Raw genomic sequence first — 57,671 nt, 5'->3', positions numbered from 1 at the left:
GAAAATAAAAGTCCCACAATTTCTTCGGAAATATTTGCTACAAAAGCGCGTAGAGTCGAGCGATGCTGATGTAATCGTCGTCTGGGATTTGATTCCGGGATTAAGCGCAAAACCTGAGCGGGCAAGTCTGGTTTATTACGATCATGGCTGCTCATGGCGATATCCTAAAAATAAAAAAACGCTGGGCTTTATGGCCATGCTGGATGGTGTCATTTCTGCTTCTTATGCCTCTAATCGCGTGATGCAGCTTCGTTTTAATCTGCCCTGTCCCCATCACGTAGTGATTAACCGCATCATGGTGCCTCAGGGAATCCATTCTGGCATCCGGACGCTAAATAACCCGATCCGTCTCGGCACTGCTGCTCGTCAGGTTAGCCTGAAGGGTATTAGCATCGCGCTGTTAGCTTTAAAGGAATTACGCCAGCGCGGCCGGAATGTCGTACTGGAAATTGCGGGAAAAGGGCCCGATCATGATGCTTTTGTTGCACTCGCTAAACGTTTAGATATCAGCGAATTCGTTACTTTCAGCGGTTTTCAGCATGACATTGGTGCATTTTTCAATCGTATTGATATTTATCTCAGCACACCTGTCACTGAACCCTTTGGTCTTTCCTGTATGGAAGCACTCTATTTCGGCGTCCCCGTGATATTCCCGATGATCGATGGACAGCCTGAAGTGGTCAGGCATCAACAATGTGGCCTGGGGTTGATTCCTTCAGTAACGATTGATGAACATGAAAAATTAACAGGAATTCATGTGGATTTCCCTTATAAGATTTACGATCCTGTGCGGGATGTAATGCAAGACGCCAAACTGGTTTCTCATATTGATTGCGCCGATGCCGTTGACGTTTTATCTCAGCATGAAACCTATCAGCAATACAGTGACACAGCAAAAAACTGGACAGCAGAACATTTTGATTATGCGCTGTTTAAGACAGAATTTAACGATGCTTTAATGGACGTTATAAGAAAAAAATGAAAACTGACCATTTAATTATTAAAAAAGAGGCCTTATCTCGCACTATAAAAATACTTATTTTTATAGGATGCATCTTTTCCTTTATTACTTCGCCGTTCGGTGGTTCTCTTGGCAGAAATGCGTTTTATCTGACGAGTTATCTCTCTTTTTTAGTGGTCGTTTTCAATCTAAAAACTTATCTCGTTAACAAACGTAACCTAATATTACCTGGGGCATTTTTTGCTGTTGGGATTATCAGCATAATCTGGACAGTAATGTATAAACAGCCCGGTGATTTTATTAGTCTTTATAGACAGTACCAGTCGACAGGGCGACTACAGATTGCTGCCGCATTTATTTTACTTGTGACGCTCAATGAAAAAGCAGCCCTGCAAAAAAATACAATCATTGCTGCCATTCTTTGTGGGCTGGTTGTGAACGGCTATGCGATTTACCAGGGCATTGACATGCATATCCATCGTGTAGAGCTGAATTTCGACAGGGCGACGGTTGCCGCCTATATTATTACGGCGGTTAACCTGGTTTTCATTAAAGCGGTCTTACTCTTAAAATCAAGACACAGAGTCCTGCTTTTCCTTGCTGCCTTTACCTTTAGCTATGCTTCGATCGTGCTGACCGGAACGCGGGCCGCGATGCTTGCTTATCCAGTCCTGACCTTGATCATTGTGCTGATGAGTACTCACATCATCAGCCGCCGACATAAAATCATTCTGTTCACGCTGGTCCCTGTGATGATTGCGCTAAGTGCAGCCATCTTCCATAACGTTATTGCTTTGCGCATTCAACAATTTAATGAAGATATTGCGCATAAGCATGAGCAAAAAGGTGAAAACTCGATTATTTCGCGCTTAAGTATGCAAACTGTGGCATTTCGGACAGGCTCAGAAGCCATTTGGGGAGAGTCCGCTGAGCAAAGAGCGGAGGAAGCAAAAGCCATTGTGGCAAAAGAACCCGCACTTTATGGCGCGCTTACTTATCTCACGGTTCACATGCATAACGAAGTAATGGAAACCTTTTCGATTAAAGGCATTCTGGGCGTGCTGGCGCTGATTGGCCTGTATTTCTGTTTATTATATAATGCTCTGCTGCCTTATCGTAATCCAGCGTTGTTGGCCGTGACCATTTCGCTCATAACCTATGGTCTGAGCGACGTCATCTTTTTCAGTACTGAAGGCACATTGATCTATTGCCTGGCTGTCATCATGAGTATCTTACTCATAAAAACATCCGATGGATTACAGGAAACGGAATGAGTCAACACCGGGACTGGCTATTAAGCATCATCATCCCTCTATATAATAGTCAACAATATATTCATTCTTGCCTGGCGTCGCTGTTCATTCAGGCAGGTGAGGATATCCAGGTCATCATTATCGATGATGGTTCGACAGATGACTCTGCGCTGCGTGTTAAAGAATTGCTGAGCACAAATCCACCCTGTTCAGTTGAATTTATCCAGCAAACTAATCAGGGCGTTTCTGCGGCCCGCAATGCAGGCCTTCAGGAAGCCAAAGGAAAATTCATTACCTTTCTGGATGCTGATGATTTGCTCAGCAGGAACTATCTCTCAATTATCCGGCCGCTATTGTTAGCCGATGTGGATGACCTGATTGATTTTAATTATGCCCGATTTGAGCACAGTATTCCGGAAGCCACAGATGACGAACTGCCCCAACGCATCGCGTACGATTTTTCAGGTCAGGGGTTGAATTGCCTGAATTCACTCTTTACCCGATCCATGTGGCACCTGTGGAATCGCATTTACAGACGCACTTTGCTGGAAGGTGAGCGCTTTGAAGTAGGGAGACGTTACGAGGACGTGATGTTCACTCCCTTTCAATACCTGAAAACACAAAAAATCGCTCATCTTGAGAACACTCTCTATTACTACCGTGATAACAACCACAGTATTACGCGGAATGTACGCAAGAGTGATATTCAGGATATGCTGTTCGCGATGAACAAAATGTGCACGATGGCGCAGTCAAATAATGAACTGCGCGATCTTGCGGCGGGCATGATTGTTAATTGCTTTAATGAAGTCAAAAGCATGTCGAAAAAAGTTTATGGCTTTTATCATTATGACAATCAGACTAAACACGCAATCAAGTCTGCGGCACGTATTTGCAAGGGCAGTTGCAAAACAAAAAAATACATGCAAATGCGCTACCCGGAAGTCGACACGTTTTTTTCATGGCTTCGCTACAAAAGCCAATAGCGGGCCTTTAACGTTCCCCCGGTCATGACACCGGGGAATGTTTTTTCTTTAGGGCGTATTCAGTCAGCGTCATGCCCTGAGTGCGTACCTGAAGCCAGCTAAACAGCTGTTCCAAATCATCATACAGACGGTCTATATCAGCGTGGTTTTTGAAGGTCGGGCTCCCGTCTGGCATAAATTCAGACGAATGCAGCATGAACTCAACATAATCATTGCCCTGCGCCAGGGTTTGTTCAACCACCTGTTTCATTTGTGCCAGATTTCCACCCACGGGCCTCAACCAGTTTACCCTTGCTCCTCTTGATTTACCCCGAACATTATCCCAGGCTTTTTTTAGCGTATTTTTCAATGCGCCATGCCGGTACTGAATGCTCATCGGTAATTCTAATAAGGTCGAGTCGCCAGGTTTCGAAATGTCGTTGATATCGACATAATAAGCCTGGTCAGGGAAACCACTGTAATCGGTACCGCCCGTTCCCTGAGGTGCCCCCAACGAATTGCGCCAGTCAACACGTGGTGTGACGGAGCAGTCCACCAGATAACCATGCTCAATTAGTGCGCGTGCGTATATTTCATTAAAGGCCCAGCGACCGGCCCGATGACTGCGCATTTTTGTCTCAAAAGCGGTCTCAAGCAAATCCGTCATACGGGCGACTTTATCCCGCAGGATGTTTTCAGGATATTCAATCAGGTAAGGTTTATAACGCCAGTCATCTTCAGTCAGCGCATAATCAGGAGGGCTATACCAGGCGTGCAGATGCATACCGATTTCACCCTGCCCCCGTGAAAGAAGGTCACGCCCGAATTCAACATAAGCCGGATCGCTAACCATTTCATAGTTGGTAAGCCAGGTAGGTTTGAACGCGTATTTTTCGCACAGAGACTGAAAACGTGGCAAAAACCGAACATTGTGCGTAGTGACATTGCCACTGCGATTGCGCCAGATATTATCGCCTTCAGTATCCAGGGTGATTAAAAACGCGGGTTTGTCCATAACTTATCCAACAAGCGGTAGAGATCATCCTGCTATGTTACGCAGGGCAACCGACGCAAGCAAAACTATAATTGTCCACAGCGCGATCTTTATCCGTGGTCATCCGCTAAGTGATATCCTAGAATAATGCGTTTAATCAGGATGTCTTCATCGTAAAAATACGGTAGAAGTATGGCGATGTTTTCTTGATATTCAGTGAGATACCTCAGAACAGTCCGGTCCGTTTTTTGGTATCCCTTTTATGACGGGAAATGTCAGCGTTGAGATCATGCATAAATTGTCGGCGTTGATGAGGTGGTAAGTTGTCCAAGCGTATTTTGATGATAATTGATGGGTTACCCGGCGGCGGCGCTGAAAAAGTGGTGCTGACGCTGGCTCAGGGTATGATCAATGAAGGACATCGCGTATCGCTTTTTTCACTGCGGGACGTTTGCGATTATGCCCTTCCGGCAGGGCTTGATTATCAGGTTATTCGCGACACATGTCGTCGCCCCTGGCGGAAGCTCACAGAAACAGCTCGCCGTGCCACTCTGCTGGGCAATGCCGTCCGACTCAGCGAGGCCCGGGAGGGCAAATTTGATTTAGTGCTCTCACATCTTCATAAAACTGACCGCATTGTAAGCGCTTCGCGTGCACTTAACGCCCTTAAGACCTGGTACTGCATCCACGGCGTCTTTTCAGCCTCTTATCTGGCGCGCAAATCCGGCTTTTCGTTGTGGCTTAAACGTCAGAAAATCCGTCACGTCTATCGTAATCGCCAGGTGATAGCCGTTTCTCAGTATGCGCTTGATGATCTAATTACACGCGTTGGCGTGAAACCTTCCCGGACCGGTGTGATTTTCAATCCTTTTGATTTTGATGAAATCAGACAACGCGCATCAGAACCGTGCCCACTTGCAGGCACTGAATTTCTTCTACATATCGGGCGCTTTCATGAAACTAAACGCCACGACCGTTTGCTGGATGCTTATGCGCAAAGTGGGATTCACGCACCTTTAGTTCTACTGGGTCAAGGCAACGAAGGGGCAAAAGAAAAGTTATATCGTCTGGCTCAACAATTGAGTATTTCAGACCGCGTACAATTTGCAGGCTTTCAGTCGAATCCTTATCCCTGGCTACGGCATGCGCGAATGCTGATTTTGAGTTCGGACAGTGAAGGATTTGGCAATGTGCTGATTGAAGCCATGAGCTGTGGAACGCCGGTGGTCAGCACGCGATGCCCCGGTGGACCTGCAAGTATTTTAACCGGCGATTTAGCACGCGGTCTTTCTGAAATGAATGCCGCCTCGCTGGCTGAAAAAATGCGTGACATCTACGCTAATCCGCCCGATTTGAACCAGGTGGACTTAAGCATCTATAGTCTTTCCACGATTTGTCACCAATATCTGCAGTTAGCGGAGACCTGAACCCTCGCGCTCGCCGTTACTTAATTTTTTTGCTCGTTAGCCGTTCTGTCATCGCCTTAACAGATGACAGGAACGGCATGTTCGAGAGGGGCTATGTCTTATTCAGGACGTCTGAAAAAAAACAGGCGACTCACAGAAGGTTGACTGCCTGTATTCTCCTTTTTGCGAGATCCCCTCGAGTTCTCGCCAGGCGTGGATAACGTATTCCGGGGTGAAATCATTGCTTTCACCAGAAGGTGACTGCAAAATTTTGTATTCACCTGACCACGGATGCCAGCCAAGGGCATCCGTATCACCAAAAAACACGACCTGTTTTTTGTGCAAACCCGCTGCGATATGCATTTGACCGCCGTCACTACACAAAATCTGATCACAGCAATGAAAACCCGCCATCAGATCACGCACTGACCCTGTAGGATAGGCTGCTATTCGTGAAGAATTAACTAACTGTAGGAGCTTTTCAGCACGCGCGTTATCTCCCATATCCTCAGGCCCCAGCGCACCCTGAGGTGACCAAAACAGTAATACGCGAGCCTTTTCATCCTTTAAGAGGTGATGGATAAACGCAGCATAATTATCTATTGCCCAGCGGCGCTTTGCACAGCGACTGCTGATATGCACGCCATAAGTCTGGCCCTCAACGGGAAACAACGCATGTACACGCGATTCTGCCTCCTCCCGCTCTGACTTTGTCAGATAAACTCTTACGGGGGGAACGTCGGGTAAATGAGCGGTTAACGATGAGAGGTAAGAGTAGGTGTGTTCAACCTGATGATTTCCAGAAAAATCTGCGCTACTGAAACTTCGGGTAAACCCTTGATTAGGCTGGCCCGCGCCAATGATATTTGTTGCTCCCGCTAAACGTGCGAGACGCAGGCTGTACCTGCAGGGCACCGGATTGGCCAGCACTACCGCATCAAAACGAGTCTGACGCAACATCCAGAAAATTTTCAAACGATGCCAGTAGACACCCATTGCGCTCTCGTTTTTACTACGGTGTTTGGCTTTTTTATAGACATGTAGCGAATCAATGTGGGGATTATTCAGCACCACATCCTGCGCGACTTTGTTAACCAATAATGTCAGTTTTGCCTCGGGAAAAACCTTTTTAATACCTTCCAGCAGCGGGGTGGTACACACCATATCCCCGATGTTATCGCGCCTGATGACGAGAATATTTTTCATACTGTGCCCAGGTTAAAACAGTCATAGCCGGGCTTTTGATCACCCGCACGCAAAAGTTGCATAAAAAATAATTTCTGCTACTCGTTTATTTGACCCTAAATGCACAAAAAGTTCTGAATGCTTTCGTAATAATGCGGGCAAAGTTCCGCCTAGATTTCACTAAAATGCATAATGCCGTGATACAGAATTCGCCTTTATTGTCCATTATCACGCCGATGTTTAATGCTGGTGCCGGTTTTGAAAGCTTTATCCAGTCTTTACTGGCGCAAACGCTCACATCACTTGAAATCATCATCGTTGATGATGGTTCCACCGATGACTCCGGTAAACAGGCTGACAACTACGCGCAACGCTATCCTCACATTCGGGTCATTCACCAACCAAACGGTGGCGTATCCCGTGCGCGCAATGCTGGCCTGGCAGTGGCTAGCGGCAAGTACGTGACCTTTCCTGATGCTGATGACACCATGAAGCCCGACATGTACCAGACGCTGACAGATATGGCAGAAGCGGATAATCTGGATGTAGCGCAATGTAACGCTGAATGGTTTTTTCCGGCCGACAATGCGATTCAACCGCTAATACCGCTGGAGCGCCTTTCTGGCACGACAGTTCTCAGCGGCCCAGAGTGGCTTAACAAGGCGCTGAAAACACATCGCTATAAGCATGTTGTCTGGCTGGGCATTTATCGCCGTGAACTGATTGAAAAAACAAAACTGGCGTTCGAACCCGGACTACACCATCAGGACATTCCGTGGACGACAGAACTTATGCTCAATGTGCAGCGCGTGCGCTACACCGACAGACAACTGTACCGTTATCATACGCATGACGCTTCAATCAGTAACCGCAAGCGCACCGGACAGGCCAATGTCGAATATCAGCGCCATTACCTGAAAATTGCCAGAATGCTGGAAGAGATTAATGCGCGCTACCGCGATAAAGTTAAAATATACCCGACGTTCCATTATCAGGTAACGCACGAAGCCCTGAGCGTTTGTCACAGTATTCGACGTGAGCCCGATGAGGCTGCGCGTCAGGCGATGATTGCAGATGTGTTCGCGACCGGGACGCACAAACGTATGTTGCGCAATGCACGTGGTATTAAGCAGTGGTATCACCTGCTGCTGTGGCTGGGACGGATTTATTACTGGCGCAGGAAATAAGCGCCGTCACTTGCTTTAACCCCTAAAGGGTTTGCCCTACAATCAGCTCACTGAATTTTGAGAGCATTTGAGTATGACAAGCCCGATTCCAGTCCAGTTTGCACCGAAAAAAATACTGATAATCAAACTGCGTCATCATGGCGACATGCTGCTGACCACGCCTGTCATCAATGCTTTGCATCGGCATTACCCACAGGCCGTGATTGATGTTCTGCTCTATAAAGAAACCCGTCCTATGCTGGAAGCACATCCTGCCATCCGCCATCTGCATGTCATTGACCGCGGCTGGAAAAAGGAAGGTGGCTGGCAAAAATTCCGCCATGAAATGGCGCTGGTCGCTGCCGTCCGCAACTGTCAGTATGACCTGGTCATTAACCTTGCCGATCAGTGGCGCAGCGCCATTATCACCGGTTTATCTGGTGCACCAGTACGTATTGGCTTTGCCTTCACAAAACGTGACAAGGCCATCTGGCGCTGGTGCCACACGCATTTGGTTACCACTGAAAATCATGAGCAATTACACACAGTGGAACAAAATCTGTCCGCACTTTCTCCATTGACTATTCCAGCGGAAGGCATCGGTGCCTCAATGCATTTCAGCCCCGACGATGCGCAAAAAGTGCAGGACAAGCTCCGTCAGCAGCAGGTTGCCGGGGGCTATATTGTTTTACAGCCCACTTCACGCTGGCAGTTTAAATGTTGGGAAGAGGACAAGGTCGCGGCCACCATCGATCAGTTAGCCCAAGCCGATCGCAAAGTGATACTGACGGCAGGCCCCGATGCAAATGAACGGGAGATGGTCGAACGTATTCTGGCACAATGCCATTCCCCTCACGTTATCTCGTTTGCGGGTCAACTCTCTTTACCTCAGTTGGCGGCGCTTATCGCGGGCGCGCAACTCTTTATCGGTGTCGACTCCGCGCCCATGCATATGGCGGCGGCGCTGGATACACCCTGCATCGCCCTTTTCGGACCGACCAAGCTGCAGCACTGGCGTCCGTGGGGAGATAACAATCGGGTGATCTGGGCGGGCGACTATGGATCTCTGCCCCATCCGGATTCTATTGATACCCGGACCGATCAGCGTTATTTATCGGCCATCCCGGTTGAGGATGTCGTGAATGCCGCAAGGAGCTATCTGAATGCGTAAGTTACGTCTGGCCATTGTCCGGCAAAAATATCGTCCTGATGGCGGCGCAGAACGGTTTATCTCACGCGCGCTGGAAGCGCTGGGAAGTGAGCAACTGGATCTCAATATCATTACCCGCAGCTGGCAGGGCAAACCCAACCCAGACTGGCATCTGCACATCTGTAATCCAGGCAAACTGGGGCGGGTTTCACGCGAGCGAGGATTTGCACAGGCTGCGCGGGCCTGCTGGGAGCGGGAGAAGTTTGATATCGTACAAAGCCATGAGCGCATCGCAGGCTGTGATATTTTTCGGGCCGGCGATGGCGTTCACCGTGTCTGGCTTGAGCAACGTGCCCGCATTGTATCACCACTACAGCGCCTGAGTGCCAGCCTGAGTCCTTACCATCGTTACGTTTTGCGGGCGGAAGCGGACATGTTCCAGTCTCCCTCACTGAAAGCGGTGATCTGCAATTCTGAGATGGTAAAACAAGACATTTTGCGCTGTTTTACGCTGCAGGCAGACAAAATACACGTTATCTACAATGCGATTGATGCCACGCGCTTTCAGCCTGCGACCGAGGCCACGCGCCATGCCATGCGGACCCAACTGAATCTGCCCACCAACGCGACAGTGCTGATTTACGTGGGATCGGGTTTTGAACGCAAAGGCCTGAAAGCGGCCATTGAAGCGCTGGCCAACAGTCATCGTTATCTGATTGTGGTAGGCCAGGACAAACAGGTAAAACGTTATCAGCAGTTGGCTAATCAACTGAACTGCCTTGACCGCTTGCGTTTTGTCGGCGTGCAGCAGGACGTACAGCCTTTCTATCATGCTGCCGATGGTTTGCTGCTGCCGACCTTATATGATCCCTTCCCCAACGTCGTACTGGAGGCGATGGCCTGTGGTTTACCGGTCATTACCAGCACCGGCTGTGGCGGCGCTGAGTTTATTCGCGAAGGCCAGGAAGGATTTGTTCGCGATGCGCTGGATATTAAAGGCCTGAACCAGGCGATAAACGCCCTGTCGAGTCTGACCGTCGACGCGCGAATGGGAGAAGCGGCGCGGCGCAGGGTTGAGCCATACAGCCCACAGCACCTGGCGCATTCCCTTACCTCACTCTATGAGCAGGTGCTGCGTACCCAATCATGATGTGAGATGAGTGATCATGCTGTTTCTGATAATATGCAGTAATCTGACTTTAAACTGCTTTTTTGACGCCAACGTGTCATAACGGTAACTATGACGACCATTTACACCGCATTGCTCTATTTCATTCAGCCACTCATCTGGCTGCGCCTGTGGCTGCGCGGTCGTAAAGCCCCGGCCTATCGCAAACGCTGGGCAGAGCGTTATGGCTACTGCGCCGGAAAAGTGAAGCCGGACGGCATTGTCCTGCATTCGGTTTCTGTGGGGGAAACGCTGGCGGCGGTGCCGTTGGTACGCGCGCTGCGTCATCGCTATCCTACCCTGCCCATTACCGTGACCACCATGACGCCAACCGGTTCGGAGCGCGCGCAGTCCGCTTTTGGCAAAGATGTACACCATGTCTATTTGCCTTACGACTTACCCGGCGCCATTAATCGTTTTCTTGATACGGTGAATCCACGTTTGGTCATCATTATGGAAACGGAGCTGTGGCCTAATATCATCCGTATTCTGCATCAGCGCCATATTCCGCTGGTGATCGCCAATGCTCGCCTGTCAGAACGCTCAGCCAAAGGCTATCGCAAGCTGGGCAAGTTTATGCGCAATCTCCTGCAGAGCATCACGCTGATCGCTGCGCAAAATGCCGAGGATGGTGAGCGTTTTATCCAGCTTGGGCTGAAACGCTCTCACCTGTCGATCACCGGCAGCCTGAAATTCGATATTTCAGTTACTCCCGAGCTGGCGGCACGCGCCGTCACGCTGCGTCGCCAATGGGCTCCGCGCCGTCCGGTCTGGATCGCGACCAGTACACATGAAGGTGAAGAAGCGATTCTGTTGGATACGCATCGCCGTTTACTGGAGACCTTTCCCGATCTGCTTCTGATTTTGGTACCACGCCATCCTGAGCGCTTCAACGATGCGCGCGAACTTACTCAAAAACGTCACTTCAGCTTTACCTTACGCAGTAGCGGAGAGATCCCCTCCAGTTCAACACAGGTTGTCATTGGTGACTCAATGGGCGAACTGATGCTGCTCTACGGTATAGCCGACCTGGCTTTCGTAGGAGGCAGCCTGGTTGAGCGTGGCGGTCATAATCCGCTGGAACCGGCAGCCCATGCTATCCCGGTACTGATGGGCCCGCATACCTGGAACTTCAAAGATATTTGCAGCAAACTGCAGGAGGCACAGGGATTGATCACTGTGACTGACGCGGCGTCGCTGGAAAAAGAAGTGACGAATTTGCTACAGGATGACGACTATCGTCGTTATTACGGTCGCCACGCCGTCGAGGTGCTGCACCAAAATCAGGGTGCGCTGCAGCGCCTGCTACAGTTACTTGAACCTCATTTACCGCCACGGGCTCATTGATGACCGCTACGCGCCAACGCCTTTCAGTGGTGATGATTGCCAAAAATGAAGCCGCCTTGCTGCCTGACTGTCTTGCGTCAGTCAGCTGGGCCGATGAAATTATCGTGCTGGATTCCGGAAGTACCGATGACACCTTCTCGCTGGCTCAACAGGCCGGCGCACAGGTTTTTCAGGCAACGGAATGGCAGGGTTATGGAAAACAACGCCAGAGGGCGCAAAGTTTTGCCAGTGGCGATATGATTTTGATGATCGATGCCGACGAGCGCGTGACGCCAGAATTGCGTCAGGCGATTGAACAGGTTCTGGAAGCGCCGCCGGGGCCAACCGTTTACAGCCTCAGTCGTAGCAACCTGTTCCTGGGCCGTTTTATGCGTCACAGCGGCTGGTATCCTGACAGAGTGATGCGTCTGTATCCGCGTACACTGGGTTATAACGATAATCAGGTCCATGAGTCACTCAAAACCGAAGGTGCGCCCGTTAAGGTACTGAAAGGGGATTTACAGCATCTGACCTGCCGTGACCTGATGGTTTTCCAGCGAAAACAACTGGCTTATGCTGAAGCCTGGGCGCAGGAAAGATTCCAGCGTGGAAAAACGTGCAGCCTGTTTTCTGTCTTCAGTCATACAGCGGGTGCCTTTGTAAAAACGCTGCTGCTGCGTGCCGGATTCCTTGATGGCAAACAGGGCTGGCTACTGGCAGTCGTTAATGCCCAGTACACATTCAATAAATATGCAGCGCTTTGGGCGCTAAATAAGACTTCGGCGGAAGGGCGCACATGACGACAAAAGCGATTTATCCTGGCACCTTCGATCCCATTACCCTGGGCCATATTGATATCGTCACTCGTGCAGCACAGATGTTTGATCGGCTTGTTGTGGCGATTGCCGCCAGCCCGAGTAAAAAACCGCTGTTTACGCTGGACGAAAGAGTGGTGCTGGCGCAACAGGCCACTGCACATCTGCCCAATGTCGACGTGGTCGGTTTTAGCGATCTGATGGCAAACTTCGCCCGGGCGCAGCAGGCAAATGTGCTGGTTCGTGGATTACGTGCCGTGTCCGATTTTGAATATGAAATGCAGCTCGCGCGTATGAACCGACACCTGTTGCCAACGCTGGAAAGCGTATTTTTAATGCCTTCAGAAGGCTTTTCTTTTATCTCATCGTCACTGGTCAAAGAAGTGGCGCGGCATGGTGGCGATGTCTCTGCCTTCCTGTCCGCACCTGTCCATCAGGCCTTACTCGCAAAGCTGCCTTAATGCTGGCAGTTGGGGCACCAGTAGGTGCTGCGCTGCCCGTGCTTCCCACTTACAATCGGCGTGCCGCACGCCCTGCAGGGTTCGCCAGCCCGGCCGTAAACCTGCAACTCCTGAGCAAAATAGCCTGGCTTGCCATCGCTTTGTAAAAAGTCACGCAATGTCGTTCCACCCTGCTCGATAGAGCGGAGCAGTACCGCTTTAATAGTGTTAGCCAAAAACGCCGCTTCATCGTGAGACAGGCTCATCGCTGCTCGATCAGGCAGGATCCCTGCCGTAAACAGTGACTCGCTCGCATAGATATTGCCCACGCCCACCACGACTTTATTGTCCATCAACCACTGCTTGATCACCGTTCGCTTACCGCGGGATTTTTCAAACAAATAGTCGCCACTGAACATTTCACTCAGTGGTTCTGGACCTAAATGGGCCAGCACGCTGCTTCCGTCCAGATCGCTGCTCCACAACCAGGCACCAAAACGTCGGGGATCGGTGTAGCGCAGGACCTTCCCGTTGCTCATCACCAGGTCAACATGATCGTGTTTGGCGGCAGGCAATTCTTCGGGCAGAACGCGCAGACTGCCAGACATACCAAGATGGATAATGATCCAGCCGTGTGGCAGCTCAAGCAAAAGGTATTTAGCGCGCCGCTGAACACTCAGTACTGGCTGATCGCTTAATGCGAGGATTTCATTGGATACCGGCCAACGCAAGCGTGCGTTGCGAACGACGGCGTGAAGAATTGTTTGACCAACCAGATGTGGCTCAATGCCGCGTCGGCTGGTTTCTACCTCTGGCAACTCTGGCATAACCTCTCCCCTGCGCATTACACAAACAAAAAACCCGGCCGGAGCCGGGTTTTTAGCAGAACACCAAAATTATTTAATTTTGGCTTCTTTGTAGATCACATGCTGACGTACAACCGGATCGAACTTTTTCAGTTCAAGTTTTTCTGGTTTAGTACGTTTGTTCTTCGTGGTGGTATAGAAGTGACCTGTACCAGCAGAGGAAACCAGCTTGATCTTCTCACGAATACCTTTAGCCATGATTCAGTTCCTTAGTACTCTTAGTACTTCTCACCACGGGCACGCATGTCGGCTAACACCGTATCAATGCCCTTTTTATCAATAATACGCATACCTTTTACAGATACACGCAGAGTAACGAAGCGCTTCTCGCTCTCAACCCAAAAACGGTGTGAGTGCAGGTTCGGAAGGAAACGGCGTTTCGTCGCGTTCATTGCGTGGGAACGGTTGTTACCGGTCACCGGACGCTTTCCAGTTACCTGGCAGACTCGTGACATGTCTATTCTCCAAAAATCAAATCAGCTCGAGCTTTAAAAATTAGGTTTTGGCCGCCTCGTCAGGCTTGCAGCCCGCCAGGCGAGTTCCATGGAACCCGCTAAGCTGGCCTAACCGCCAAACCCGAGATTCTCAAAGGTGGCGTAGTATACGCCGCTCGGCCCAAGTGCTCAAGTCCCGAACAGATAAAGATCCCGAATGATCGTGTAAAAAGCCGCCACCTGGACCAGATTTTCAGGCTCAGAGCCATCCGCGTTCGACAAATGAGACAGATTGACCGTGTCCAATCACCAGATGATCAAGCAACCGGATATTCAATAAGCGACAAGCTTCGCAGATTTTTAGTGTAATGTCGCGGTCAGCCTGGCTGGGTTCAGCAATTCCTGACGGATGGTTATGCGCCACGATGAGCGCAGCCGCGTTGATTTTCAGGGCTTCACGCACAATTTCACGAGGATGGACTTCGACGCTGTTGATGGATCCGGAAAACATTTCTCTGGCCATTAATACCCGATGTTGATTATCCAAAAACAGCACGACAAACACCTCACGCTCCTGCCTGGCCAATAATGTCTGCAGGTACTGACGCGTCGCTGCGGGACTGTCAATTGTGCTCTCACGCGCCAGCTGGCTGGCGAAAAACCGTTTGGCCAGTTCTGCCACTGCGCGCATCTGAATCAACTTGATTTCGCCAGCGCCTTTAATGCCCTTAAAGTCTGCAGCCGTCGCATTAACGATATTATAAAGCGACCCCAGCTCCTGCAGCATCTGCTGCGCCAGCATCATGACAGGAACGCCTTTTGAACCTGTTCGTAAGAAAATCGCTAACAGCTCTACGTCACTTAACGCATCCGCACCCCATTGCTGAAGTTTTTCTCGTGGTGGCAAATTTTTCATTGCTGCTCTCCCTGTCGCCCCCTGTATCATCGCGTGCGAACCTATCCGCCACCAGCGCGTGATTGTGATTCTCCGGCATGTCTCGCAAACGCAGCCATTGAAAAGGTGCATGCCACGTTTTGTGATAAAATTCGGCCATTACACCGTCCCTGCGACGGCAATCGAAAATGAGGTCAACAGCATGATGGGATTAGCCGGTAAAAAAGTTCTTCTGGGCGTCAGTGGTGGAATTGCTGCCTATAAAACCCCCGAGCTGGTCCGTCGTCTGCGCGATCGCGGTGCCGATGTCCGCGTGATGATGACTGAGGGCGCAAAGGCTTTTATCACACCACTCAGCCTGCAGGCCGTCTCCGGTTATCCTGTTTTTGATGATCTGCTTGACCCGGCAGCCGAGGCCGCAATGGGACACATTGAGCTGGCCAAATGGGCTGACCTGATCGTGCTGGCCCCGGCCACGGCCGACCTGATTGCGCGCATTACGGCAGGGATGGCCAATGATTTAGTCACCACTGCCGTGCTGGCAACAGCAGCGCCTGTCGCGATTGTGCCGGCGATGAATCAGCAGATGTATCGCGCTGCCGTAACGCAGGAAAACCTGGTCAGGCTTCAGGCGCGCGGCCTGTTAATTTGGGGGCCAGACAGCGGCAGCCAGGCCTGCGGGGATATTGGCCCCGGTCGCATGCTTGACCCTTTAGCTATCGTTGACCACGCCGTACAGTGGGCCGCGCCCGTCAACGACCTGCAACATCTCAATATTATGATTACCGCGGGTCCCACCCGGGAAGCGATCGACCCCGTGCGTTATATCAGCAACCACAGTTCGGGAAAAATGGGGTTTGCGATTGCGGCGGCGGCGGCAAAGCGCGGCGCCCGCGTTACGCTGGTAAGCGGTCCGGTTGCCCTGCCAACGCCCGCCGGCGTTAAACGAGTGGATGTGACCTCGGCCCTGGAAATGCAGGCGGCGGTAATGGGGGAGATAAACGCACAACATATTTTCATTGCAAGCGCAGCCGTGGCAGACTACCAGGCAATTGAGATCGCGGATGAAAAAATAAAGAAACAGGATGACGATGAGAAAGTCAGCCTGCAGCTCATTAAAAATCCCGATATTGTCGCGGGGGTGGCGGCCTTAACGCAGAGCCGGCCATTTGTGGTTGGATTTGCGGCTGAAACCCAGAATGTGGAAGAATACGCCCGAAAAAAACGCGCGCGTAAAAACCTGGACCTGATTTGTGCTAACGATGTGTCAAAAGCAGGCCACGGGTTCAATAGCGACACCAATGCTCTTCACCTTTTTTGGCAGGAAGGAGAAAAAACCTTACCGCTCAGCGATAAGTCACTCCTTGGTCAACTTTTAATAGACGAGATTGTCAGCCGTTATGATGAAAAAAATAGACGTTAAAATTCTTGATGCGCGCGTCGGCAAAGCGTTTCCCTTGCCGACCTATGCGACACCGGGTTCCGCTGGGTTAGACCTTCGTGCCTGTATTGATGATGTGATGGAAATCGCACCAGGCACAACCACATTAATTCCTACCGGTCTGGCTATTCACATCGCCGATCCGAACCTTGCCGCCGTGATTCTCCCGCGCTCTGGCCTGGGCCACAAACATGGTATTGTCCTGGGCAATCTGGTTGGTCTGATTGATGCCGACTATCAGGGACAACTTATGGTATCGGTATGGAATCGCGGGCAGGAAAGCTTTACGCTTCAGCCGGGCGACCGCATGGCCCAGCTGGTTTTTGTCCCTGTCGTCCAGGCCGAATTCAATCTGGTAGACGAGTTTGACGCCAGCTTGCGCGGTGAAGGTGGCTTCGGTCACTCAGGCCGTCAGTAACCAGCACGACCGATTTTCACTTACGCCAATCTTATTATTTCTCATCGCCCCAAGGCTTTCTCTTGTGGCAGATGCGTAGGTGTTGCCTGTATATGGTGAAATTCAGGGGTTTTTAAGGGCATGGCAGAGAAAAAAGTCGTAAAGCGGAATCGCCGCGAGGAGATTTTGCAGGCGCTGGCGCAGATGCTTGAGTCAAGTGATGGCAGCCAACGCATTACTACTGCAAAACTGGCGGCTAACGTCGGTGTATCGGAGGCGGCGCTTTATCGTCACTTTCCCAGTAAAACGCGGATGTTTGACAGCCTGATCGAATTTATTGAAGACAGTCTGATTACCCGCATCAATCTGATCCTGAAAGATGAAAAAGAAACAATGGCGCGCCTGCGTCTTATTGTGCAACTGATTCTGGGATTTGGTGAGCGTAATCCGGGGCTGACGCGGATTTTGACAGGTCACGCGTTAATGTTTGAACAGGACCGTCTGCAGGGGCGCATTAATCAGCTGTTTGAGCGCATTGAAGTGCAGCTACGCCAGGTGATGCGCGAACGCAAAATGCGCGAAGGTGAAGGCTTTCAAACGGATGAAACCTTACTGGCCAGCCAGTTGCTGGCCCTGTGTGAAGGGCTGTTATCGCGGTACGTCCGTTCCGAGTTCCGGTTTAGCCCAACGGCCGACTTTGACACCCGCTGGCCGCTGATTGCGGCACAACTGGTGTAATACAGAGGCGGGCGCAATGCCCGCCAGTTATCAGACGCCGTACGCTTTTTGGTACGCCCGAACCTGCGCTAAATGATCGGCCATGTGCGTTTTTTCAGCCAGGTAATCAATCAGGTCGTTAAGCGTAATTATCGCGGTAACTTTGCAGGAATAATCCCGTTCCACTTCCTGAATAGCGGAGAGTTCACCCCGGCCGCGTTCCTGACGGTCCAGTGAAATCAGCACGCCCGCCAGGCTGGCATCATGTGCATTGATAATATCCATGGATTCGCGAATCGCCGTGCCGGCCGTGATGACATCATCGACCAGCATCACTTTACCCTGCAGCGGGCTTCCCACCAGCAAACCGCCTTCTCCGTGATCTTTCGCTTCTTTACGATTGAAGCAGTAAGGTACGTCACGATCGTGATGATCGGCTAACGCAACGGCTGTGGTGGTGGCGATAGGGATGCCTTTGTAGGCCGGACCAAATAACAAATCAAAATCGATTCCGCTGTCGACTAACGCCTGCGCATAAAACCGTCCCAGCAGCGCTAAATCCCGGCCCGTGTTAAATAAACCGGCATTAAAAAAATAGGGGCTTTTACGACCCGACTTTAATGTGAACTCACCAAATTTGAGCACCTGCTTATTCAGTGCAAATTCAATAAACTGCCGCTGCCAGGCTTTCATGTCTTACTCCTCAGATAAAAAAAAGGCGACTCTGTGGTCGCCTGTTACCTTAACTTTCCAGCGCCGCTTTCTGGGCCTGAATCAATTCTTCAATACCGCCACGCGCTAACGCCAGTAATGCCAGCAGTTCTTCGTGGCTAAAGGGTTCACCTTCAGCGGTGCCCTGCACCTCAATCATGCGGCCATCTTCCATCATGACGACATTCATATCCGTTTCAGCGGCAGAGTCCTCAACGTATTCAAGGTCACACAACGCTTCACCATTGACAATCCCCACTGACACGGCGGCAACCATGCCTTTCATCGGATTCGCTTTCAGCTTACCACTCGCGACCAGGGAATTAAGCGCATCTGCCAGGGCTACACAGGCGCCAGTAATGGAAGCCGTACGTGTACCGCCATCGGCCTGAATGACGTCACAATCGAGCGTAATCGTGTATTCACCGAGCATGGTGAGATCGACCGCAGCACGCAGTGAACGGGCGATCAGGCGCTGAATTTCAAGCGTGCGACCACCCTGTTTGCCTTTCGCGGCTTCACGCGCCATACGACTGTGAGTGGAACGCGGCAACATGCCATATTCGGCAGTGACCCAGCCCTGGCCCTGCCCTTTGAGAAAGCGCGGAACTCCTTCATCCACCGTTGCAGTGCAGAGCACTTTGGTTTCACCGAATTCCACCAGAACGGAGCCCTCTGCGTGTTTAGTGTAATTGCGGGTCAATGTGACTGGACGCACCTGATGTGCGCTACGGCCTGCTGGACGCATGGTTATCTCCGGCTTGCTAATGATTGGCTGCGTATTATACGGACTTCCTGGCCTGCTGTCTCTTGCAGTGGTCAGTGCAGCCTGGGATGAAATTCATGCCGGAGTATGGCTAAATGCCTTACCTTTTCCTGCATATCCGCTAACTGACTAAACTATGACCGCTCTTCTTCATTTCCTGCTGGCGCTGGTGGTAATTTTTGCCCTTGCGCTACTGGTCAGTCATGACCGAAAACGCATTCGCCTGCGCTTTATCATTCAACTGATTGTTGTAGAAGCCGCACTGGGCTGGTTCTTTCTTCACTCAGCCAGTGGACTGGCGCTGGTAGGCGCGGTGGGGCATTTCTTTGAAACGCTGCTGCGTTTTGCTGCACAGGGCACGGAATTTGTGTTTGGTGGCATGAGTCAGCAGGGACTGGCCTTTATCTTCCTTGGCGTGCTCTGCCCTATTATTTTTATTTCCGCACTGATTGGTATTTTGCAACACTGGCGCATTCTGCCGTTACTGATTCGGGTTGTTGGCACGCTGTTATCAAAAGTTAACGGCATGGGAAAACTAGAGTCCTTTAATGCTGTAAGCACGCTGGTACTGGGCCAGTCAGAGAACTTCATTGCCTATAAAGGTATTTTGGCCGATATCCCACCACGCCGACTTTACACCATGGCGGCCACCGCGATGTCTACCGTTTCGCTGTCGATTGTTGGTGCGTATATGTCGATGATCGAGGCCAAATATGTCGTTGCGGCTCTCCTGCTTAACATGTTCAGCACGTTTATCATCCTGTCGATTATTAACCCCGGCAAAGGCAGTAATGAGCAGGCTATTCCGCTGGATAAATTACACGAAGATCAGAGTTTCTTTGAAATGCTGGGGGAATACATCCTCGCTGGTTTCAAAGTCGCGATGATCATTCTGGCCATGCTGATTGGTTTTATTGCCTTAATTGCGGCCATCAACGCCCTGTTTGCCACCCTGTTTGGGTATAGTTTCCAGCAGCTTCTTGGCTATGTTTTTTATCCTTTTGCCTGGCTGATTGGCATTCCCGCTACTGATGCATTACAGGCTGGCAGTATTATGGCCACGAAGCTGGTGGCGAATGAATTCGTCGCCATGATTGAACTGAAAAAGATAGCGGCAGGCATGACGCCACGCGGATTGGGCATCCTGTCTGTTTTCCTGGTTTCCTTCGCGAACTTTGCTTCTATTGGAATTGTTGCGGGCGCGATAAAAGGCCTGAACGAACAACAAGGCAATGTCGTCTCAAGGTTTGGCTGGAAACTGGTCTATGGTTCCACCCTGGTCAGCCTGCTTTCCGCTGCATTTGCCGGACTGTTTATCTGATGGACTCAACGGCGGCACAGGCCGCCGTTTGTCCCTAAAAACTAATGCAGGCTGGCGTATCCACGCGCATAACCGATTCCTGACCAAACTGTTTTTTATAGCGAGCACGCAGCGCTTCGACACGACTGTTGCTGTCACTGTCGAACTGATAGATAAGCACTAACGCCTTGCTTTTCTCACGTGCTAACTGACCGTTTTCGCCCAGCCATTGGCCCTGCGCATCATAAACAGACAAGCCAGACCTGAAGCGCGGTGTTACCTCTTTATCGACAAAATTCATCCAGTCCAGTGCGCTCACATTGCCGCCCTGCGGCTTGCTGAGACCAAACCACAATGTGGTTTGCATCATGACCTCACCGCCGGCGCACACCGGAACGGGTCGGGTAGAAGGCGGATATGATGGTAATGATGGAGACGGCGACTGACAGCCCACAAGCAGCAGGCTGAGTATGAGTGGAAGAGACGGTACGCGCGACATAAAAAGAGGGCCTCAACGAGTAAACCAGTAATTAGCATAAGTGGCTGTTGAGAAAAGCGGAAACATTTTGTTATCGCATCCTGTACACGCTTACACCTGTTCTGGTCAGCCTTGCCTCGTTATACTGGCCTCAACCTTATTTAAAAAAAGAGTAACGCTTATGATCCGCAGTATGACCGCCTATGCCCGCCGTGAAATTAAGGGCGACTGGGGCAGCGCCGCCTGGGAGTTGCGTTCTGTCAATCAACGTTATCTTGAAACCTATATTCGTCTGCCTGAACAGTTTCGCGGACTGGAACCGATGATCAGGGAGCGCATTCGCCAGCGACTGACGCGTGGAAAAATCGAATGTAATCTGCGCTTCGAGGCCGATCCTGGCGCGCAGGGCGAACTGATGCTCAATGAGTCACTGGCCAAACAACTGGTTCAGGCGGCTAACTGGGTCAAACTGCAGACCGATGAGGGCGTTATCAATCCGCTGGATATTCTGCGCTGGCCGGGCGTCATGGCAGCACCTGAACAGGATTTGGATGCAATTAATACTCAGCTGATTCAGGCGCTGGATGGCGCGCTGGATGATTTCATCGCCGCACGTGAAAGCGAAGGCAGCGCTCTGAAGGCACTGATCGAGCAGCGGCTGGAAGCGGTAACGCATGAGGTCAGCAAAGTCCGCGCTCAACTGCCCGATGTGATTAAGTGGCAGCGGGAGCGCCTGATCGCCAAACTGGAAGATGCTGAGGTGCAGCTTGAAAATAATCGCCTTGAGCAGGAATTGGTGATGATGGCACAACGTGTCGATGTCGCAGAAGAGCTGGATCGTCTGGATGCGCACGTTAAAGAGACCTATAACATTCTGAAGAAAAAAGAGGCGGTAGGCCGTCGTCTTGACTTTATGATGCAGGAGTTCAACCGCGAGTCAAACACACTGGCTTCAAAATCCATTAATGCAGAAATTACGAATTCAGCGATTGAGCTAAAAGTGTTGATTGAACAGATGCGAGAGCAGATTCAAAATATTGAGTAATCAGGCTATCTGTCGTCATTTGGCAACCTTACCAGAAAAAGTCCGCGTAGATGCGGACTTCTTTTATTTTTTCAGCCATTAAACAGGTGTATAACAATAATCGCTTGATTCGGTTAACGTTGTCAGTCTTTATTGAAATTAGCCCGTTTTATAAGGATGGAAAAATTTCCAGTCAGATGATGCCAGGCATTTTTTAACAAAACTACCGAGGCGTTGGTTTTTCTATAGCTGGTTTAAATATTTCACTTTGAAAAAAATAGCAGGCTATATATCTACCCGTTTTCCCCCTCTCCGTCACAGCCTGCTCAGGCAAAGAAAAGATCCAGTCCGTTAAAAAAATAACCGTGCCACTATTTCAGGCGATGCGTGGACGTCTTTCTCAAATCGCGGCGTGATCACAATTGTGAATAAAATAACAACAGAAAGGAAACAAATACATCTGTTCGACTAAAGTTTTAATAAGGATTGCCGTTATTTAAGTAACCCCCACCTGAGATCGCCATTATGAAAAAATCAGCCGTTTTACTCGCATTACTCATGCTATCACCCCTTTCATTTGCCACAAGTGGACAAATTAACTTCAGGGGCGCTATTGTCGAAAGTCCTTGCGACACGCTGATTGCGCCCAACCAGATACAGCAAAGCTGCACACGAGGAGGAAAGACCGTTATTAATAAGGTCAGTCTGAACAATGCCCAGCAACCCATGCCTTATAAACTTGGCACGGTGCAGGTCAGGCAAACTGGTAACGTTAAAATGATGACGGTCAGCTACAATTAACGCTGCTTTATCGTTATTTTAATGGGTACGGCTTATCGGCTAAACCCGCCTCTGGATAAGGTCAAATAACATGATTAGGACAGGATGCCTCTCATAAGGTGAGATGACTGGCGCAGAAGCGATTGTCATCTCCGTTATTTTACCTTTTACCAATGACAGCCAAATTCCTGTTCAATTTTTCAACTTTCGCCATAATGGAATGTAAGTTTTTCGAAAAGAGTACATTTTTTTATTGCAGAACCGTCCTGATTTTTATTGCTCTCTTTGCATCGCCTGTTAAAAGCATAAAAATACAATCTGTTGTTTTATAGATAATTTAAATAAAAAAAGCGCTATCTTTCTTCTGATTATGACGCTGTCAATCCCTCATTTTATTCCTCGCTGTAACTGACGCTCCCTGTGCTTTAAGGCACTTTTTGATAAAGTGTGGGTCGTAGTCAGTACAGCTGTACCGCTTGAGAACTTAAGGAATGGGTCTTTTTGCGCTACATCCATTACTTCCTTAAGGTTCATAATGAAAAACACCAGGCAGTTTAGTCGTTCCCTTTTACATCCCCGCTATTGGTTTACGTGGTTTGGTCTTGGCATTCTTTGGCTGTTGGTTCAACTCCCCTATCCTGTGCTGATGCGACTTGGCGCAGGTGCCGGCCGGCTTTCCCGCCATTTTCTTCAGCGCAGAGAGCGCATTACGCGCCGTAATATTGAACTCTGCTTTCCGGATATCAGTGACGAAGATAAAGAAATCATGATTGCGGGAAATTTTGCCTCTCTCGGCATGGCACTGATGGAAACGGGTATCGCCTGGTTCTGGCCAGACCATGCCGTTAAACGTCTGTTCAACGTCTCGGGCCTGTCAAACCTCTACTCAGCCCAGAATGAGCGTCGTGGCGTAATGCTCATCGGCATCCATTTCATGTCGCTGGAGCTGGGTGGTCGCATCAGCGGGTTGTGTCAGCCGATGATGGCAATGTACCGTCCCCATAATAACCACGCGATGGAGTACGTACAGACCAGAGGCCGTATGCGTTCGAATAAAGCGATGATAGACCGTCGCGATCTGAGAGGGATGGTGCAGGCGCTGAAACAAGGTGAATCTGTCTGGTTTGCGCCAGACCAGGATTACGGTCCCAAAGGCAGTACGTTTGCCCCCTTGTTTGCTGTAGAAAAAGCCGCGACGACCAACGGTACCTATGTGTTGTCCCGGTTGGCTAAGCCCGCTATGGTTCCAATTATGCTGATTCGTAATCCTGGCAATGATGGCTATAAGCTGATTATTGAACCGATTCTGGAAAATTACCCGCATGCGGATGAAGCCGCAGCCGCAGCTTATATGAATAAAGTGATTGAGAACCAAATCATGCGAGCGCCTGAGCAATACCTCTGGCTACATCGCCGCTTCAAAACGCGTCCGCCTGGCGAAGCCTCTCTTTACGTATAGACAGACATAAAGCAGGTTTCGGCCTGCTTTTTCGTGTGACAGACCTCTCTGTTAATTTGGAGGCTTCCTTCTGACGACCTGTTTTCACTATTACCGCGATAATCCTGCCTCCCTGCCACGGGCTCTGTTCGCCTTCTTAGCCCGAACTCAGATCCAGACTGAGCCATAAATCGTACGCATTACAAATATTTTCGCAATCAACATGCATTAGCAGTATATCGGGTCTGAATGCTTACCCTTCGGTTATTATTTGCCCTTGCTTAAGCATGCTGTATGGGAAAAATCCTGGAGAATGACGGGCGAACCCGTGTATGTACGGCTTATTTAACGTTTTTTTATTTTTTTCATGTATTGCTTCAGTTTCCAGACTTAACGAAAAAAGAAAAAAAGAGAACGCTGTGATAAGGCCTGTGCAAATAATGCTGTAAATGATGAATATTATTTCCTTAGTCAAATCACATATCAGATTTTCCTTATGATGTTAACTTTCATAAAACGCGCTATAAATCATCTGCACACAGCAAAGCTATTCAAAACATAACAGCATGACATTTCCGGCGAACATTATTTCCGCCGGAAAATTTAAGCAATTTAAAATGAACGGATAATAATAATGACAACAGGGGAAATTCATCACCAGGGGAACGTTTATTATTAGCAGTATGCTTTAACACACAGCTCATTATAAAGATAAAAATTTACTTTATTAAATTATAGTAATGCCAGCGCGGTCCTGATGAATACTCATCGGCGCAGCGCCCTACTACTCTGCCCGGCGAGAAAAAAATGACAACACGAAAAATAAATCTGGAAAACGTCAAGTGGCCTTTTCTTTCATCGGTCAAAATGCTGAGTATGGGTGTGTTACAACTTTCAGTATTGGGAAAAGTCCTGCAGGCCGATACCTATAATCTGCTGGCGGTCGTCATTACAGGCTTGATGGTTATTGACACACTGGCCGATCGTGGTTTTTCCAATACGTTGATTCGATATGCACCGCTGCCAGTAAAAACGCTGTCCGTGCTTTACTGGGGCAATATATTCATGGGCCTGGTCATTTTTTCTGCCCTTTTTACTTGCGGTCTTATGCTTGAACATATGTTTGGGCTACCCGAGGTGGCCAGGGTTGTTGAAATCGCATCGGTCATCTTTATTATTATTCCTCAGGGCCAGTCTTATCGCGCCCTGATGCAGCGTGAAAAGCAATTCTCTGATATCGCTTTTTGCGAGATCGCCTCTGTATTTGTCGGCCTGATCATTACACTATTGACCCTATGGCTGGCGCCTTCCGTTTTATGTGCTTTATGGGGCTATCTGGCAATGGCATCAGTGAGAATGCTGACGTATTGCTTTTATGGTCGTAAATGGTTTCGACCCGACTATGACTTCAACCTGAAAGCGTTCTTTCAGCTTCATATGAAGCACTGACAAACCGCTACTGGCTGGAAGCAGCCCGACGGTAAAAGCAGGAAAACGTGCTGTTAACCGGTACGTTTTCCTTAATAAAACCCACCACTTTTCATTTCAGACACCTTCTGTGTGCGTTGTTGTCCTCTTTATCCTTATTCTCACCTTACTTCCCCCCGCATTTTGCCCACGGACAGGTCCCCATGCTCTGCTTTGCGTGGTTTGCTTTCTCTGTCTGTCACCACATAATGTCGCCGACGGGCAAGGGTTCAACGTTGTAAACAGGCTGGCGTCATATCGGCGAAAAATTCGCATCACGACGTTTTTTAATTCGTCTCCGTGTAAAAACCGATACAGCCTTTTGATAATAAAGGCATTACTCTTGCCCGCATAATTTTTACTAATACTATAACTCTTAATAACAGAAAAACTCAGTCGCGCCGTTTTTGTCAGTGGCGTAGCCTTGCCGCCGTCTTCCTGGAGCCTGCTATGTTACTTACTGTTCTTTATATTATTGGGATCACCGCCGAGGCGATGACAGGTGCGCTTGCCGCAGGTCGCCGTAAAATGGATCTGTTCGGCGTCATTATCATTGCTTCCGTTACCGCGATAGGCGGAGGCTCCGTGCGCGATATATTGCTGGGGCACTATCCGCTTGGCTGGGTCAAACATCCTGAGTACATCATAATCGTGGCCGCTGCTGCTGTAGTAACGACTTTTTTGGCACCGCTAATGACGCACCTGCGCAAGGTGTTTCTGGTATTGGATGCGCTGGGCCTGGTGGTATTTTCGATTATTGGCGCGCAGGTGGCACTGGACTCAGGCCACGCCATGATCATCGCCGCAATCAGCGCAGTGATCACAGGCGTCTTTGGCGGCGTTTTACGCGATATGTTTTGTAACCGCATCCCACTGGTATTCCAAAAAGAGCTGTATGCCGGCATCGCTTTTGCAGCAGGCTGGATGTATATCCTGCTCCTGAAAACGCCGCTGCCGCATGAAGCAGTGGTGATTATCACCTTACTCTTCGGCTTCTTTGCGCGTCTGCTGGCGCTGAGATTCCGTCTCGGGCTGCCCATCTTCAATTACCCTCATCCTGAGCATTGATGAAGAAGGAATGCCCTGCTGCTGCAAAAAGTGGATTAACGCTCTGAGCCCGGCATCCTGAAACTGCGACGTAATCTGCTCTGCCCGGCGTGCGCCAACGCCCGGCAGAGATTGCCAGGCCTGTTTATCACGGGCAAGAATGCTTTCCCAGTCGCCGTCGGCCAATGACAGTAGCGCCTTTTGTGGCAACGCCACACCTAACGCGCTAACCCAGCGGCGCAAAGGCTGTTGACGGGTCAAACTGAATTGATGCCAGATTTGCTGCGCTCTTTCGGGTGAAATACTCGCTGCTGTCGCGATCTGTTCGGGGGTTAAGGCCAGCCACGCAAACAGATGCGTAATCAAACCCGTTTCCAGTAACCGTTGCCAGGTGCTGCGTTGCACACCCGCAATATTCAGCACCGATTTTTGACTCAACCAACTCAGGCGCGCCAGTAACTGACGATGGCACTGCGGTGCCAAAATATAACAACTCAGCGACGTGAAACGATCCGTCTGAGGCGGCTCAGGATAGTCACGTTGCGCAACGCGCCAGATAACGCGATCCAGACGTGGAATGCCTTGTCCGGCAAGGCTGACCGTCACCTGGTCGCCCGCAATAATGTCCCGCTCTCGCCAGCGTTTTAGTGAGCCGATGCTGACTCGCCGGACGATTTTGTCATCCAGTTGAACGGGTTGCAGGTTGAGTACGACCGCGATTTTTCCCGTTCGCCCGATTGAGAAATCAACGGAACGGACCTCAGTGCTGACCTCAGGAGGCGGGTATTTCCAGGCGACAGCCCACTCGCCTTCACCGGGCCGCCAGTATTTGCCTGCAGGCCGGGCCGTCTGATGCACAACAATGCCATCGGTTACAAAAGGCAGTGGCGCGTGAAACCAGCGCTCGCGCCATTCAGCCGCGTCCTCTTCATCCTGAACAGGCTGACTCCATTGACGGGCAAGGCTAAACCCCCAATCCGATAAACGCGTCAGTCTTTCCCGCATGGCATCTGGTCCGTCAGGCCATCCCCAGATAAAAATGCCCAGTTGTGTCAAAAGCGTTGTGGCGTCATTACGCAACATTGCGCCTGCGACCAGAGCCCTGGCATTCTTCCCGCCGTCAACCGCCTGGTGATGACCGGTCATCTGCAAAAAGAGTTCGCCCTGTAAAACCACGCTCTCTTCATCGCTGTCAATCTCCAGCGGAATAGCAGGGATCAGCCTGGCTTTTTCGACCCACTCCTCACCGTGTAAGCCGTCGCCACGACTGATGAATGACACCAGTTTCCCGTGCCGATAGACCAGCGAAACGGCCACGCCATCGACTTTGGGCTGCACCCAGAGATCCCGGCGTGGCTGCATCCAATAGCCTAAAGCACGCTTATCCCAAACCTTTTTGACACCAGTATGCGCAACGGGATGCCAGCGCGTGCCATCGTTGGGCAATACCGGTACATCCTCTTTCTCACCCGTCCTGAAGCAGCGTTGCCAGTGATTGAGCCGCGTCTGCAGGCTATCGTAGTCGGCATCGGCCACGGGTGAATGGCCTTGCTGATAATACGCCGCGTCCCACTGCCGGAGCTGTTGTTGTAAATGGTCAATCTCCTTTGCCGCTCGACCCGGCGTCCAGGTCGGGCACAGCGCCCCAAACGCGGAAAATGTGCTGGCTGTTATGAGCAGCCCGGCGGCTAAGCATCCTTTCATCCCTGACCTCCTGATGTTTAGGATATTCAACCGCCAAAACAGCCGGTTCAGCCAGCCCCGCTTCCCGGTTCTGGAACGCCTCCTGGAAATTGAATACGTCTTTACAGCCTGCGAAACAGTGGTTGCGGCGCACCCCGCATAAACTTTTCGTGATGAGGGCGGTGCAAACGCTGCGTGGCGCGGGGAAGCCGTGTATACTGTGCAGGAAATCGACTCCGCAATTAATCAATTCAAGAACATCATGGCCCAAGGTACGCTCTATATTGTTTCTGCTCCTAGCGGCGCAGGAAAATCCAGCCTTATTCAGGCACTGTTAAAAACGCAGCCGCTGTACGATACGCAAGTGTCTGTTTCGCACACCACTCGCGGCATGCGCCCCGGTGAAGCGCACGGTGAGCATTACTTCTTTGTGCAAAAGCATGAGTTTGAAAAAATGATTGCGGAAGATGCTTTCCTTGAACACGCGAAAGTTTTCGATAACTACTACGGCACGTCGCGCAAGGCGATCGAACAGGTGCTGGCAACCGGCGTCGATGTTTTCCTTGATATTGACTGGCAGGGCGCACAGCAAATTCGCGCTAAAATGCCCGACGCGCGCAGTATATTTGTCTTGCCTCCTTCTAAAGAAGAGCTGGATCGTCGCCTGCGCGGCCGCGGTCAGGACAGCGAAGAGGTGATTGCCCGTCGTATGGCACAAGCCGTGGCCGAAATGAGCCACTATGGCGAATACGATTATTTAATTGTGAATGATGATTTTGATCTGGCCTTATCCGATCTGAAGACCATTATTCGTGCAGAACGTCTGCGCATGGCCCGCCAGAAAGCGCGCCATGATGCTTTAATCAGCAAACTGTTGGCAGTCTGAACCCAGTTTCAGTATGATGCCGAGTCATTTCTTCATCTGTGGAGTAGCACACCTATGGCACGCGTAACCGTTCAGGACGCAGTAGAAAAAGTTGGTAATCGTTTTGACCTGGTGTTGGTCGCTGCACGTCGTGCACGTCAGATGCAGGTAGGCGGCAAAGATCCGCTGGTTCCGGAAGAGAACGATAAACCGACCGTTATCGCATTGCGCGAAATCGAAGAAGGTCTGGTCACCAATCAGATTTTAGATGTGCGTGATCGTCAGGAGCAGCAAGAGCAGGAAGCCGCTGAGTTACAGGCCGTTACCGCTATCGCTGAAGGTCGTCGTTAACCGCGAACTGCAGGTCAACCTTGTATCTGTTTGAAAGTCTCAATCAACTGATTGAACAATACTTGCCTGAGGACCAGATCAAGCGCCTCAAGCAAGCCTATCTCGTATCACGTGATGCCCACGAGGGACAGACACGCTCCAGCGGTGAGCCTTACATTACCCATCCTGTTGCGGTGGCGTGCATTCTGGCGGAAATGAAGCTCGACCATGAAACCCTCATGGCCGCGCTTTTGCACGACGTTATTGAAGATACGCCAGCGACCTATCAGGACATGGAACAACTGTTTGGCAAAAGCGTAGCTGAACTGGTTGAAGGCGTTTCGAAGCTGGATAAGCTGAAGTTCCGTGATAAGAAAGAGGCGCAGGCAGAAAACTTCCGCAAGATGATTATGGCGATGGTGCAGGACATCCGCGTTATTCTCATCAAGCTGGCTGACCGCACCCACAACATGCGTACGCTCGGGTCCTTACGCCCTGATAAACGTCGTCGCATCGCGCTGGAAACGCTGGAAATATACAGCCCACTGGCGCACCGCCTGGGTATTCATCACCTTAAAACGGAACTGGAAGAGCTGGGTTTTGAAGCGCTCTATCCGAACCGTTTTCGGGTAATTAAAGAGGTCGTGAAAGCGGCCCGCGGCAACCGTAAAGAGATGATTCAAAAAATTCTCTCTGAAATCGACGGTCGTTTGCAGGAAGCCGGTATTCCCTGCCGGGTAAGTGGTCGCGAAAAGCACCTTTACTCGATTTACCGAAAAATGACGCTGAAAGAGCAGCGTTTTCACTCGATCATGGATATCTATGCCTTTCGCGTCATCGTGAAAGATCTGGATACCTGTTATCGCGTACTGGGCCAGATGCACAGCTTATATAAGCCGCGTCCGGGCCGGGTCAAAGATTACATTGCTATCCCCAAGGCTAATGGCTATCAATCGCTGCATACCTCTATGATCGGGCCGCATGGCGTGCCGGTTGAGGTGCAAATCCGTACCGAAGATATGGATCAGATGGCCGAAATGGGGGTGGCGGCACACTGGGCCTATAAACAGGCCGGTGAAAGCGGCACAACCGCGCAGGTGCGTGCGCAACGCTGGCTGCAAAGCCTGCTGGAGCTGCAACAAAGTGCCGGTAGCTCATTTGAATTCATCGAAAGCGTCAAATCCGATCTCTTCCCGGATGAAATCTATGTCTTTACACCGGAAGGCCGCATCGTCGAGCTGCCTACCGGGGCAACGCCTGTCGATTTTGCCTACGCGGTCCATACCGATATCGGTCATGCCTGCGTTGGCGCGCGCGTTGATCGCCAGCCTTATCCGCTGTCACAGCCGCTTACCAGCGGCCAGACCATCGAGATCATCACAGCGCCTGGTGCGCGTCCTAACGCGGCCTGGCTTAACTTTGTCGTCAGTTCCAAAGCCCGCGCGAAGATTCGTCAGTTGCTGAAAAACCTGAAGCGCGAAGACTCGGTAAATCTGGGGCGTCGCCTGCTCAGCCATGCGTTGGGTGGCAGTCGTAAACTGGCGGAGGTGCCAGCCGAAAACATCAAGCAGGAGCTTGATCGGATGAAGCTGACCTCACTGGACGATCTGTTAGCCGAAATCGGCCTGGGTAATGCCATGAGCGTGGTCGTCGCCAAGAACCTGTTGCAGACCGACACCAGCGCGCTCAACAACAACAAAAAACAAGGCAAGCTGCCGATTAAAGGGGCAGACGGCGTCCTCATTACTTTTGCAAAATGCTGCCGCCCCATTCCAGGCGATCCTATCGTTGCCCACGTCAGCCCGGGCAAGGGCCTGGTCGTTCACCATGAGTCCTGTCGCAATATTCGTGGCTACCAAAAAGAGCCCGAAAAATTCATGCCTGTGGAGTGGGATAAAGTTACAGAGCAGGAGTTTGTCGCAGAGATAAAGGTGGATATGTTTAACCACCAGGGCGCACTGGCCAACCTGACGGCCGCCATCAATACGGCGGGCTCCAATATTCAGAGCCTGAATACGGAAGAACGCGATGGCCGTGTTTACAGTGCTTTTATTCGTCTGACCGCACGTGATCGCGTCCACCTGGCCAATATCATGCGTAAAATCCGTGTGATGCCGGATGTGATTAAAGTTCACCGCAACCGTAACTAGTGCATGAATCCTCAACGTTTTGCCCGAATTCAGGAAATGCTGGCCTTGCGCCAGCACGACCTTACCGTCTGCATGGAGCAGGTACATAAGCCGCACAATGTTTCTGCTGTCATTCGCACCGCGGATGCTGTCGGTATCCATGAAGTCCATGCCGTATGGCCAGGCCAACGCATGCGAACGCAGGCCTCAGCCTCGGCTGGCAGCAACAGTTGGGTAAACGTAGTAACGCACCGCTCAATCAGCGACGCGATTAGCCACCTCAAAACGCAAGACATGCAGATACTGGCGACGAACCTGTCGGCGGATGCTGTGGATTTTCGTGAGATTGACTACACCAAACCTACCTGCATTTTGATGGGTCAGGAAAAAACGGGCATTACCGATGAAGCCCTGGCGATGGCCGACCACCATATCATTATCCCGATGGTGGGTATGGTCCAGTCGCTTAACGTTTCCGTTGCCTCTGCCCTGATTCTGTATGAAGCCCAGCGCCAGCGGCAGAATGCTGGCATGTACCGTCGTCAGTCCAGCCTCCTGGCAGAGAAAGAGCAACAGCGTCTGCTGTTTGAGGGCGGCTATCCCGTTCTGGCGCGCGTGGCAAAACATAAGCGGATGCCTTATCCCCATATTAACGCGCAGGGTGACATTGAAGCCGATGAGAGTTGGTGGGCCGCCATGCAGTCAACGGGCAGACGTCAGAAATGAAAGGCCGTCTGCTGGATGCCATCCCGCTCAGTACCCTGACCGGCGTCGGCGCCAGTCAGGCAGCAAAGCTGGCTAAAATCGGCCTGCACACCATTCAGGATTTACTGCTTCACCTTCCTCTGCGTTATGAAGATCGTACGCAGTTATATGCCATTAACGACCTGTTGCCTGGCATTTGGGCGACAGTGGAAGGCGAAGTCCTGCATACCGATATCACTTTTGGCCGTCGGCGCATGATGGTCTGTCAGATCGGGGATGGCAGTGGCGTTTTAACGCTGCGCTTTTTCAACTTCAATGCCGGCATGAAAAACAGCCTCGCACCGGGCCGACGCGTCACCGCTTACGGCGAAATCAAACGCGGTCAGCGCGGCGCAGAAATCATCCATCCGGAATACCGCGTACAGGGCGAGCACAGCCATGTCACGCTGGAAGAAACGCTGACACCCGTCTATTCCACGACCGAGGGCATTCGTCAGGCGACCCTGCGCAGCCTGACCGATCAGGCTTTAACCCTGCTGGATAGCTGTGCCATCACAGAACTTTTGCCGCAGGCGTTAAGCGGCGGGCTGTTAAGCCTGCCTGAAGCCCTTCGCACGCTGCACCGCCCGCCGCCGGACCTCAAACTCAGCGAGCTCGAGAGTGGGCAGCATCCCGCACAGCGCAGGCTGATTCTGGAAGAACTGCTGGCGCATAACCTCAGTATGCTGGCCGTCAGGGCCGGCGCACAGCGCCATTACGCCCTGCCGATGCCTGCCCGGCATACATTGAGTGACCGGTTACTGGCCGCCCTGCCGTTTTCCCCCACGGCAGCCCAAAAACGCGTTGTCGCAGAGATCGAAAAAGACTTAGCGAATGACTTCCCCATGCTGCGCCTGGTACAGGGAGACGTCGGTTCAGGTAAAACCCTGGTTGCCGCGCTCGCCGCGCTGAACGTTATCGCCCACGGTAAGCAGGTGGCCCTGATGGCACCTACAGAGTTACTGGCTGAGCAACACGCCAATAATTTTCGCCAGTGGCTGGCACCGCTTGGCCTTGAGGTCGGCTGGCTGGCGGGCAAACAAAAGGGCAAAGCGCGACAGGCCCAGCAAGAGGCGATTGCCAGCGGGCAGGTTGCGATGGTGGTCGGCACGCATGCCCTGTTCCAGGAGCAGGTGAAGTTTAACGGGCTGGCGCTGGTCATCATTGATGAGCAACACCGCTTTGGCGTACATCAGCGACTGGCGTTATGGGAAAAAGGAGAAGAGCAGGGTTTTCATCCCCACCAGCTCATCATGACAGCGACGCCGATCCCGCGCACGCTGGCCATGACCGCCTACGCCGATCTTGATACCTCAACCATTGATGAGCTGCCGCCAGGCAGAACACCGGTGACCACCGTAGCGATCCCTGACAGTCGTCGTAATGAGATCATTGAGCGTGTGCAAAAGGCCTGTCACGAGGGCCGTCAGGCTTACTGGGTCTGTACGTTAATTGAAGAGTCAGACCTGCTGGAAGCTCAGGCTGCGGAAGCCACATGGGAAGAACTCAAAGTGGCGCTGCCTGATTTGCAGGTCGGGCTGGTTCATGGCCGTATGAAGCCAGCGGAGAAGCTGGCGGTCATGCAGGCTTTCAAAGCCAACGAAATCCAGCTGTTAGTTGCTACAACCGTCATCGAAGTCGGTGTGGACGTGCCGAACGCCAGCCTGATGATTATTGAAAATCCGGAACGACTTGGCCTGGCGCAACTGCACCAGCTACGTGGTCGCGTAGGACGCGGCGCGGTCGCCTCTCATTGTGTTCTGCTGTACAAAGCGCCGCTGAGCAAGACGGCCCAGAAGCGTTTGCAGGTGTTGCGTGACAGCAATGACGGTTTCGTGATTGCTCAGCATGATTTAGAGATTCGCGGTCCGGGGGAGCTACTGGGAACGCGCCAGACCGGTAATGCGGAGTTTAAAGTTGCCGATCTGCTGCGCGATCAGGCCATGATCCCTGAAGTCCAGCGCGTCGCTCGTCATATTCACGAACATTATCCTGAGCAGGCGCAGGCGCTGATTGAGCGTTGGCTGCCCGAAACCGGCCGCTACAGCAACGCCTGACCTTTTTTTGCAACCGTGAGCAAACGTTTGCTTTTGATCCGGGGACGATTACAATCGCCTCACTTTTTTTGGGAACCATGACGATGTCGACCACACAGCAACCAGCCCCCACCACCGCCAGTAAAAGTGAACTGATCTATCGCCTGGAAGATCGTCCACCGCTAACACAAACCTTGTTTGCAGCCGGACAACATCTTCTGGCGATGTTTGTTGCGGTGATCACGCCCGCGCTGCTCATCTGCCAGGCGCTCGGTTTACCGGCGCAGGATACACAGCACATTATCAGCATGTCCCTGTTCGCGTCCGGTGTGGCATCGGTACTGCAAATCAAAACCTGGGGACCGATCGGTTCAGGGTTACTCTCCATTCAGGGCACCAGCTTTAACTTTGTCACACCGCTGATTATGGGGGGAATGGCGCTGAAAAATGGCGGCGCGGACGTACCCACAATGATGGCGGCGCTGTTTGGTACATTGATGGTAGCCTCCTGTACGGAAATGGTGCTGTCGCGCGTGCTGCATCTGGCACGCCGCATCATCACGCCGTTAGTCTCAGGTATTGTAGTGATGATTATCGGCTTATCCCTGATTCAGGTCGGCCTTACCTCTATCGGCGGCGGGTTTGCTGCGATGAACGATCACAGCTTCGGCGCGCCGAAAAATCTGCTGTTAGCCGGTGCCGTGCTGGTGGTGATTATCCTGCTGAATCGCCAGAAAAACCCCTATCTGCGCGTTGCGTCGCTGGTGATTGCGATGGCGGTGGGCTACCTGCTGGCCTGGGCAATGGGCATGCTACCCACCATCAGCACGCCTGCCGGACAGCCGATCGTGGCGTTCCCCACTCCGCTCTATTACGGCCTGGGATTTGACTGGAATCTGCTGATCCCGCTGATGCTGGTCTTTATGGTGACCTCGCTGGAAACCATTGGGGACATCACCGCCACTTCGGATGTCTCTGAACAGCCGGTCAGCGGCCCGTTATACATGAAGCGCCTGAAAGGCGGTGTGCTGGCAAACGGCCTGAACTCTTTTGTATCTGCCCTGTTTAATACCTTTCCTAACTCCTGCTTTGGCCAGAATAATGGCGTGATTCAGCTGACAGGCGTTGCCAGCCGCTACGTGGGATTTGTTGTCGCGCTGATGCTGATCCTGCTGGGACTGTTCCCGGCAGTGAGCGGACTGGTACAGCACATTCCTGAGCCCGTGCTGGGCGGCGCTACGATTGTGATGTTTGGCACAATCGCCGCATCCGGTGTCCGTATCGTTTCCCGGGAGCAGCTGAATCGCCGGGCTATCATGATTATCGCGCTGTCGCTGGCAGCAGGACTCGGTGTTTCCCAGCAGCCCCTGATTCTGCAATTTGCACCCGACTGGCTGAAAACGTTACTCTCTTCCGGTATCGCTGCGGGTGGGATTACCGCGATTGTGCTGAATCTTATCTTCCCACCCGAAAAGTAACGTTCAAGGCAGGCGGCAACCCGCCTGCTATTTCGGCTGATTTACATCCAGGCGGTTGAGCTATAACGATAATTCAGGCATAACAACCTTTCAGCGGACTGAACCCGGGAAGGATACGATGAAATTTATAGGAAAGTTTTTCCTCACCTTATTGTTACTGCTGCTGTTTGCGCTGATCGTCGTCTATGTTCTGCTGCAAACTCAGTGGGGCGCGGGCTGGTTTAGCCGTTGGGTGAGTGATAAAACAGAATGGCATCTGTCGCTGAGCAAAATTGAGCACAATTTTTCTTCACCTACGCACATTATTCTGGATGACTTCAGCTTTGGTCATGACGGCCAGCCTGCCGTACTGGTGGCCAAACGCGTCGACCTTGGCATCGCCCTGTTACAGTTCAGCGATCCGTTTCATTTTGCCAGCATAGAATTACGCGACGGCGAGGTAAACCTTGCTAACCTGGCGAACAAAAGCGCACTGCCCATGCAGGCAAACCGCCTGCAGTTAAACAACATGCGCATCGACAGCCCTGCCTCAGCGCTACCGCTGGCGGCACAGCAGGTGAATGGCGGCATTGTGCCCTGGCATCCGCAGGCCGGTGATTTGCTGGGTCGTGATGCGCAGTTCCAGATGAGCGCGGCCAGGATGACGCTCAACAGCGTTGACGGTGAAAACGTGCTGATTCAGGGTAATGTGTCCCAGGGCCGCATGGTATTTAGCAACATTGGGGCGGACTTAGCACGCGGTTCAATGACCGGTAACGGTGAGCGCGACGCGCAGGGTAACTGGAAGATTAATCAACTGCGTCTGAACGATATCCGTCTACAAACGGCGCATACGCTTGTCGATTTCCTGAAACCGTTTGAAGAAGTACCCTCAGTTACGCTCAACCGGGTTGATATTACCGATGCCCGGCTCCAGGGCCCTGACTGGGCGGTGACCGATCTCGATCTGACGCTGAAAAATCTGAGCTGGAAGGGCCGGGACTGGCAGAGCCAGGACGGATCGCTGGCCATGAATGCCGGTAACTTTATTAACGGGCGCTTCGAACTTAACGATCCCATCATTAACATGGATTTCTCGCCTCAGGGGATTGCCCTGACGCAGTTCAGCTCGCGCTGGGCCAATGGCGTTATCCGGGCTGACGGCAACTGGTCACGTCAGGATAAACGGTTAACGCTGAATAATCTGGCGGTGGCCGGGCTGGAATATACCTTGCCTCAGAACTGGCGGGCGTTATGGCAGGATGCCCTGCCTGACTGGCTGGATGCCGTAACCGTGACGCGCTTTACCTCGAACCGCAATTTACTGATCGATATTAATCCGGCCTTCCCTTTCCAGCTCACTTCACTGGATGGCAGCGGCGAAAATCTGCAGCTGGCCCGTCAGCATCAATGGGGAATCTGGTCAGGTAAGCTGAGTCTGAACGCGGCGGAGTCGACCTTCAATCGTACGGATTTACGTCATCCTTCTGTCGCACTGGAGGCTGACGAACAACAAATTAAGGTAACAGAGCTCAGTGCGTTTAGTGGTAAAGGGTTGCTGGAAGGCACGGCGACCATAGGGCAGCAGGCTGATCGACCTGTCAACCTGAACCTGACGGGACGCGGCGTGCCCGTTAATGTTCTGCAAAACTGGGGCTGGCCGGCGCTTCCCTTGCAGGGCGACAGCAATTTGCAGCTGCGCCTGAACGCCTCACTGAAAGCGAATCAGCCGCTGGCCCCGTCGGTTAACGCGACACTGTCCGTAACCACAGACAGCCAGCAGCTACAGCAGAGCATGCAGGCCGGACAGGTCCGCTAACGCACACAGGGCCGCAATAGCGGCCCTGTGATTTAATTGATACGCGCGCCGGAGCCGCCCTCTTCCAGTGGTCCGTCGGGATCCACCGGCAACACGATGTAAACCGCTTCAAATACCGCGCCACACTCATCATCGCCAAACAGCTGCACTTCAAGCTGAACACGGGCTTTGCGTCCGCGCGCCAGGCGATCAAGATCGCCACTCAGTGAGCCAAGATCGGCAATAGCACCGGGTTTACCGGTAATCGGACGACTGTAGCGTATGTGCGCGTCGGCCAGAATAATGGTGCCGCCCAGATGGCGCTCCCGCAGTAACAGCCAGATCAGCCCCCAGCCGGTGAGCGTAGCCAGTGAAAACAGGCTTCCGGCAAACAACGTATGGTGCGGATTTTGGTTGCCGGTTTCCGGCATGGTGGTAATAAACTTCTGCCCGGTATATTGCAGGATGCGCACGCCCATTTTTTCACTCAGAGGAATGTGCTCATACCAGGCCTGTTGTAACTGCCCGCACCAGTCCGCACGGTGCAGAATATCGTCCAGTGTGACGACCGGCTTGATCATCAGAAAGTGGCGCACCGGCGTCGTCTGCGGTGCGGTAATCTCGCCCTGATTCAGGTAGCCAAGTTTAGCGAAGAACGCCACCGCATCTTCTCGTGCGCTACAGGTCACGCGCTTCACACCTTCCTGACGCGCAACGGACTCCAGCGTCATCGCCACCAGCGTGCCGAGGCCTTTGCCCTGTACGGTGGGATGAACGGCCAAAAAACGGATAGCCGCTTCGTTATCAGCATTGATATAGAGCCGTCCTACCGCAACCGGCTTGCCCTGTTCATCCACCACCATTTGATGATGCGCTAATGCATCCCAGGCATCGCGTTCAGAACCCTGAGGCTGATGCAGCGGCTTTCGTAACATTTCCCAGCGGAACTGATAATACATATCCAGCTCTTCCGCCGTTTGTGGCACACGAAGATGATACATAAAATGGTTCTCTCGTTCTGATGCGGGATTGCCGAGGCTAAGCCGTGCGAAATGGGGCGTCATACCTGTAACCAGAACGTCACCGGACCGTCGTTGACCAGAGCAACCTGCATATCGGCAGCAAAACGGCCATTGGCGGTCGTGACATCATGACGGCGACAACACGCGCTGAAATACTCATATAACCGCTCCGCTTCCTGCGGCGCGGCGCCACCGGAAAAAGAGGGCCGCATGCCCTTTTGCGTATCGGCAGCCAGGGTGAACTGTGATACCACCAGCACGCTTCCGCCTGCCTGTTTGACGTTCAGGTTCATCTTGCCCTGTTCATCGCTAAAAATACGGTAGCCCAGTACGCGCTCCGCCAGTCGTTCAGCGCGCTTTTCGTCATCACCTTTTTCAACGCCTAACAGAATCAATAATCCCTGCCCGATCTCACCCACGACCGCATGATCAATGCTGACGCTGGCACGCTGAACGCGTTGAATTAAAGCAATCATCCGTCCTCTCGTTCTTTTTCTCTTTCCTGCCGTTTGAACTGGCGATAGTCATCTAAGGTAACCGTAATTTCGGCACCGAGCAAAACGATGCACCAGGTCCAGTACACCCACAGGAAAAGAATGGGGATCACCGCCAGCACGCCGTAGATTAACTGATACGTCGGGAACATCGTAACATACAGCGCAAATCCCTTTTTCCCCAGTTCAAACAGCAACCCGGCTACCAGCGCCCCCGTCAGCGCATCGCGAGAAGGCACCCGCTGCGTCGGGACAATACTGTATAGCAACCAAAATGACAGCCACGACAGAAGCAAGGGAAAGAAACGCAGCGTCTGATCGACCAGGCTGGTCACCCCCGTCACGTTTATCCATTTCAGCGACAGCAGGTAAGAGCTGATGGCTAAACTGGCACCTGCCAGCAACGGCCCAAGCGTCAATATCATCCAGTAGACGGCAAAGGAATAGACCAGCGGGCGCTTTTTATGACTGCGCCAGATAGCATTCAGAGCCGAATCGACAGAATGCATCAACAGCAGCGCCGTGACAATCAGCCCCACGGCGCCCACGGCGGTCATGCGGTGCACGTTAGCCACAAACTGCTCAAGGTAACGCTGCAACGTGTTCCCCGCAGCAGGCATAAAGTTGGCAAAAATAAAGTTTTTAAGCTGGACGCTGATATCAGAAAACACAGGAAACGCGGCAAACAGCGCAAAAACTACGGCGATCAGCGGCACCAGCGCCAGTAGCGACACAAAGGCCAGGTTGCCCGCCTGTGTCGTCATGGCATCATTATCAATGCGCTTCCAGAGCAGCTTAAGCCACAGCCAGAAGGCATGAAACCTGGGGCGAAAACGATGTAACTTCATGGCTTAAGGCTGACCCGCGAACCAGTCGGGCACGGTTTTACTGTCGGTCACCAGCACGCTGGTAATGCCTAATGCGCGCGCACCTTCAATATTGGCGGCATTGTCGTCGAAGAAGACGGCCTGATCGGCACTGAATCCTTCCGCATCCAGTACGTGCTGATAAATGCGGGCTTCAGGTTTACGCATGCCCAGTTCCTGGGACAGATAAATCTTGTCAGCCGCCTGCTGCACATCAGGATACTGGGTCGGCCAGAAGGTGCAATGCAGTGCATTGGTATTCGACAATATCACCACCCGATGTCCCGCCTGGCGTAGCTGATTCATCAGCGCCAGCGTATCCGGACGCACTCCCACAAAGATAGCCTGCCAGCCCGCAGCAAACTGTTCATAGCTCAGCGCAATCTCCAGTTTTTCACATAAGGCTTCTGCAAAGGCTTCATCGCTGATTTCACCGCGCTCATGCTGCTCAAAAGCCGCATCCATTTGAAAATGACTTTGAAGCGATGCCAGCGGTACGCGGCTGAGGTCACTCCAGACGCCCAACACGCGGTTAAAGTCGATATCGATAATCACATTGCCCAAATCAAAGATATACAGCATGGTGCCTCCTTTGGTTCCCTGGATCATTCACTCTAGCGGTAAAAGTGCGGCCTGAACAGGCGGCCCGGACGAGAAAATTACACACTTTAAATTAAGGTACGACAGGACAAAGTGGGAAGGGGACAAAGAAGAAGTTACAGGCTGGTTTAGACTGGATTTAACTGAGCTGGTAAAAACCCCGGACAAAAAAAGCCCCGTTAAAACGGGGCTTTATTACTACGCGATTAGGCGTCTTTACCGCCGCGTGAAGCACGCTTACGGTCGTTCTCAGTCAGGTGACGTTTACGGATACGCACTGACAGAGGCGTAACTTCGACCAGTTCGTCATCATCAATGAACTCGATCGCCTGTTCCAGCGTCATTTTCTGCGGTGGAACCAGTGTGGTGGCTTCGTCAGTACCGGAGGCACGCATGTTAGTCAGCTTCTTACCGGTCAGGCAGTTCACGGTCAGGTCGTTAGAACGGCTGTGAATACCGATGATCTGGCCTTCATAAACTTCCGCGCCATGGCCCAGGAACAGCTTACCGCGATCCTGCAGACCGAACAGGGCGAACGCTACCGCTTTACCCTGGCCGTTAGAGATCAGAACGCCGTTCTGACGCTGACCCACTTCGCCCGGACGAATATCGTCGTAGTGGCTGAAGGTGGAGTACAGCAGACCTGTACCTGATGTCATGGTCATAAATTCGTTACGGAAACCGATCAGACCACGGCTTGGGATGACGTAGTCAAGACGTACGCGGCCTTTGCCATCTGGATCCATATTTTTCAGGTCGCCTTTACGCTCGCCCATGGCCTGCATAACGGAACCCTGATGCGTTTCTTCGATATCCAGCGTCACGTTCTCGAATGGCTCTTGTTTACGGCCTTCGAATTCGCGGAAGATAACTTTCGGACGGGATACCGCCAGTTCGAAACCTTCACGACGCATGTTCTCGATCAGTACAGACAGATGCAGCTCACCACGGCCCGATACGCGGAACGCGTCAGCATCTTCGGTCTCTTCCACACGCAGTGCCACGTTGTGAACCAGTTCTTTGTTCAGACGCTCAAGGATCTGACGTGAGGTCACGTACTTACCTTCTTTACCGCAGAACGGTGAGGTGTTGACGTTGAAGAACATGGTTACCGTTGGCTCATCCACGCTCAGGGCTGGCAGCGCCTGCACATTCTGCGGATCGCAAATGGTGTCAGAAATGTTCAGTTCACCCAGACCGGTGATCGCAATGATGTCGCCCGCTTCTGCCAGGTCGCTGTCAATACGCTCCAGCCCCAGGTGAGTCAGCACTTTACCCACTTTACCGTTACGGGTTTTGCCTTCGCTGTCTACGATGGTGACTTGCTGGTTAGGCTTCACTTTACCGCGCTTGATGCGGCCGATACCGATCACGCCCAGATAGTTGTTGTAGTCCAGCTGAGAGATTTGCATCTGCAGCGGCGCTTCGACTTCAACCTGTGGAGGTGAAACGTGGTCAACGATTGCCTGATACAGCGGGGTCATATCGTCAGCCATGTCGGTGTGATCCAGACCGGCAATACCATTCAGCGCAGAGGCGAAAATGATAGGGAAATCGAGCTGCTCGTCCGTTGCATCCAGGTTAACGAACAGGTCAAACACCTGATCAACAACCCAGTCAGGACGTGCGCCAGGGCGGTCAACTTTGTTGATAACCACAATCGGCTTCAAACCATGCGCGAACGCTTTTTTGGTAACGAAGCGGGTTTGCGGCATAGGGCCATCCATCGCATCTACAACCAACAGTACCGAATCCACCATAGACATTACGCGTTCAACTTCACCACCGAAGTCGGCGTGTCCTGGGGTATCAACGATGTTGATACGGTAGTCGTTCCATTTAATGGCGGTATTTTTTGCGAGGATGGTAATCCCACGCTCTTTCTCCAAATCATTGGAGTCCATCACGCGCTCGGTGGCTTCAGTACGGGCATCAAAAGTACCAGACTGTTGCAGCAGTTTATCAACCAGGGTGGTCTTTCCATGGTCAACGTGCGCGATGATGGCGATGTTACGCAAATTTTCGATCACAGCTTTTTTGCCTCAGGCATTAGAAATAACGCGGTATTGTACACGGATTAAGCGGGAGACTGAACACGATCACACTTTTCACTGAAAGTTTATTGCATTGTCGCAAAATCGCACTAATAGCCGTGCAAAAATTGCACTGCAATGATGTTTTGCACCACAATGGTGCTCATTTTCAACGCCAATGCACATAAAAAGTGCAGTGCAACTATCATGGTGCACGTCTTTTATGACAAAAAGGTGCATGCCAGCGCGATTTTGTGCAAAGAAATAAAGTTGGCACAGAATTCGCTTTGTATTATCCAGATGAAAACGACGTAAGACAACGGTTGCAGAGCTGGTCGGGATCAGACTGAGGTATGGCTGACACATGTCGCACATTTCCTCACCCGGTTCTCACCATGTAGACAATGACCATTTCCAGGAGAGTTGAGTATGTCCGCTGAACACGTTCTCTCGATGATGAACGAGCACGAAGTTAAGTTTGTTGACCTGCGTTTTACCGATACCAAAGGTAAAGAACAGCACGTTACTATTCCGGCTCACCAGGTTAACGCTGACTTCTTCGAAGAAGGCAAAATGTTCGATGGCTCTTCCATCGGCGGCTGGAAAGGCATTAACGAATCAGACATGGTACTGATGCCGGATGCAACCACGGCAGTTATGGATCCGTTCTTTGAAGATTCAACACTGATCATTCGCTGTGACATCCTTGAGCCTGGCACCATGCAAGGCTATGACCGCGATCCACGCTCTATCGCAAAGCGCGCTGAAGACTATCTGCGTTCTTCAGGCATCGCTGATACCGTTCTGTTTGGACCCGAGCCAGAATTCTTCCTGTTCGACGATATCCGTTTCGGTTCGTCAACCTCTGGTTCGCACGTCGCTATCGATGATATCGAAGCGGCCTGGAACACCGGCAAAGAATACGAAGGCGGTAACAAAGGTCACCGTCCAGGTCTGAAAGGCGGCTACTTCCCGGTTCCACCGGTCGATTCATCACAGGACATCCGTTCTGCTATGTGTCTGACAATGGAGCAAATGGGTCTGGTTGTTGAAGCTCATCACCACGAAGTTGCGACAGCGGGTCAGAACGAAGTGGCAACCCGCTTCAATACCATGACCAAAAAAGCTGACGAAATTCAGATCTACAAATATGTTGTGCACAACGTGGCGCATGCTTACGGCAAAACGGCAACCTTTATGCCGAAGCCAATGTTTGGTGACAACGGTTCAGGTATGCACTGCCACATGTCTCTGTCTAAAGGCGGACAAAACCTGTTCTCTGGTGACAAATACGGCGGCCTGTCTGAAACCGCGCTGTTCTACATCGGCGGTATCATCAAGCACGCAAAAGCAATCAACGCCCTGGCCAACCCAACCACCAACTCTTACAAGCGTCTGGTTCCGGGTTATGAAGCACCGGTTATGCTGGCTTACTCTGCCCGTAACCGTTCTGCATCAATCCGTATCCCGGTTGTTGCCAGCCCGAAAGCACGTCGTATTGAAGCGCGCTTCCCGGACCCAGCGGCTAACCCGTACCTGGCGTTTACTGCACTGCTGATGGCTGGCCTGGATGGCATCATCAACAAAATCCATCCTGGTGATGCGATGGATAAAAACCTGTATGACCTGCCACCGGAAGAAGAAGCTGAGATTCCAAAAGTTGCAGGTTCACTGGAAGAAGCGCTGAATGCACTGAACGAAGACCGCGAGTTCCTGACCCGTGGCGGCGTCTTCACTGACGACGCGATCGATGCTTACATCGAGCTGCGTAAATCAGAGAACGACCGTGTGCGCATGACGCCACATCCGGTTGAGTTCGAACTGTACTACAGCGTCTAATTTCAGAGTCAGCAAAATGGGTGCCGCATTGAAAGATTGCAATTGCGGCACGCTTAACCTGAAACGTTTTTTTGTTGCCGTGGAAACTTTAGCCCATCTTCGGATGGGCTTTTTTCTCCGCGAATTCATCGTTCATTCGCTTTAATTCCGGCTTAAAGACTACAATGCACTAAATTAGTGCAGAGGAACGCTGTATGGCAACTGCCTCCCTGCCCGACGCCGGGCAGATTCTCAATACCTTAATCAACAGTATTTTGTTGGTGGATACCGATTTGGCGATCCATTATGCCAACCCGGCGGCACAGCAATTACTGGCGCAAAGCTCACGTAAATTGTTCGGCACGCCGTTACCTGAATTAACCGGCTACTTTTCGCTGAATGTCGAGGTCATGCGCGAGAGTCTAGAGGCGGGCCAGGGCTTTACTGACAGCGAAGTTACTCTGGTCGTGGATGGCCGGGCGCACATTATGTCGCTCACGGCACAGCGCCTGCCTGATGGGTTGATTCTGCTGGAAATGGCACCGATGGATAATCAGCGTCGCCTGAGTCAGGAACAGCTGCAGCATGCTCAGCAGGTGGCCGCACGCGATCTGGTCCGCGGGCTGGCCCATGAGATTAAAAATCCGCTAGGTGGATTGCGCGGCGCGGCGCAGCTTTTGTCACGCGCCCTGCCGGACCCTGCCCTGAATGAATATACCAAAGTCATTATTGAACAGGCAGACCGCCTGCGAAATCTGGTCGATCGCTTACTGGGGCCGCAACAGCCCGGTATGCATATTACCCAGAGTATTCATCAGGTAGCGGAACGTGTCGTTAACCTGGTTTCGATGGAGTTGCCAGAAAATGTATCGCTGGTTCGCGATTACGATCCCAGCCTGCCGGAATTACCGCACGATCCCGATCAGATTGAGCAGGTATTGCTGAACGTCGTGCGCAATGCGCTGCAGGCGTTAGGCGAAGACGGCGGCACAATCGTGATTCGAACCCGTACAGCCTTCCAGTTAACACTGCATGGCACACGTTATCGTCTGGTTGCCCGCATTGATATCGAAGATGACGGCCCCGGTATTCCAGCCCAGCTACAGGATACGCTGTTCTATCCAATGGTAAGCGGACGGGAAGGCGGTACCGGCTTAGGCCTTTCTATTGCCCGTAGCCTGATTGATCAGCATTCGGGAAAAATTGAGTTCAACAGTTGGCCGGGTCATACCGAGTTTTCGGTTTACCTGCCTATTCGCCAGTGAGGTTTCTATGCAACGAGGGATAGTCTGGATCGTCGATGACGATAGCTCCATCCGCTGGGTGCTTGAACGCGCGCTCACTGGAGCCGGTTTAAGCTGTGCCACTTTTGACAGCGCGAACGACGTGCTCAATGCACTCGCAACAAAAACCCCGGACGTTTTATTGTCTGATATCCGTATGCCAGGTATGGACGGGCTGGCTCTGCTAAAACAAATCAAGCAGCGCCATCCCATGCTTCCGGTCATCATCATGACAGCGCATTCCGACCTGGATGCCGCGGTAAGCGCCTATCAGCAAGGCGCGTTCGATTACCTGCCCAAACCGTTCGATATCGACGAAGCGGTCGCGCTGGTTGAACGTGCCATCAGTCACTATCAGGAGCAACAGCAGCCACGTAATCAACCGGTAAGCGGCCCCACCACCGATATTATCGGTGAAGCGCCCGCCATGCAGGACGTGTTCCGTATTATCGGCCGTCTCTCCCGTTCGTCGATTAGCGTGCTGATCAACGGGGAATCGGGTACAGGTAAAGAGTTGGTAGCGCACGCACTGCACCGCCACAGTCCTCGCAGTAAAGCGCCGTTTATTGCCCTCAACATGGCGGCGATCCCTAAGGATTTAATTGAGTCGGAACTGTTTGGCCATGAAAAAGGGGCCTTTACCGGTGCGAATCAGATTCGTCAGGGACGCTTTGAACAGGCCGACGGCGGGACGCTGTTTTTAGATGAAATTGGTGATATGCCGCTGGATGTTCAGACGCGCCTGCTGCGCGTACTGGCAGACGGGCAGTTTTACCGCGTCGGTGGCTATGCACCGGTCAAAGTGGACGTGCGCATCATTGCCGCTACGCACCAGAACCTTGAACTGCGGGTACAGGAAGGCAAGTTCCGTGAAGACTTGTTTCACCGCCTGAATGTCATCCGCGTGCATTTGCCGCCGCTGCGTGAGCGTCGTGAAGATATCCCCCGTCTGGCCCGTTATTTCCTGCAGGTGGCCGCACGCGAGCTTGGTGTGGAAGCCAAGATCCTGCATGCGGAGACCGAGACCGCGCTGACCCGTTTGCACTGGTCGGGTAACGTGCGTCAGTTGGAGAATACCTGCCGTTGGTTAACGGTGATGGCCGCCGGTCAGGAAGTGCTGATTCAGGATTTACCACCGGAGCTATTCGAATCCAGTACGCCGGAAAGCCCCACGCAGTCGCTTCCCGACAGCTGGGCAACCCTGCTGGCACAATGGGCCGATCGTGCCTTGCGTTCCGGTCATCAAAACCTGCTGTCAGAAGCACAGCCGGAAATGGAACGCACGCTTCTGACGACTGCACTGCGCCACACGCAGGGTCACAAACAGGAAGCCGCGCGTTTGCTGGGTTGGGGAAGGAATACGCTGACGCGTAAGCTGAAAGAGCTGGGCATGGAATAAGCGATTCCGCCGGAACAGCCTGTGCTGTTCCGGCGGTTAAATCACACGCGAATAGGGCTGCGGTTGCGTCTTTTGTCGCAGGTAAGCATCAAAACACATACAAATATGGCGAATCAGCAGTCGTCCTGTTCCTGTCACTTTCAGGCCTGTCGCGTTTTGCACCACCAGCCCATCCGCAATCAGCGGTTTTAACCGCGCCAGCTCTTCGGCAAAATAGCTGTCGAAGGTGATATTCCACTGCGTTTCTGTCGCGCTGAAATCGAGCGCAAAGTTGCAGATAAGCGTTTTGATCACATCGCGGCGCAGGCAATCGTCCTGACTGAGCGTGAATCCCCGCCACAAGGCATGGCCCTGTTTTTCAACCTGGCTGTACCAGTCATTCAGGCTTTTCTGGTTTTGCGCGTAGCGATCGCCGATCATGCTAATGGCGGAGACGCCCAGACCGAGTAAATCGCAGTCGCCCTGGGTGGTATAACCCTGAAAATTGCGGTGCAGGTTCCCCTCGCGCTGAGCCACCGCCAGCTCGTCCTGCGGTTTAGCAAAGTGGTCCATACCGATGAACTGGTAGCCATGCCGGGTCAGCGTTGTAATGCTCTGCTGCAGGATAGCCAGCTTCTGTTGCGCCGAGGGCAGTTCATTTTCTTTAATTTTTCGCTGTGCGGCAAAGAGTGACGGAAGATGCGCATAGTTAAAAACGCTCAGTCGATCGGGATCCAGCGCGATAACCCGCTGCAGCGTAAAAGCAAAGCTTTCCGCCGTTTGCAGCGGCAGACCGTAAATCAGGTCGATGCTGGTTGAACGAAACCCCTGCTCACGTGCCCGTGCCATCAGGGCAAAAATCACGTCCTCATCCTGCACCCGGTTAACCCGCTCCTGCACCGCCTTGTTAAAGTCCTGTACGCCCATGCTCAGGCGATTAAAACCGCACGTCCGGAGATGATCGATCATCTCCAGTTCAATTTCACGCGGATCGACCTCGATCGACATCTCCGCGTCATCCTCGAAGGTGAAATGCTGTTTCAGCAGCGCCACCAGCCGGCTAACCTGCTGCTTATTCAAAAATGTCGGCGTGCCGCCGCCCCAGTGCAGTTGAGTGACGCGACGATCACGAAACAGTGGCGCGCGGGCGACAATCTCCTGTTCCAGCGCGTTCAGATAGCGGTCGGCTTTATGTAAGTGACGCGTGACAACCTTATTGCAGCCACAGAAATAGCACAGGCGATGACAGAAAGGGATATGAACATAGAGCGACAGCGCGCGTTGCGGATAACGTTCAGTGGCACGTTGAAAATCAGCGTCTGTAAAGGTCTCGCTGAACGCTAACGCGGTGGGATAAGAGGTATAGCGCGGACCCGCCGCATTGTATTTTTCAATTAATGCCTGGTCCCAGTCGATTTGTGTCGCTGACATGCTGACTCCTTCCGTTTACCTCGCTGTGGGAAAGGCCGCGATGCAGAAGGAAAGAGAGGAGTGCGGGAGGAAACCCGCCGTAAACGCTGCTTCAGACGCGACAGTCGTTGTAGTTTAAACAATAACCACAGGAGATAACATGTCATCAAAAGCACGAAAATTGATCCAGGCCAAAACATTGTCGTTTACCTGTTAAACCAGGCATGCGCATTTACGCATGCCGATCAAAGACGGCTTAATGCCCTTTAAGCAGGCGGTACATATCTTCTTCCGCCTCCGGATCGTCTTCCTCGTCCATCGCGATGCCGAGCTGTTCCATCAGTTCATCAATGCGATCCAGCGTGACATCAAGCCAGCCCTGATCCTCAGATGACAGCGTTTCGCCTTTCTCAAGGCGGTCCAGTAGCGCATCAAGACGCTCGCTGTTCTCTAACTGCGCCAGCTCTTCTTCCGGTGTCAGCACCACTTTCTGCTTCGCCAGTTTTGCCGTCACTTTTTTGGTTTTTGCGGGTGCAGCGTTGTCGTCAACGATTAACGACACCGGCTTTTTACTGCCGATACGCGGATCTTTTGCCGGGGCCGCTTGCTTACCGTTGCTGCTCTGCGCTTGCGGGTTAGCACGGCTGCCTGACGCATGGCCACGATGCTTTTTATCGCGTTTACGATCGCGCGCTTCGTTATTGATCTCTTCACGCGATTTACGTTTTGCTTTGGCGACAGGCTTGCCCTTCGCCGCGCTTGCAGGTTGCTTCATAATCTTGGGTTCCGGTGTTTTTTATTCAGTATAGAATTGCGGCGAAATCTAGCAGAAACCAGACAAAGAAAAAAGGCGACAGCTCAAGCTGTCGCCTTATTTCATACCTTCGGCAGAAGGAATCATGTTTCAAATCCGTTTCGGCTCACAACATCCCGGTTAATCCTGCGCCTGCTCAACTCCGGAGCTCATCCTTTTCCTTTTCTGGTCCGCAATCCCTGACCATTTCCTTTCCTGTCGCTCTTCGTTATCCCAACGTTCCTGAGCGCATCATCCTGATGAATGCTGTCCTGCACTGCTGAATAATGTAGACCAATTGGTAAAAGGCTCAAGTAATACTTGTATGGTGTTTGAGCGAAAAACCTGTACTTTAGTATAATGCACTGAATTTTAATCATTTATTTTTTTAATTTTTTAATTAAAAAGCGACATAACCTGCAAGATTTATGGCAAATGTCTTACAGGGAGCCCTGAACAATGGTATTGAGCACTTTCCCGCCATAATGCGTATAATCAGCGCCATTGCCCTAATGCGTTTCTGGAGTACTACCTTGTCTGAACTGAATTACCATGTCACCCGCTTCATCCTTAGCGCGCCTGATATCCGCCATTTACCTTCTGATACCGGCATTGAAGTGGCGTTCGCTGGCCGTTCTAATGCGGGGAAATCCAGCGCTTTAAACACGTTAACCAACCAAAAAAGCCTGGCGCGTACCAGTAAAACGCCCGGTCGTACGCAGTTGATTAACCTGTTTGAGGTGGCCGAAGGTAAGCGCCTCGTCGATCTACCCGGTTATGGCTATGCCGAAGTACCGGAAGAGATGAAACTCAAGTGGCAGCGGGCACTGGGAGAATATCTGCAAAAACGCCAGGCATTAAAAGGCCTGGTAGTACTGATGGATATTCGTCACCCTCTTAAAGATTTGGATCAGCAAATGATTCAGTGGGCCGTTGACAGCGGTATTCCTGTTTTGCTGCTGCTGACGAAAGCCGACAAGCTCGCATCTGGCGCACGTAAGGCCCAGCTTAATATGGTGAAGGAAGCCTCGCTGGCTTTCATGGGAGATGTGCAGGTGGAGGTTTTCTCATCGCTGAAAAAGATTGGCGTTGATAAAGTGCGCCACAAGCTGAATAGCTGGTTTAGTGAACTGGAACCCGCAGTGGACGATCAGGACAGTGACGCGTAAGGCCGGGCAAAAAGCCCAATAAAAAACGCCCCAGTCACAGAATGACTGGGGCGGCTAAATTCAGCCAAATCCGATTACGTGAAGTAAAAGGTCTGAAAGATAGAACATCTTACCTCTGTACCCTACGCCTCGAACTTTACCTGATTTTTTGTGAGCAACAAAGGTTTTTTTGTTACTCCCATTCATTTTCCGCCACTTTTTTTACTATGCTCGTCACAAAAATGAAGATGACATGTAGTTAAATTATCAAAAAAATGGTGGAGGCAGAGTCAGTCATTCCTTCATGATGCTGAGAAAACCTGAATGGTTGAACGGGCCACGTTTCTCACCGGGCGCTAACGCATCACGTCAGCGCCGGTTGCTTAACTAGTGTGCCTGCTCCCAGTTATCCCCTACCCCAACTTCAACCAGTAAGGGCACATCCAGCGCCATACTGCCTTCCATTAGCGTACGAATCTGCTTACTGGCCGCTTCAACGGCCTCCTCTTTGATTTCGAACACCAGTTCATCGTGCACCTGCATAATCATCTTCACTGCGTCGCTTCGCTGTTCCTGTAACCAGTTATCAACCGCGATCATCGCGCGTTTAATGATATCGGCCGCCGTTCCTTGCATAGGGGCATTGATTGCGGCGCGTTCTGCCGCTTTACGTCGTATCGCATTGCTGGACTTGATGTCAGGCAACCACAGGCGACGCCCGTCCAGCGTTTCGACATAACCGTTACTCGCGGCGAGCTGACGGGTATTTTCCATGTAGCGCAGGACGCCTGGATAGCGCTCGAAGTACAGATCCATATATTTCTTCGCCTCACCTGCACCGATATTCAGCTGGCGGGATAAGCCAAATGCACTCATACCGTAGATGAGACCAAAGTTGATGGCCTTCGCGCTGCGACGTTGTTCACCCGTCACCTTACTGAGCGGTACGCCAAACACTTCCGCTGCGGTAGCCCGGTGGATATCTTCTCCCTGCGAGAACGCGTCCAGCAGGCCTTTATCCTGCGACAGATGGGCCATGATACGCAGTTCAATCTGCGAGTAGTCCGCCGCGACGATGCGGTTGCCCTTGCCTGCTACGAAGGCCTGGCGAATGCGCCGTCCTTCGTCATTCCGCACCGGGATGTTTTGCAGATTAGGATCGGTAGACGATAAACGTCCGGTCGCGGTGACGGCCTGATGGTAAGACGTATGCACGCGGCCGGTTACAGGATTGATCATCAACGGCAGCTTATCGGTGTACGTGGACTTGAGTTTTGACAGCCCACGGTGCTCCAGAATGACTTTCGGTAATGGATAGTCCAGCGCCAGCTCTGCCAGCACTTCTTCGCTGGTCGACGGCGCACCACCCGGCGTTTTCTTGGTGGGCTTGATGCCCTGCTTTTCAAACAGGATGACCTGCAGCTGCTTCGTGGAAGAGAGATTAAACGGCTCGCCCGCCAGTTCATGCGCTTCACGTTCCAGTTCAGCCAGGCGCGCTGTCAGCTCTTTTGAGTGCTGCGCTAAGATGGCCTGATCGATCAACACGCCATTACGCTCAATGCGCGAAATGACCCTGAGCAACGGCATCTCGATCTGTTCGAACACCTTTTTCGGGCCGGCTTCTTTTTCAAGCTCAGGCCACATCTTCAGGTGCAACTGCAACGTGACGTCAGCATCTTCTGCCGCATAATGCGCAGCCTGCTCAAGGGCAATCTGATTAAACGTAAGCTGATTTTTACCCTTACCGGCGATCTCTTCGAAGGTGACCGTTTTATGATTCAACCAGCGTGCCGACAGGCTGTCCATATCATGTTTGCCCACCACGCTGTTCAGGATGTACGACTCAAGCATGGTGTCATATTTAATGCCTGCTAACTCAATATCGTAGTTCTTAAGGACACCGCGATCGTACTTGAGGTTTTGCCCCACTTTGCTGACATCAGGATCTTCCAGCAGCGGTTTGAGCTGTGCGAGCACCGCATCGCGATCAAGCTGCTCGGGCGCATCAAGATAATCATGCGCGACAGGAAGATAGGCCGCTTCGCCTGGCGCGATGGCGAAACTGAGACCCACAATGTTGGCTGTTAACGTGTCCAGCGCATCGGTTTCAAGGTCAAACGCGAAAACGTCGCTTTTTTTCAGCTTCTCAACCCAGTTGTCCAGCGTTTGCTGATCCAGGATGGTGACATAACCCTCGGCAGACAAGACGCTTGTGGCTTCCGCCTTTACAGGCTCATCGACAAGAACCTGTTGGGCCTGTCGGTTGCTTTTCTTCCCCTGCAGCCATTTTCCCTCTTGCAGGTCGGTCAACCAGCGCCTGAACTCGTAACGGCTAAACAGCGCCTGCAAGGCCTGAATATCCGGTTCACCGACGGTGAGCGCCTCACAAGGCTGATCCAGTGCTACATCCGTTTTAATGGTCGCAAGTTGATAGGAGAGAAACGCCACCTCGCGGTTTTGTTCCAGCTTTGTGGCCATAGTTTTGGCACCACGGAATGAAAGATCGGCAACTTTATCGAGATTATCGTAGATCGACTGCATCCCTCCCAGTCCCTGTAGCAGGGCCTGAGCCGTTTTTTCACCCACGCCTGGTACGCCTGGAATGTTATCTGAGCTGTCGCCCATCATCGCCAGAAAATCGATGATCAAGGCGGGTGGCACACCATACTTTTGCTCAACTTCTTCCGGCCCAAGAATGGTGTTAGTCATCGTATTGATTAACGTTATCGCTGGCGTCACCAGCTGCGCCATATCTTTGTCGCCCGTACTGATAAGGACAGAGTAACCCTTTTTTTCCGCTTCTAACGCCAGCGTACCAATCACATCATCCGCTTCGACACCGCTGACGGCCAGCAGAGGCAATCCCATCGCACGCACCATTTCGTGTAACGGCTCAATCTGTGACCGCAGATCGTCGGGCATGGGCGGGCGATGAGATTTGTAATGTTCAAACAGCTCATCCCTGAAGGTTTTGCCTTTAGCATCAAACACCACAGCAACATGTGTAGGGCTGTATTGAACCAACAGGCTTTTAAGCATGTTCAGCACGCCATACATAGCACCGGTAGGCTCTCCTGCACTGTTCGTCAGCGGCGGGAAAGCGTGGTACGCGCGATAAAGATAGGATGAGCCATCAACCAAAATCAGGGGGTTTTCTGCTATTTGCGCCATATGTCTGTGTATTCTTCGTTGCCATGGATTGGTCTATAAGGATGCCACACCTTGGCGAAAAGGGTTAATCAAGACAAACGGGAAGTTGTTTTTTTGGTGCTGTAGCCTTTTGGATCGTAACGATCTTCCTGTGGATAACTTTGTGCGTAAAAATCATATCAATCATTTATTTATATCATAGCGATCCCAGCCAGCAATGATACTTGTTTAAAATTAGTGACTTAAAACAAAACCGTGATGTGATCGTGATTTTTGACGGCATGTCTGCTTGTGTGGATAGAAAAACTGTGCTTCTCCAGTCCAGCAGAGATAAGGTGAGTGATGGCAAAAGAAAACGCCAGCGAATGCTGGCGTTTTGCGGAAGATGATAGCAAAAAACGCTTATTTCTTTTCGACCAGGAATTTAACAACGTTGGCATAATCCGCCACGAAGTTTTCCATTGAGCTCGTATCCAGTCCACCATTATTAACCATGTATTTGCCGTTAATAAAGATAGCGGGAACACCGCGCAGATCCACATCAGCGGCCGCTTTTTGCTGCTGGGCAACCAGCGCTTTTACTGCAAAGCTGTTCCAGGCCGAATCATATTGCTCAGAGGTAATGCCTGCGGCTTTGATGAAAACGTCTTTCAGACTGGCGGGATCGGTAATGGTCTGGGTTTTCTGAATACCGTCGAAAATAGGTGCCGTGACTTTATCTTCAACCCCCAGCGCCATGGCCACAGCCCATGCGTGCGTGACAACCGGCCCCAGCTCGCCGCCCAGGAAATCAACATGGTATTTAACCATTTTGGTATCCGCTGGCAGATTCTTTTTCACCGCATCACTGACATGATAGATTTCTTCAAACTGGTAGCAGTGAGGACAGAAAAAAGAGAAAAACTCCATGACCTGCGGTTCACCGGCAACCGGCTTAGGCAGGCTGACATATTGTTTACCTTCAGAGAATTGTGCAGCAGATGCGCTGAAGGCCAGCACCAAACCCATCAGTGCAAAAAATATTTTCTTCATTGGGGAAAACTCTCCTGACTTGTCATTAAAATTGCGGGGTCAGCTGCAACGGGGGTTCCCGCAACACCTTTTCCTGCTCGATAAACTGCAAAATTTGCCTGCGCCAAAAATCCTCATCGGTCATCCAGGGAAACGCGCGCGGAAAGGCGGGGTCCTGCCAGCGGCGAACAACCCAGGCCAGATAATAAATCATGCGCATCGCACGTAAAGGTTCAATCAGTGACAATTCGTTAATATCGAAATCACTGAATTCACTATAGGCTTCCAGCAGAATATCCCACTGGATCCGCTGCTCCTGCTTATCGCCGCTGATCAACATCCACAGATCCTGAACGGCCGGGCCATTGCGGGCATCGTCGAGATCGACAAACAGGGGGCCGTCCCGCCACAGGATATTGCCTGGGTGGCAATCACCATGTAATCGTAACGGCTGCCAGTTGTCATGCCAGCATTGACGAAGTGCCATACCCAGCTTATCGACGGCCTCTGACAATGCACTGCGCAGCGACGCGGGCACAAGTTCAGCGTTTGCCAGCACATCCCGGGGCTGATCCAGATATTCATCAAGTCCCATTGAGGGGCGATGCCGGAACAGATTTTTTCGGCCAGTTTGATGCATGCGGCCCAGGAAGCGCCCAACCCATTCCATCTGATCGTCGTTATCGGTTTCATATTGTCGGCCCCCGAGGCTGGGGAAAACCGCAAAGTAAAAACCCGCATGCTGTTGCAACGTATTACCCTTAAGAACCAGGGGCGCAGCAATGGGCACTTCATCGCCGAGTAAATCGTGAGAGAACTGATGCTCCTCAGTAATCTGCTCAGCAGACCAACGCTGTGGTCGGTAAAACTTGGCCACATAGCGCTGCCTGTTATCATCGCTAAACTGATAAACGCGGTTTTCGTAGCTGTTCAGGGCAGTAAGACCGGAGTCTACCCGAATACCTGTTTCCCAAAGCGCATCAAGCAGGACATCTGGATTGAGCGTTTGAAAATTAAAGGCGGCATCACTCATGGTTATCCCTGTGCTTATCTTTACTGTGAACGGCTAAGGATAACACTACTCATCATTTTTAATGACTCCACGTGCACGCAGCAGCGCCGTTTTAAAATCAACTTCATAATCTTTTTTCAGTCCGGGAATCTGATCATGGCTGGCAGAATCACGCATTTTTAGATGATAAATCAATATGTCATCGCTTAATTCACTTAATGGGCCAACGAAACCGGACGCCTGAGCCAGTTTTTGTAAAAATGCCAGCAGGTTAAGATCAGGTTCTTTTTCCCAGGCAGGTTGCAGGAGTTCGAGCAGTTCACTCAGCCGATGCGTTTTCATGATGATTCCTTTATGCAGGTGGTCCGCTGCCGCAATGTGAGTATCGTCCAGATTTGAGTCAGGAGACGAAAATGACAGCCATTACCGGGGTAATCCTTGCAGGTGGACAAGGTCGCCGTATGGGAGGACAGGATAAAGGGTTAATAATGCTGCAAGGTAAACCACTTTATCAGCATGTTCTTCAGCGGTTAAAGCCGCAGGTAGACATTGTGTTAATAAGCGCCAACCGTAACATTGATCGTTATCAGATAAGTGGTTGTCAGGTCGTGGCTGACACCATGCAGGACTATCCCGGACCACTGGCAGGTATGCTGAGCGGTTTGCGAAACAGTCCTACTGAGTGGGTTGCGTTTTGCGCGTGCGATACACCTGATATTCCCGGCGATTTTGTTGCGCGTCTTTGGCAGCAGCGTAACAGCGCACCTGTTGTCTGGGTGCAGTCATCCGAACGTGATCATCCGACTCTGGCGCTGATGAATCGGGCGCTGATTGGCGATCTTGAAGCGGGCCTGTTACGTGGTGAACGCAGGCTTATGCAATTTATGCGTGAACAGGGTGGACATCCCGTACTTTTCAGTGATGCGGAATCAGCTTTCCGCAATATTAATACGCCTGACGATCTGGTTAATCGGGAGAAATCATCATGCCCGTCCCGTTATTAGCAATTGTCGCCTGGAGCGGAACCGGTAAAACCACGCTGCTTGAGCAGGTTATACCGCTGTTGAAAGCGCAGGGAATACGAGCAGGACTGATCAAACATACGCATCATCAGATGGATGTTGATACGCCAGGTAAGGACAGCTATCGGCTGCGAAAAGCCGGTGCCGATCAGGTTATTGTCGCCAGCGATCGGCGCTGGGCGATGATGTGTGAAACGCCAGAGCAGCCCGTTAGTCTAAGAGCGTTAGCCTCACGAATGGATAGTACGCAACTGGATTTGGTGCTAGTGGAAGGCTTCAAAGATGAGCCCGTGCCCAAAATCGTGCTTTGGCGATCGGGTGTTAAAGGGGAGTTGGTCGATCTGCTGGATGAGCATGTTGTGGCGGTTGTCACTGACGACCTTTCGCGTAAGCTGGATGTGCCTACCGTGGATATGAACCAGCCCGGAGAGGTTGCTGCGTTTATCATGACATGGCTGGAAAAGGCCAGTTAAGGGAACGAGATACATGGCGCGTTATCTCTGACAGGTATTGGCTGAGACGTCGTATGGGGTTGTACGAGGGCGGCGTCGGAAGATAAACGTCATGACGGCCGCATACATGCAGAGGCAAGGTAAACGGTCAGGGCAGGGCCAGGGAGGATGACCGGCAGGCGACGGCAGAGATCTGACCTGAAGCCCGCCGAGGTCCGGCAGGCCACGCCCTCCCCGGACGACGGACGTAAAAAAGCCCCGTACTTCCGTACGGGGCTTCTTCACCTGATTGATGCCTGGCAGTTCCCTACTCTCGCATGGGGAGACCCCACACTACCATCGGCGCTACGGCGTTTCACTTCTGAGTTCGGCATGGGGTCAGGTGGGACCACCGCGCTACAGCCGCCAGGCAGATTCTGTCTGCCGCACCGCCCTCTCGGGCCGCACGGCGTTATCCGGTAAACAAGGCTGAAAATTCTTTCTGTCTCTCAACCCAAAACGCCTCTGGCGTTGTAAGGTTAAGCCTCACGGGTCATTAGTACCGGTA

General features: G+C 51.8%; 53 protein-coding genes and 1 rRNA gene (1 of these 54 running past the window's edge). 32 read left to right on the top strand and 22 right to left on the bottom strand.

All coding sequences use genetic code 11. The features are described 5' to 3' along the window. The 3 genes in view from C7433_RS21260 to C7433_RS21250 are tightly spaced (each overlapping or abutting the next) and all read left to right on the top strand, a layout consistent with a single transcriptional unit that may run on beyond the window. Positions 1–982, top strand: partial view of a glycosyltransferase gene (locus tag C7433_RS21260; protein WP_110268852.1) — the 3' portion only. 188 nt of this gene lie to the left of the window's left edge; the window shows 982 of its 1,170 coding nt (coding positions 189–1,170); its start codon lies beyond the left edge, outside the window; the stop codon is at positions 980–982. Beyond that, a complete protein-coding gene (locus tag C7433_RS21255; RefSeq protein WP_050504758.1) occupies positions 979–2,235 on the top strand; it encodes an O-antigen ligase in 1,257 nt (418 codons plus the stop codon). Before C7433_RS21260 ends, C7433_RS21255 begins: the two co-directional genes overlap by 4 nt. Beyond that, positions 2,232–3,200, top strand: a complete 969-nt coding sequence (locus C7433_RS21250; protein WP_110268851.1) for a glycosyltransferase — start codon at positions 2,232–2,234, stop codon at positions 3,198–3,200. Before C7433_RS21255 ends, C7433_RS21250 begins: the two co-directional genes overlap by 4 nt. Positions 3,201–3,222: 22 nt before the next feature. On the opposite strand, the gene C7433_RS21245 is transcribed toward C7433_RS21250, so the two are convergent. Next, the gene (locus tag C7433_RS21245) at positions 3,223–4,194 is read right to left on the bottom strand and encodes a polysaccharide deacetylase family protein (RefSeq protein ID WP_054632871.1); all 972 of its coding nucleotides are present in this window, start codon (positions 4,192–4,194) and stop codon (positions 3,223–3,225) included. A 320-nt stretch (positions 4,195–4,514) separates the two neighbouring features. On the opposite strand from C7433_RS21245, the gene C7433_RS21240 reads away from it, so the two are divergent. Continuing rightward, a complete protein-coding gene (locus C7433_RS21240) occupies positions 4,515–5,600 on the top strand; it encodes a glycosyltransferase (RefSeq protein WP_110268850.1) in 1,086 nt (361 codons plus the stop codon). A 102-nt stretch (positions 5,601–5,702) separates the two neighbouring features. On the opposite strand, the gene C7433_RS21235 is transcribed toward C7433_RS21240, so the two are convergent. After that, complete coding sequence (locus C7433_RS21235; RefSeq protein WP_054632869.1) at positions 5,703–6,785, bottom strand: glycosyltransferase family 9 protein; 1,083 nt, start codon at positions 6,783–6,785, stop codon at positions 5,703–5,705. Between the two features lie 164 nt (positions 6,786–6,949). Between C7433_RS21235 and C7433_RS21230 the strand changes: the two genes are divergently transcribed. The 6 genes from C7433_RS21230 to coaD all read left to right on the top strand — a co-directional run bounded on the left by C7433_RS21230 (position 6,950) and on the right by coaD (position 12,850). Then, positions 6,950–7,951: a glycosyltransferase gene (locus C7433_RS21230; protein ID WP_110268849.1), complete on the top strand. Its 1,002-nt coding sequence runs from the start codon at positions 6,950–6,952 to the stop codon at positions 7,949–7,951. Between the two features lie 73 nt (positions 7,952–8,024). Further along, positions 8,025–9,101 carry a putative lipopolysaccharide heptosyltransferase III gene (gene rfaQ / locus C7433_RS21225; protein ID WP_033738063.1) on the top strand — a complete coding sequence of 359 codons (1,077 nt, stop codon included), beginning with the start codon at positions 8,025–8,027 and terminating at the stop codon, positions 9,099–9,101. Then, a complete protein-coding gene (locus C7433_RS21220) occupies positions 9,094–10,230 on the top strand; it encodes a glycosyltransferase family 4 protein (RefSeq protein ID WP_058701566.1) in 1,137 nt (378 codons plus the stop codon). The genes rfaQ and C7433_RS21220 overlap by 8 nt, the downstream gene beginning before the upstream one ends. Positions 10,231–10,320: 90 nt before the next feature. Beyond that, positions 10,321–11,595 carry a lipid IV(A) 3-deoxy-D-manno-octulosonic acid transferase gene (waaA, locus tag C7433_RS21215; protein ID WP_039342468.1) on the top strand — a complete coding sequence of 425 codons (1,275 nt, stop codon included), beginning with the start codon at positions 10,321–10,323 and terminating at the stop codon, positions 11,593–11,595. Continuing rightward, positions 11,595–12,374, top strand: coding sequence for a glycosyltransferase family 2 protein (locus C7433_RS21210; RefSeq protein ID WP_110268848.1), 780 nt, complete (start codon positions 11,595–11,597; stop codon positions 12,372–12,374). Before waaA ends, C7433_RS21210 begins: the two co-directional genes overlap by 1 nt. Beyond that, positions 12,371–12,850 (top strand): pantetheine-phosphate adenylyltransferase, encoded by a 480-nt coding sequence (gene coaD, locus C7433_RS21205; protein WP_110268847.1) that lies wholly within the window; start codon positions 12,371–12,373, stop codon positions 12,848–12,850. The genes C7433_RS21210 and coaD overlap by 4 nt, the downstream gene beginning before the upstream one ends. Here coaD and mutM read toward each other — a convergent pair. From mutM to radC, 4 genes are all read right to left on the bottom strand, one after another. After that, a complete protein-coding gene (gene mutM, locus C7433_RS21200; protein WP_006121251.1) occupies positions 12,847–13,656 on the bottom strand; it encodes a bifunctional DNA-formamidopyrimidine glycosylase/DNA-(apurinic or apyrimidinic site) lyase in 810 nt (269 codons plus the stop codon). The genes coaD and mutM overlap by 4 nt on opposite strands. 69 nt (positions 13,657–13,725) lie before the next feature. Continuing rightward, complete coding sequence (rpmG, locus tag C7433_RS21195; RefSeq protein ID WP_001051798.1) at positions 13,726–13,893, bottom strand: 50S ribosomal protein L33; 168 nt, start codon at positions 13,891–13,893, stop codon at positions 13,726–13,728. A 20-nt stretch (positions 13,894–13,913) separates the two neighbouring features. Then, complete coding sequence (gene rpmB / locus C7433_RS21190; RefSeq protein WP_006121249.1) at positions 13,914–14,150, bottom strand: 50S ribosomal protein L28; 237 nt, start codon at positions 14,148–14,150, stop codon at positions 13,914–13,916. A 238-nt stretch (positions 14,151–14,388) separates the two neighbouring features. Beyond that, positions 14,389–15,045 carry a DNA repair protein RadC gene (radC, locus tag C7433_RS21185; protein ID WP_033738055.1) on the bottom strand — a complete coding sequence of 219 codons (657 nt, stop codon included), beginning with the start codon at positions 15,043–15,045 and terminating at the stop codon, positions 14,389–14,391. A gap of 181 nt (positions 15,046–15,226) precedes the next feature. On the opposite strand from radC, the gene coaBC reads away from it, so the two are divergent. From coaBC to slmA, 3 genes are all read left to right on the top strand, one after another. Then, positions 15,227–16,447, top strand: coding sequence for a bifunctional phosphopantothenoylcysteine decarboxylase/phosphopantothenate--cysteine ligase CoaBC (coaBC, locus tag C7433_RS21180; RefSeq protein ID WP_110268867.1), 1,221 nt, complete (start codon positions 15,227–15,229; stop codon positions 16,445–16,447). Next, entirely contained in the window at positions 16,425–16,883 is a 459-nt protein-coding gene (gene dut / locus C7433_RS21175; protein ID WP_033738053.1) for a dUTP diphosphatase, read from the top strand. Before coaBC ends, dut begins: the two co-directional genes overlap by 23 nt. Before the next feature lie 120 nt (positions 16,884–17,003). Continuing rightward, on the top strand, positions 17,004–17,600 hold the full coding sequence (slmA, locus tag C7433_RS21170; protein ID WP_006121245.1) for a nucleoid occlusion factor SlmA: 597 nt from the start codon (positions 17,004–17,006) through the stop codon (positions 17,598–17,600). Positions 17,601–17,630: 30 nt separating this feature from the next. On the opposite strand, the gene pyrE is transcribed toward slmA, so the two are convergent. Next, positions 17,631–18,272 carry an orotate phosphoribosyltransferase gene (gene pyrE / locus C7433_RS21165; protein ID WP_006121244.1) on the bottom strand — a complete coding sequence of 214 codons (642 nt, stop codon included), beginning with the start codon at positions 18,270–18,272 and terminating at the stop codon, positions 17,631–17,633. Between the two features lie 49 nt (positions 18,273–18,321). Further along, positions 18,322–19,038: a ribonuclease PH gene (rph, locus tag C7433_RS21160; RefSeq protein WP_058701563.1), complete on the bottom strand. Its 717-nt coding sequence runs from the start codon at positions 19,036–19,038 to the stop codon at positions 18,322–18,324. Positions 19,039–19,192: 154 nt separating this feature from the next. Here rph and C7433_RS21155 point away from each other — a divergent pair, with 154 nt between their 5' ends. Then, entirely contained in the window at positions 19,193–20,377 is a 1,185-nt protein-coding gene (locus C7433_RS21155; protein WP_033738051.1) for a NupC/NupG family nucleoside CNT transporter, read from the top strand. A 34-nt stretch (positions 20,378–20,411) separates the two neighbouring features. On the opposite strand, the gene C7433_RS21150 is transcribed toward C7433_RS21155, so the two are convergent. Then, positions 20,412–20,855, bottom strand: coding sequence for a DUF3574 domain-containing protein (locus tag C7433_RS21150; RefSeq protein ID WP_039342459.1), 444 nt, complete (start codon positions 20,853–20,855; stop codon positions 20,412–20,414). Between the two features lie 160 nt (positions 20,856–21,015). Here C7433_RS21150 and C7433_RS21145 point away from each other — a divergent pair, with 160 nt between their 5' ends. The 5 genes from C7433_RS21145 to C7433_RS21125 all read left to right on the top strand — a co-directional run bounded on the left by C7433_RS21145 (position 21,016) and on the right by C7433_RS21125 (position 26,611). Further along, positions 21,016–21,879, top strand: coding sequence for a YicC/YloC family endoribonuclease (locus C7433_RS21145; RefSeq protein ID WP_033738048.1), 864 nt, complete (start codon positions 21,016–21,018; stop codon positions 21,877–21,879). A 504-nt stretch (positions 21,880–22,383) separates the two neighbouring features. Next, positions 22,384–22,659 (top strand): hypothetical protein, encoded by a 276-nt coding sequence (locus tag C7433_RS21140; protein WP_033738047.1) that lies wholly within the window; start codon positions 22,384–22,386, stop codon positions 22,657–22,659. Positions 22,660–23,173: 514 nt separating this feature from the next. Further along, on the top strand, positions 23,174–24,097 hold the full coding sequence (gene lpxP / locus C7433_RS21135) for a kdo(2)-lipid IV(A) palmitoleoyltransferase (protein WP_033738046.1): 924 nt from the start codon (positions 23,174–23,176) through the stop codon (positions 24,095–24,097). Positions 24,098–24,883: 786 nt separating this feature from the next. Beyond that, the gene (locus tag C7433_RS21130) at positions 24,884–25,525 is read left to right on the top strand and encodes an oligosaccharide flippase family protein (RefSeq protein WP_033738045.1); all 642 of its coding nucleotides are present in this window, start codon (positions 24,884–24,886) and stop codon (positions 25,523–25,525) included. A 468-nt stretch (positions 25,526–25,993) separates the two neighbouring features. Further along, on the top strand, positions 25,994–26,611 hold the full coding sequence (locus C7433_RS21125; protein ID WP_110268845.1) for a trimeric intracellular cation channel family protein: 618 nt from the start codon (positions 25,994–25,996) through the stop codon (positions 26,609–26,611). On the opposite strand, the gene ligB is transcribed toward C7433_RS21125, so the two are convergent. Next, positions 26,525–28,294, bottom strand: a complete 1,770-nt coding sequence (ligB, locus tag C7433_RS21120; RefSeq protein WP_110268844.1) for an NAD-dependent DNA ligase LigB — start codon at positions 28,292–28,294, stop codon at positions 26,525–26,527. The genes C7433_RS21125 and ligB overlap by 87 nt on opposite strands. A gap of 241 nt (positions 28,295–28,535) precedes the next feature. Between ligB and gmk the strand changes: the two genes are divergently transcribed. From gmk to C7433_RS21085, 7 genes are all read left to right on the top strand, one after another. Beyond that, the gene (gene gmk / locus C7433_RS21115) at positions 28,536–29,159 is read left to right on the top strand and encodes a guanylate kinase (protein WP_006121348.1); all 624 of its coding nucleotides are present in this window, start codon (positions 28,536–28,538) and stop codon (positions 29,157–29,159) included. Between the two features lie 54 nt (positions 29,160–29,213). Next, entirely contained in the window at positions 29,214–29,489 is a 276-nt protein-coding gene (gene rpoZ, locus C7433_RS21110; protein WP_003851346.1) for a DNA-directed RNA polymerase subunit omega, read from the top strand. A 20-nt stretch (positions 29,490–29,509) separates the two neighbouring features. Beyond that, a complete protein-coding gene (spoT, locus tag C7433_RS21105) occupies positions 29,510–31,618 on the top strand; it encodes a bifunctional GTP diphosphokinase/guanosine-3',5'-bis pyrophosphate 3'-pyrophosphohydrolase (protein ID WP_054632862.1) in 2,109 nt (702 codons plus the stop codon). Between the two features lie 3 nt (positions 31,619–31,621). Further along, the gene (gene trmH / locus C7433_RS21100; RefSeq protein ID WP_110268843.1) at positions 31,622–32,323 is read left to right on the top strand and encodes a tRNA (guanosine(18)-2'-O)-methyltransferase TrmH; all 702 of its coding nucleotides are present in this window, start codon (positions 31,622–31,624) and stop codon (positions 32,321–32,323) included. Further along, positions 32,320–34,398 (top strand): ATP-dependent DNA helicase RecG, encoded by a 2,079-nt coding sequence (recG, locus tag C7433_RS21095; RefSeq protein WP_033738042.1) that lies wholly within the window; start codon positions 32,320–32,322, stop codon positions 34,396–34,398. Before trmH ends, recG begins: the two co-directional genes overlap by 4 nt. 83 nt (positions 34,399–34,481) lie before the next feature. Further along, positions 34,482–35,855, top strand: coding sequence for an NCS2 family protein (locus C7433_RS21090; RefSeq protein WP_369974392.1), 1,374 nt, complete (start codon positions 34,482–34,484; stop codon positions 35,853–35,855). Positions 35,856–35,973: 118 nt separating this feature from the next. Then, positions 35,974–37,653 carry an AsmA family protein gene (locus C7433_RS21085; RefSeq protein WP_039342418.1) on the top strand — a complete coding sequence of 560 codons (1,680 nt, stop codon included), beginning with the start codon at positions 35,974–35,976 and terminating at the stop codon, positions 37,651–37,653. A gap of 32 nt (positions 37,654–37,685) precedes the next feature. Here C7433_RS21085 and fabY read toward each other — a convergent pair whose 3' ends face one another. From fabY to typA, 5 genes are all read right to left on the bottom strand, one after another. Then, complete coding sequence (gene fabY, locus C7433_RS21080) at positions 37,686–38,633, bottom strand: fatty acid biosynthesis protein FabY (protein WP_033738037.1); 948 nt, start codon at positions 38,631–38,633, stop codon at positions 37,686–37,688. 59 nt (positions 38,634–38,692) lie between these two features. After that, complete coding sequence (gene dtd, locus C7433_RS21075; RefSeq protein ID WP_006121336.1) at positions 38,693–39,130, bottom strand: D-aminoacyl-tRNA deacylase; 438 nt, start codon at positions 39,128–39,130, stop codon at positions 38,693–38,695. Further along, a complete protein-coding gene (locus tag C7433_RS21070; protein ID WP_033738033.1) occupies positions 39,127–39,996 on the bottom strand; it encodes a virulence factor BrkB family protein in 870 nt (289 codons plus the stop codon). Before C7433_RS21070 ends, dtd begins: the two co-directional genes overlap by 4 nt. A 3-nt stretch (positions 39,997–39,999) precedes the next feature. Next, entirely contained in the window at positions 40,000–40,596 is a 597-nt protein-coding gene (gene yihX / locus C7433_RS21065) for a glucose-1-phosphatase (protein ID WP_006121333.1), read from the bottom strand. 224 nt (positions 40,597–40,820) lie between these two features. After that, the gene (gene typA, locus C7433_RS21060; protein WP_006121332.1) at positions 40,821–42,644 is read right to left on the bottom strand and encodes a ribosome-dependent GTPase TypA; all 1,824 of its coding nucleotides are present in this window, start codon (positions 42,642–42,644) and stop codon (positions 40,821–40,823) included. 432 nt (positions 42,645–43,076) lie between these two features. Here typA and glnA point away from each other — a divergent pair, with 432 nt between their 5' ends. From glnA to glnG, 3 genes are all read left to right on the top strand, one after another. Then, positions 43,077–44,486 carry a glutamate--ammonia ligase gene (gene glnA / locus C7433_RS21055; protein WP_006121331.1) on the top strand — a complete coding sequence of 470 codons (1,410 nt, stop codon included), beginning with the start codon at positions 43,077–43,079 and terminating at the stop codon, positions 44,484–44,486. Positions 44,487–44,680: 194 nt separating this feature from the next. Continuing rightward, positions 44,681–45,730 (top strand): nitrogen regulation protein NR(II), encoded by a 1,050-nt coding sequence (gene glnL, locus C7433_RS21050; protein WP_033738029.1) that lies wholly within the window; start codon positions 44,681–44,683, stop codon positions 45,728–45,730. 7 nt (positions 45,731–45,737) lie between these two features. Continuing rightward, a complete protein-coding gene (gene glnG, locus C7433_RS21045) occupies positions 45,738–47,147 on the top strand; it encodes a nitrogen regulation protein NR(I) (protein ID WP_006121329.1) in 1,410 nt (469 codons plus the stop codon). A 36-nt stretch (positions 47,148–47,183) separates the two neighbouring features. Here glnG and hemN read toward each other — a convergent pair whose 3' ends face one another. Together hemN and yihI are read right to left on the bottom strand one after the other, a co-directional pair. Then, complete coding sequence (gene hemN / locus C7433_RS21040; protein WP_110268842.1) at positions 47,184–48,557, bottom strand: oxygen-independent coproporphyrinogen III oxidase; 1,374 nt, start codon at positions 48,555–48,557, stop codon at positions 47,184–47,186. 235 nt (positions 48,558–48,792) lie between these two features. After that, positions 48,793–49,311 (bottom strand): Der GTPase-activating protein YihI, encoded by a 519-nt coding sequence (gene yihI, locus C7433_RS21030; RefSeq protein WP_110268841.1) that lies wholly within the window; start codon positions 49,309–49,311, stop codon positions 48,793–48,795. A 551-nt stretch (positions 49,312–49,862) separates the two neighbouring features. Between yihI and yihA the strand changes: the two genes are divergently transcribed. Next, positions 49,863–50,498 (top strand): ribosome biogenesis GTP-binding protein YihA/YsxC, encoded by a 636-nt coding sequence (gene yihA, locus C7433_RS21020; RefSeq protein ID WP_006121326.1) that lies wholly within the window; start codon positions 49,863–49,865, stop codon positions 50,496–50,498. A gap of 366 nt (positions 50,499–50,864) precedes the next feature. On the opposite strand, the gene polA is transcribed toward yihA, so the two are convergent. The 4 genes from polA to C7433_RS20995 all read right to left on the bottom strand — a co-directional run bounded on the left by polA (position 50,865) and on the right by C7433_RS20995 (position 55,992). After that, complete coding sequence (gene polA, locus C7433_RS21010; RefSeq protein WP_006121323.1) at positions 50,865–53,648, bottom strand: DNA polymerase I; 2,784 nt, start codon at positions 53,646–53,648, stop codon at positions 50,865–50,867. 381 nt (positions 53,649–54,029) lie between these two features. Further along, complete coding sequence (gene dsbA / locus C7433_RS21005) at positions 54,030–54,659, bottom strand: thiol:disulfide interchange protein DsbA (protein WP_006121321.1); 630 nt, start codon at positions 54,657–54,659, stop codon at positions 54,030–54,032. 25 nt (positions 54,660–54,684) lie between these two features. Beyond that, positions 54,685–55,671, bottom strand: coding sequence for a serine/threonine protein kinase (locus C7433_RS21000; protein ID WP_058709080.1), 987 nt, complete (start codon positions 55,669–55,671; stop codon positions 54,685–54,687). Positions 55,672–55,716: 45 nt separating this feature from the next. Then, the gene (locus C7433_RS20995; protein ID WP_006121318.1) at positions 55,717–55,992 is read right to left on the bottom strand and encodes a YihD family protein; all 276 of its coding nucleotides are present in this window, start codon (positions 55,990–55,992) and stop codon (positions 55,717–55,719) included. Between the two features lie 71 nt (positions 55,993–56,063). On the opposite strand from C7433_RS20995, the gene mobA reads away from it, so the two are divergent. Continuing rightward, a complete protein-coding gene (gene mobA / locus C7433_RS20990; protein WP_033738021.1) occupies positions 56,064–56,654 on the top strand; it encodes a molybdenum cofactor guanylyltransferase MobA in 591 nt (196 codons plus the stop codon). Continuing rightward, positions 56,636–57,145, top strand: a complete 510-nt coding sequence (gene mobB, locus C7433_RS20985; RefSeq protein ID WP_110268840.1) for a molybdopterin-guanine dinucleotide biosynthesis protein MobB — start codon at positions 56,636–56,638, stop codon at positions 57,143–57,145. Before mobA ends, mobB begins: the two co-directional genes overlap by 19 nt. Positions 57,146–57,418: 273 nt before the next feature. Here the strand turns inward: mobB and rrf are convergent. Continuing rightward, positions 57,419–57,534: ribosomal RNA gene (gene rrf, locus C7433_RS20980) — 5S ribosomal RNA — on the bottom strand. Positions 57,535–57,671 lie beyond the last annotated feature (137 nt).

The organism is Pantoea sp. PNA 03-3 (assembly GCF_003201175.1).
In the GTDB taxonomy this organism is placed as follows: domain Bacteria; phylum Pseudomonadota; class Gammaproteobacteria; order Enterobacterales; family Enterobacteriaceae; genus Pantoea; species Pantoea stewartii.
The sequence above is the reverse complement of the archived record's forward strand: the minus strand, read 5'-3'. Positions and strand labels throughout refer to the sequence as shown.

Coding starts and splice junctions, on each gene's coding strand:
- C7433_RS21255 (WP_050504758.1), top strand. CDS start 979: ATGAAAACTGACCATTTAATTATTAAAAAAGAGGCCTTATCTCGCACT.
- C7433_RS21250 (WP_110268851.1), top strand. CDS start 2,232: ATGAGTCAACACCGGGACTGGCTATTAAGCATCATCATCCCTCTATAT.
- C7433_RS21245 (WP_054632871.1), bottom strand. CDS start 4,194: ATGGACAAACCCGCGTTTTTAATCACCCTGGATACTGAAGGCGATAAT.
- C7433_RS21240 (WP_110268850.1), top strand. CDS start 4,515: ATGATAATTGATGGGTTACCCGGCGGCGGCGCTGAAAAAGTGGTGCTG.
- C7433_RS21235 (WP_054632869.1), bottom strand. CDS start 6,785: ATGAAAAATATTCTCGTCATCAGGCGCGATAACATCGGGGATATGGTG.
- C7433_RS21230 (WP_110268849.1), top strand. CDS start 6,950: ATGCATAATGCCGTGATACAGAATTCGCCTTTATTGTCCATTATCACG.
- rfaQ (WP_033738063.1), top strand. CDS start 8,025: ATGACAAGCCCGATTCCAGTCCAGTTTGCACCGAAAAAAATACTGATA.
- C7433_RS21220 (WP_058701566.1), top strand. CDS start 9,094: ATGCGTAAGTTACGTCTGGCCATTGTCCGGCAAAAATATCGTCCTGAT.
- waaA (WP_039342468.1), top strand. CDS start 10,321: ATGACGACCATTTACACCGCATTGCTCTATTTCATTCAGCCACTCATC.
- C7433_RS21210 (WP_110268848.1), top strand. CDS start 11,595: ATGACCGCTACGCGCCAACGCCTTTCAGTGGTGATGATTGCCAAAAAT.
- coaD (WP_110268847.1), top strand. CDS start 12,371: ATGACGACAAAAGCGATTTATCCTGGCACCTTCGATCCCATTACCCTG.
- mutM (WP_006121251.1), bottom strand. CDS start 13,656: ATGCCAGAGTTGCCAGAGGTAGAAACCAGCCGACGCGGCATTGAGCCA.
- rpmG (WP_001051798.1), bottom strand. CDS start 13,893: ATGGCTAAAGGTATTCGTGAGAAGATCAAGCTGGTTTCCTCTGCTGGT.
- rpmB (WP_006121249.1), bottom strand. CDS start 14,150: ATGTCACGAGTCTGCCAGGTAACTGGAAAGCGTCCGGTGACCGGTAAC.
- radC (WP_033738055.1), bottom strand. CDS start 15,045: ATGAAAAATTTGCCACCACGAGAAAAACTTCAGCAATGGGGTGCGGAT.
- coaBC (WP_110268867.1), top strand. CDS start 15,227: ATGATGGGATTAGCCGGTAAAAAAGTTCTTCTGGGCGTCAGTGGTGGA.
- dut (WP_033738053.1), top strand. CDS start 16,425: ATGATGAAAAAAATAGACGTTAAAATTCTTGATGCGCGCGTCGGCAAA.
- slmA (WP_006121245.1), top strand. CDS start 17,004: ATGGCAGAGAAAAAAGTCGTAAAGCGGAATCGCCGCGAGGAGATTTTG.
- pyrE (WP_006121244.1), bottom strand. CDS start 18,272: ATGAAAGCCTGGCAGCGGCAGTTTATTGAATTTGCACTGAATAAGCAG.
- rph (WP_058701563.1), bottom strand. CDS start 19,038: ATGCGTCCAGCAGGCCGTAGCGCACATCAGGTGCGTCCAGTCACATTG.
- C7433_RS21155 (WP_033738051.1), top strand. CDS start 19,193: ATGACCGCTCTTCTTCATTTCCTGCTGGCGCTGGTGGTAATTTTTGCC.
- C7433_RS21150 (WP_039342459.1), bottom strand. CDS start 20,855: ATGTCGCGCGTACCGTCTCTTCCACTCATACTCAGCCTGCTGCTTGTG.
- C7433_RS21145 (WP_033738048.1), top strand. CDS start 21,016: ATGATCCGCAGTATGACCGCCTATGCCCGCCGTGAAATTAAGGGCGAC.
- C7433_RS21140 (WP_033738047.1), top strand. CDS start 22,384: ATGAAAAAATCAGCCGTTTTACTCGCATTACTCATGCTATCACCCCTT.
- lpxP (WP_033738046.1), top strand. CDS start 23,174: ATGAAAAACACCAGGCAGTTTAGTCGTTCCCTTTTACATCCCCGCTAT.
- C7433_RS21130 (WP_033738045.1), top strand. CDS start 24,884: ATGACAACACGAAAAATAAATCTGGAAAACGTCAAGTGGCCTTTTCTT.
- C7433_RS21125 (WP_110268845.1), top strand. CDS start 25,994: ATGTTACTTACTGTTCTTTATATTATTGGGATCACCGCCGAGGCGATG.
- ligB (WP_110268844.1), bottom strand. CDS start 28,294: ATGAAAGGATGCTTAGCCGCCGGGCTGCTCATAACAGCCAGCACATTT.
- gmk (WP_006121348.1), top strand. CDS start 28,536: ATGGCCCAAGGTACGCTCTATATTGTTTCTGCTCCTAGCGGCGCAGGA.
- rpoZ (WP_003851346.1), top strand. CDS start 29,214: ATGGCACGCGTAACCGTTCAGGACGCAGTAGAAAAAGTTGGTAATCGT.
- trmH (WP_110268843.1), top strand. CDS start 31,622: ATGAATCCTCAACGTTTTGCCCGAATTCAGGAAATGCTGGCCTTGCGC.
- recG (WP_033738042.1), top strand. CDS start 32,320: ATGAAAGGCCGTCTGCTGGATGCCATCCCGCTCAGTACCCTGACCGGC.
- C7433_RS21090 (WP_369974392.1), top strand. CDS start 34,482: ATGTCGACCACACAGCAACCAGCCCCCACCACCGCCAGTAAAAGTGAA.
- C7433_RS21085 (WP_039342418.1), top strand. CDS start 35,974: ATGAAATTTATAGGAAAGTTTTTCCTCACCTTATTGTTACTGCTGCTG.
- fabY (WP_033738037.1), bottom strand. CDS start 38,633: ATGTATCATCTTCGTGTGCCACAAACGGCGGAAGAGCTGGATATGTAT.
- dtd (WP_006121336.1), bottom strand. CDS start 39,130: ATGATTGCTTTAATTCAACGCGTTCAGCGTGCCAGCGTCAGCATTGAT.
- C7433_RS21070 (WP_033738033.1), bottom strand. CDS start 39,996: ATGAAGTTACATCGTTTTCGCCCCAGGTTTCATGCCTTCTGGCTGTGG.
- yihX (WP_006121333.1), bottom strand. CDS start 40,596: ATGCTGTATATCTTTGATTTGGGCAATGTGATTATCGATATCGACTTT.
- glnA (WP_006121331.1), top strand. CDS start 43,077: ATGTCCGCTGAACACGTTCTCTCGATGATGAACGAGCACGAAGTTAAG.
- glnL (WP_033738029.1), top strand. CDS start 44,681: ATGGCAACTGCCTCCCTGCCCGACGCCGGGCAGATTCTCAATACCTTA.
- glnG (WP_006121329.1), top strand. CDS start 45,738: ATGCAACGAGGGATAGTCTGGATCGTCGATGACGATAGCTCCATCCGC.
- hemN (WP_110268842.1), bottom strand. CDS start 48,557: ATGTCAGCGACACAAATCGACTGGGACCAGGCATTAATTGAAAAATAC.
- yihI (WP_110268841.1), bottom strand. CDS start 49,311: ATGAAGCAACCTGCAAGCGCGGCGAAGGGCAAGCCTGTCGCCAAAGCA.
- polA (WP_006121323.1), bottom strand. CDS start 53,648: ATGGCGCAAATAGCAGAAAACCCCCTGATTTTGGTTGATGGCTCATCC.
- dsbA (WP_006121321.1), bottom strand. CDS start 54,659: ATGAAGAAAATATTTTTTGCACTGATGGGTTTGGTGCTGGCCTTCAGC.
- C7433_RS21000 (WP_058709080.1), bottom strand. CDS start 55,671: ATGAGTGATGCCGCCTTTAATTTTCAAACGCTCAATCCAGATGTCCTG.
- C7433_RS20995 (WP_006121318.1), bottom strand. CDS start 55,992: ATGAAAACGCATCGGCTGAGTGAACTGCTCGAACTCCTGCAACCTGCC.
- mobA (WP_033738021.1), top strand. CDS start 56,064: ATGACAGCCATTACCGGGGTAATCCTTGCAGGTGGACAAGGTCGCCGT.
- mobB (WP_110268840.1), top strand. CDS start 56,636: ATGCCCGTCCCGTTATTAGCAATTGTCGCCTGGAGCGGAACCGGTAAA.